Here is a 43,912-nt window from a genome sequence, read left to right on the forward strand (position 1 = left end):
AGCCACGCCTGCCGGCGGTGCCCCTGTGTGCTGGTTCGGCGGCGGCATGGATCTGACACCGTACTACGGCTTCGAGGAAGACGCGGTGCATTTTCACCGCTCTGCGAAGAACGCGCTCGACCCCTTCGGCGTCGACAAGTACCCGCGGTTCAAGGCCTGGTGCGACGACTACTTCGTGCTCAAGCACCGTGGCGAGCAGCGCGGCATCGGCGGTGTGTTCTTCGACGACTTTTCCGAACTCGGCTTCGATGGCAGCTTCGCCATGACGAGTTCCGTCGGCGACGCCTTTCTCGACGCCTATCTGCCCATCGTCGACCGGCGAAAGAACATGTCCTATGGCGAGCGCGAGCGCAGTTTCCAGCTTTACCGGCGCGGGCGCTACGTGGAATTCAACCTGGTCTGGGACCGCGGCACCCACTTCGGTCTGCAGTCGGGCGGGCGCAGCGAGTCCATCCTGCTGTCGATGCCACCGCTGGTCAGCTGGGCGTACAACCGCCAGACCAAAAAGGGCACGCCGGAAGACCGGCTCTACAAGGAGTTTCTGGTGCGCAAGGACTGGATCTGATGGCGCACACTCTGCCTGCCCGGCGCGTGGGCATGTTCGGTGGCGCGTTCGACCCGCCACACTGGGCGCACCGCGCGCTGGCCGAAACGGCGCTCAGGCAGCTCGGTCTGGACGTGTTGCACATCCTGCCCACGGGCCATGCCTGGCACAAGTCGCGCGTGCTGTCGTCGGCCGAGGACCGCGTGGCGATGTGCGAACTGGCTTTTGGCGATCTGCCCAAGGTGCAACTCGACGAGCGTGAAATCCACCGCGAGGGCCCCAGCTACACCGCCGACACCTTGCGTGAACTCCAGCGCGAATACCCGCAGGCGCAGCTGTTCCTGGTGCTCGGGGCTGACCAGTTGCTGGCCTTCAGGAACTGGGTCCGCTGGCAGGAGGTGCTGGATCTGGCCACGCTGGCGGTCGCCAACCGCGCGACCAATATCGGGGCCGATGCGCCGCTGGACCAGGCCACCGAGACCGACCTGTCGGGTGTGGACCTGCCTTTCGAGCCGCTGCACATGCCCTTGAAAAACATCAGCGCCACTGCAGTCCGGGCCCGCGTGGGCCGGCACACACGCAGCCAGGACGCGCTCGACGTTCTGGTGCCCGAGCCCGTCGCACGCTATATTTCACAACACCACCTCTACCAACCCCCTACATGACCAGCGAAACCACAGCCAAAAAAGACATCCAGCGACTCCAGCGTGCCATCGTCGACGGACTGGAGGACGTCAAGGGTCAGGACATCGTGGTTTTCAACACCGAGCACCTCTCACCCCTGTTCGAGCGGGTCATCGTCGCCAGCGGCACGTCCAACCGCCAGACCAAGGCGCTGGCCGCCAGCGTGCGCGATGCTGTGCGCGACGCCGGCTTCGACAAGCCGCGCATCGAGGGCGAGGACAACGGGGAATGGATCATCGTTGACTGCGGCGCGGCCGTCGCCCACGTGATGCAGCCCGTCATCCGCCAGTACTACCGGCTGGAAGAGATCTGGGGCGCCAAGCCGGTGCGGCTCAAGCACGGCGCCGAAAAGCCTGCAACCCCGGTCAAGCCGGCGGCGAAGAAGAAGGCGACCAAGGGGCCAGAAGTGGCGCCCGTGTCGGCGAAGAAGGTGGCGCGCAAGACAGCCGGCAAGACAGCGGCCAGGAGCAACGCCGCGCCCGTAGCCACCCGCAAGGCACCTGCGAGCAAGGCCGCACCCGCCAAACGCCCCGCCGGCAAGACGGCCACGCCCAAGCTGGTGGTGGGCAAGCCGGTGGCGAAGAAGGTCGCGGCCAAGACCGCCGCCCGCAAGACCAGCAAGCCGGCCGCCAAGAAGAAGGCATGAAGCTGTTGATCGTCGCGGTCGGGCAACGTGTGCCCGACTGGGCCCAGACCGCCTACGACGATTACGCCAAGCGCTTTCCGCCCGAGCTGCGGGTGGAACTCAAGTCCGTCAAGACCGAACCGCGCGGCTCCAAGTCGCTGGAGACCCTGCTGGCGGCCGAGCGCGAGCGCATCGAAGCCGCCATCCCGCGCGGCAGCCGCGTGGTTGCGCTCGATGAGCGCGGCACCACGCTCACGACCAAGGCACTGGCGCAGCAGCTGCAGCAATGGCAACTGGAGGGCGATGACGTGGCGCTGGTGATCGGTGGCCCCGATGGCCTGGAGCCTGCGTTCCGCCTGGCTGCCCACCAGCGCATCCGCCTCTCCGACCTGACACTGCCGCATGCCATGGTGCGGGTGCTGCTGATCGAGCAGCTCTACCGCGCATGGTCCGTGAACGCCAATCACCCCTACCACCGCGAATGAGCAAACCGGACTTCATCTACCTGGCTTCACAAAGCCCGCGCCGCCGGCAACTGCTCGAACAATGGGGCGTGCGCTGCGAGCCGTTGCTGCCCGATGCGCAGGAAGACGTGGAATCGCTCGAGGCGGTGTCCCCGGGCGAGGCACCCACCACCTACGTGCAACGCGTGACCGCGCTCAAACTGCAGGCGTCGCTGGCGCGCCTGAAGCGCCGCGGCCTGCCGGCCGCGCCGGTGCTGTGCGCCGACACGACGGTGGCGCTGGGCCGCCACATACTCGGCAAACCGGTGGACGAAGCCGACGCCTGCCGCATGCTGGCCTCGCTGGCCGGGCGGCGCCACCGCGTGCTCACGGCGGTGGCTGTGGGCAAGCCCGCAGGCCGGGGCGATCGCACCTGGGCCGCGTTGTCGACGTCCTGGGTCACGTTCGAAGCGCTGAGCGCCGCGCAGATCCGCCGCTACGTGGACAGCGGGGAGCCCATGGGCAAGGCCGGAGCCTATGGCATCCAGGGCAGAGCCGGCCTGTGGGTGAGCCACATCAGCGGAAGTTATTCGGGCATCATGGGCCTGCCCGCGCACGAGACAGCGCAGGTGCTGCACGCCGCGGGTGTGCGGCTGATCTGAGATGCGACTTACGCCACCGAGAAGGGCCCCATGAGCCAGGACATTCTGATCAACTGGTCGCCGCAGGAGACGCGCGTGGCCGTGGTGGAGCAGGGAGCGGTGCAGGAGGTGCACCTGGAGCGCACGCTCGAGCGCGGCCTGGTGGGCAATATCTATCTCGGCAAGGTCTCGCGCGTGTTGCCTGGCATGCAGTCTGCCTTCATCGACATTGGTCTGGACCGCGCCGCCTTTCTGCATGTGGCCGACCTCATGCCCAATATCGCGGCCAAACACGCCACACCTCGCGTGCCCGTCGCTGCGACGTCCGTGACTTCGGCCGAACCGGCCCCGGCAATGCCGGTCAACGGCGCGCCCAAGGTGCTCACGCCCAACCCGGTGCTGCCGATCGAACGCCAGATCTTCGAAGGCCAGGCGCTGATGGTGCAGGTGCTCAAGGACCCGATCGGCACCAAGGGCGCGCGCCTCACGGCACAGATCAGCATCGCGGGCCGTCTGCTGGTGTTCCTGCCGCAGGACAACCACATCGGCGTGTCGCAGAAGATCCCGCCGGCCCAGCGCGAAGCCCTGCGCCAGCGTCTGGTGCGCCTGACCGCGACCGCCGACGGCAGCTCCGCCGGCGGCTTCATCCTGCGCACCAACGCCGAGGACGCCACCGACGAGGAACTGGTGGACGACACCGCCTACCTGCGCAAGACCTGGTTGCGCATCAAGGAAGCCGCCACGCGCCAGCCGCCCGCCACGCTGCTGCACGAGGACCTGAACCTGATGCAGCGCGTGCTGCGTGACCTGGTCAGTGCCGACACCCAGTCGATCCGCATCGATTCGCGCGAGCAGCATGGCCTGCTCATCGGTTTTGCCTCGGAGTTCATGCCGGACACCGTGGCCAAGCTGCAGCACTACAGCGGTGAGCGACCGATCTTCGACCTCTTCAACATCGACGAAGACATCGCGCGCGCACTCAGCCGCCGCGTCGACCTCAAGTCAGGCGGCTACCTGGTGATCGACCAGACCGAGGCGCTGACCACGGTGGATGTGAATACCGGGGGTTTTGTGGGCGCGCGCAATTTCGACGACACCGTGTTTCGCACCAATCTGGAAGCGGCCCAGGCCATCGCGCGTCAGCTGCGACTGCGCAACCTGGGGGGGATCGTGATCGTGGACTTCATCGACATGGTGCGCGACGATCACCGCGAGGCGGTTCTCACCGAGTTTCGCAAGCAGCTGGCGCGGGATCGCGTCAAGACCATGATCGGCGGCTTCTCGCAGCTCGGGCTGGTGGAGATGACGCGCAAGCGCACACGCGAGTCGCTCGCCCACATGCTCAGCGAACCTTGCGAAGCCTGCGCTGGCCGGGGCGTGGTGAAGACCGCGCGCAGCGTTTGCTACGACATCCTGCGCGAGATCCTGCGCGAGGCGCGCGCCTTCAACCCGCGCGAGTTCCGCGTGGTCGGCTCACCCAAGGTGGTGGAGCTGTTTCTGGACGAGGAGCGGGCCCATCTTGCGGGGCTCTCTGATTTCATCGGCAAGCCGATTTCCCTGCAGAGCGAGAGCTCGATGACGCAGGAGCAGTACGACATCGTGCTGCTGTAGAGCGCCGGCGCTACGCCTCCGGTCGCAGGTTCTGTGCGTGCAGACGGGCATAGAGGCCGTCGGCTTGCAGCAACTGTTCGTGTGTGCCCTGTTCGCTGATGCGGCCATCTGCCAGCACGATCACCCGGTCCGCGTGTTCGATGGTCGACAGCCGGTGCGCGATCACCAGCGTGGTGCGGCCCTTCATGAGCCGCGCCAGGGCTTCCTGCACCAGGCGTTCGGACTCGTTGTCCAGGGCCGAGGTGGCTTCGTCCAGGATCAGGATCGGTGCGTCCTTGTAGATCGCGCGCGCGATGGCCAGGCGCTGGCGCTGGCCGCCGGAGAGCTCGGCGGCATTGTGTCCCACCGTGCTGTGAATGCCCTGCGGCAGGCGCTCGATCAGCTCACCCAGGTTGGCCGAGTCCAGTGCTGCGCGCACGCGCACTTCGTCGATCTGCGCGCCTGCCGCACCCAGCGCGACGTTGGCCGCCAGCGTGTCGTTGAACATCACCACGTCCTGGCTCACCATCGCATACTGCCGGCGCAGGCAGGCGAGATCCCAGTCCGCCAGCGCCACGCCGTCGAGCCGGATGTCGCCGCGCTCGAACTCCACGAAACGCGGCAGCAGGTTGACCAGCGTCGTCTTCCCCGAGCCGGACGGCCCCACGAAGGCGACCACCTCGCCCGGGTGGATGTCGAGCGTGACGCCACGCAGCGCGATCAGACTGTCGTTGTCGGCATGCGCTGCGGCGGAGGCATCGTCCTTCGCCGGATAGCGCACCCACACGTCACGCAGCGAGATCGACCCCGCCACACGCTCGGCAGCGTGCGTACCGCCGGCCTGTTCGGGCGTGTTTTCAATCAGTTCGAGCCCGCGCTCGAGCGCGGCCAGTCCGCGCGTGATCGGCGCGGCGATCTCGGCCAGGTGCCGGATCGGGGTGATCAGCATCAACATGGCGGTGACGAAGGCGACGAAGTTGCCCACCGACACACCGCTGGTGTTGCTCTGCCAGAGCGCCACCGCGATGACCGCGGACAGCGCGGCTGACGCGAGCAACTGGGTCAGCGGCGTCATCGCGGCCGTGGCCACGGTGGACTTGAGCGCGAGGCGGCGCAGCGCGACGCTCAGGCCATCGAAGCGCAGCGTCTGGCGCTGCTGCGCGCCATGCAGGCGCACCATGCGGTGGGCCAGGGCGTTTTCCTCCACCACGTAGGCCAGCTCATCGGTGGCGTGCTGGCTGTCGCGGGTGAGTTTGTAGAAGCGGCGTGACAGCACCCGCATGATCAGGATCAGGCCCGGGAACACCGTGAGCACGATCAGCGTGAGCTTCCAGTTCAGGTAGAGCAGGTAGCCCAGCAGGGCCAGCACCGCCAGGCTGTCCTTGGTGAGCGTGAGGAAGGCGGTGACCAGCAACTGCGAGCCGTTCTGCACCTCGTAGACCAGGGTGTTGGAGAGCTTGCTCGCGCTCTGCCGGGCGAACAACGTCATCTGCGCTTCGTTGAGCTTGAGGAACATGGCACGCCGCAGGTTGAGCAGGCCCAGGCTGGCGGTGTACGACAGAGCGTACTGCGCGGTGAAGCCCGCCAGCCCGCGGATGCCGAACAGGCCCATGAGCGCCACGGGCACCATCCACAAGGCGATGTTGCCCTCGGCAAATCCGCGGTCCAGCAAGGTCTTGAGCAGGGCTGGGATCAGCGGCTCGGTGAGTGCGCCGATGAGCGTGCTCACCGCAGCCAGGGCGATGCCTGTCTTGGCCGAACTGAAGTACGGCCACAACCGCAGCAAGCGCTGCGTGAGCGTGCCGGTGGGAGGCTTGTGCAATGGGTTGAGGTCGGTCAAGGGCAAGGTGGCAGAAAAACGTGCGTGCGGGCGGAACAATGCGGCGCGAAGGAGATCAAGCAGCGACGAGCGCACCCGTGAGGCCGCCGCGCTCACATCTTGTCACGGGTGGCAAGAAACCCTCCGTTATTATCAGTCGCTTGGCTGCGGCGCCCGCCGCGCGTTGCAACCCAAGGCACAGGCGACTCACACAGGATGCAGGATTTGATTCGACACGACACGCTGGCCACCCTCCCGAGACGTTCCATTCTCGGCCTGGCTTCCTCCATGCCCCTGCTCACCTGGCCCTTTTTGCCAGCGCATGCCCAGTTCAGGGTGGAAGTGGCTGGCGTGGGCCTGACGCAGTTTCCATTCTCTGCTGTCGCATTCCGCGGCAACGACGCCGCGAGCGAGAACGTCGCGGCCATTGTTCGAGCCGATCTGGAGCGCAGCGGGCAATTCCGTTTCATCGACCCCGCGCCGGGCGCGCTCGATGAAACCTCCAGGCCCGATCTCGGACCCTGGCGCGAGCGTGGCTCGGACTCCCTGCTCACCGGCAGCGTGACCCGCCTTGCCGATGGACGCTTCGACGTGCGTTTTCGGCTCTGGGATGTGGTGCGGGGGCAGGATCTGGGCGGACTGAGCTACCCCGTGGGCGCGCAGGACCTGCGGCTGGCGGCCCACCGCATCGCCGACCACGTGTTCGAGAAGATCACCGGTGTCAAGGGGGTGTTCTCCACCCGCATCGCCTACGTGACCAAGGCGGGCCCGCGCTACAGCCTCTGGGTGGCCGACGCTGATGGCGAGAATGCGCGCGCCGCCCTCACCAGCCCCGAGCCGATCATCTCGCCGAGCTGGGCGCCTGGTGGCGCGCAGCTGGCCTACGTGTCGTTCGAGGCCCGCAAGCCCGTCATCTATGCGCACGACGTGGCTTCCGGCAAACGCCGTCTGCTGGCCAATTTCAAGGGTTCCAACAGCGCGCCATCGTGGTCACCTGACGGGCGTTCCATGGTGGCCACTCTGTCCATCTCGGGCAATGCCCAGATCTACGTGATGGATGCCGCAGGCGGCGAGCCGCGTCGACTGAGCCAGTCTGCCAGCATCGACACCGAGCCGGTGTTCAGCCCCGATGGCAAGAGCATTTACTTCGTGAGCGACCGCGGTGGTTCGCCGCAGATCTACCGCATGAGTGCACAGGGTGGCGGCGCGCAGCGACTGACGTTCACGGGCAACTACAACATTTCGCCAGCGCCCAGCCCGGATGGCCGCTGGCTGGCCTTCATCTCACGTGTCAATGGCGCCTTCCGCCTGCACGTGATGGACGTGGCCAGCGGGGCCGTGACCGCGCTGAGCGAGTCCAGCGGCGACGAAAGCCCCAGCTTTGCGGCCAACAGCCGAATGATCATTTACGCCACCCGCGACAAAGGTCAGGAAGCGCTCATGACGACCACAGTCGATGGGCGCATCAAGACCCGGCTATCGGGTTCGCAGGGCGACATCCGCGAACCCGAGTGGGGCCCCTTCCTCAAGTGAGCCGCGCCCGGCGCAGCCATCCGCGCGAGCCTGCTGTTGCGGCAACGCTCGCTTCCTTTTTCATTTCAAGCCCAAAGGACACTCCCATGCACAACTCCTCGCATTCCGCACAACGCCCTGTCGTGACCCACGTTTCCTCCCGTTGGCTGCGCCTGATCGTTGGCATGGGCCTTGCCGCCGTGCTGGCCGCCTGCAGCTCCGGCGTGAAGCTCGACGATGTTCCGGTGGAAGACCGCACGGGCTCGGCCACGGGCGCCGCAGGCGCGGGTGGACAAACCGGCGGCGTGGACCAGCGTGGCGTCTCGGGCGTCACCGTCAACGGCGGGGACGCCGCGCAGCCCGATTCCGTTGGGCGTATCGTTTTCTTCGACTACGACAGCTTCGAAGTGAAGGCCGAATACGCGTCGACGCTGGAAGCCAATGCGCGCTACCTCAATGCCAACCGCAGCCGGCGGGTCAACCTCGAAGGCCATACCGACGAACGCGGTGGCCGCGAATACAACCTGGCCCTCGGCCAGAAGCGAGCCGAAGCCGTGCGTCGCGCCCTGTCGCTGCTGGGCGTGACCGACGCGCAGATGGAGGCGGTGAGCTTTGGCGAGGAAAAGCCCGCCCAGGTCGGCTTTGATGAAGCAGCCTTCAGCAAGAACCGCCGCGTTGAACTGACCTACCGTTGAACCACATGTCCACCCGTCTGCACTCCGCTTCCGGTCTGCTGGGCGCGTGCGCCATGGCCGTGGCGGCCCTGTGGCCGCTGCAGGCGCATGCCTTGTTTGGCGACGACGAAGCCCGCAGGGCGATCATCGATCTGCGGCAGAAGGTCGAGGCCAGCCAGAAGGCAGCCGACGCCGCCAACACTGAAATGCGCGAGAGCGACGCGGCCACGCGCCGCAGCCTGCTTGAGCTTGCCAACCAGATCGAGCAACTGCGTTCCGAACTGGCCCGATTGCGCGGCCAGAACGAGCAGCTCGCGCGCGAAGTCTCCGAATTGCAGCGGCAGCAGAAGGATGTGCAGGCCAACGTGGACGAGCGCCTGCGCAAGGTCGAGCCTCTGCGTGTCGAGCACGATGGCCAGACGTTCAGCGCCGCACCGAACGAAAAGCGCGACTTCGACGCTGCCATGGACCTGCTGCGCAAGTCGGAGTTCGGACCGGCTGCGGGCGCGTTCAACGGTTTCCTGCAGCGCTACCCCGCCAGTGGCTACCGGCCGTCGGTGCTTTACTGGCTGGGCAATGCCCAGTACGCGATCCGCGACTACAAGGAATCGGTGGACAGCCACCGCCGCCTGGTGAGCGAGTTCCCGAGCCACCTGCGTACGCCCGAGGCGATGCTGGCCATGGCCAACAGCCAGATCGAGCTCAAGGACACCAAAGGCTCGCGCCGCACGCTGGACGATCTGGTGAAGACCTACCCGAACTCGGAGGCCGCCACCGCCGCACGCGAAAGGCTCGCCCGCCTGCGCTGATTCTGCGCGTGTGGCCTGCCGGCGGTGAGGTTGGCGGTCGCCTCCTACAATGGCGGCCATGGAAATCGCCGACCTTCTCAAACTGCAGACCCAGGTGCTCTGGGCCGCCTTTGCCGTGGCCGTGGCCTTCGGCTTCATCGCACAACGCACCCACTTCTGCACCATGGGGGCGATCAGCGACGTCGTCAACATGGGCGACTGGACGCGCATGCGCATGTGGGGCATGGCGGTGGGCGTGGCCATGGCGGGCTTCTATGCCATGGCGTGGCTCGGCTGGATCGACCCCGGAAAAACCCTTTACACCTCGGGTCGCGTGATCTGGCTGTCGGCGCTGGTCGGTGGTGCCCTGTTCGGTTTCGGCATGGTGCTGGCATCGGGTTGTGGCAGCAAGACACTGGTGCGTATCGGCGCGGGCAGTCTCAAGTCCGTGGTGGTGTTCTTCGTCATGGGTCTGGCTGCTTTTGCCACCTTGCGTGGCGTCTTCGGCGTGCTGCGCGTCAATACCGTGGACAAGGCCGCGGTCGACCTGTCGGTGGGCAGCAGTGCCATACCCGTGTGGATCTCCAGCGGCTTCGGTCTCGATCCCGCCCTCACCGGGTTGCTGATGGCGCTGCTGGTGGGCGGCGCGCTGGTGCTGTGGGCCCTCGTTGGTCCCGAGTTCCGCACCTTCAACAACCTGCTCGCCGGGCTGGGGCTGGGCCTGGTCATCGCTCTCATGTGGTGGGTCAGCGGGCGCCTGGGCTTTGTTGCCGAGCACCCGGAAACGCTGGAGGCGGTGTACCTCGGCTCCAACAGCGGTCGCATGGAGTCGCTGACCTTCACGGCACCCATGGCCTATACGCTGGACTGGCTCATCTTCTTCAGCGACACCTCCAAATTGCTGACCTTCGGTGTGGTCACGGTGGTGGGCGTGGTGGTGGGTTCGCTGGCATGCTCGCTGATCGAAGGCAGCTTCCGCTGGGAAGGCTTTCATGGCACGCAGGACACTGCATTGCATATCGCAGGTGGGGCCTGCATGGGCATCGGCGGGGTGACTGCGCTCGGATGCACGGTGGGGCAAGGCCTGTCCGGCCTGTCCACTCTCAGCATCACCAGCGTGATCGCCGTGGCCGGCATCGTGCTCGGAGCCGTGGCCAGTCTGCGCTTCCAGATGTGGCTGCTGGACCGCGAGTGAACGCGACGCTCCCGGCCGAGGTTTTCGAGCGCCGTTTCGGTGGCCTGCGCCGACTCTATGGTGTGGAAGGAGCGCAGCGCATTTTCGATGCGCATGTGATCGTGGTCGGTATCGGTGGCGTGGGCTCCTGGGCTGTGGAGGCCCTCGCGCGCAGCGGCGTGCGCAGGCTCACGCTGGTCGATCTGGACCATGTGTCCGAATCCAACATCAACCGCCAGATCCATGCGCTGGAACCCACGCTCGGACAATCCAAGGGCGAAGCCATGTGCGAGCGTGTTGCGTTGTTCCATCCCGGTTGCAAGGTCGATGTGATCGATGAGTTCGTCACACCGGACAACTGGCCCGGTCTGCTCGACGGCTTGCCCGGCGTGACGGAGCAGCCCTCAGCCCTGATCGACGCCTGCGATCAGGTGCGGGCCAAAACCGCTCTGGCGAACTGGGCGCTGGCCCAGGGTGTTCCCTTCGTGGCGGCGGGCGCCGCCGGTGGCAAGCGCCAGGCACAGGCCGTGGAGGTGGCCGACCTCGCAGACATCACGCACGATCCCCTGTTGGCCCAGTTGCGCTACCGCCTGCGCAAGCACCACCAGGGCCGACGGCAGGGTCGCATGGGCGTGGCTTGCGTATTCAGTCGCGAAGCCGTGGCCCCTCCGGATGCATCCTGCGAACTCGGGGAGGGGGATGGTTCGCTCAACTGCCATGGCTATGGTTCTGTGGTCAGCGTGACTGCCACCTTTGGCCTGTGTGCCGCAGGGTGGGTGATGAATGCGCTTGCGGCCAGTGCAAAAAAATCGAAGCCCCTTCAAAGCAGTATGACAACAACGCTATAATTTGAGGCTTGGCGTAGTAGTCGATCCGACTCGAATCCAGTGCTCGCACCGGGTGTTCACGCAATTCCCCTCGGGGGCGTTAGCTCAGTTGGTAGAGCAGCGGACTCTTAATCCGTAGGTCGAGTGTTCGAGTCACTCACGCCCCACCACCATCCCTGGATGGTATGGGTCTGAAAATTTCAGATCCGCCGCATCGAGTTTGAGGTGGCTCCCCTTCGGGAGGCGCGTCAGTTTTGATGGGACGTTAGCTCAGTTGGTAGAGCAGCGGACTTTTAATCCGTTGGTCGGCAGTTCGAGCCTGCCACGTCCTACCAAATGGAAGGCCCTGGTCGCAAGCCAGGGCCTTTTTTCATGGTCTGTCCGGCCGGCCGTGCCAGGGGCCTTCGCTCATCTCTTCTTGATGAAGCCGTAGATCACCAGCAGGATGATCGCGCCGATCACGGAGGCGATGAAGCCGACCGGCTGGCCTGGTCGGTACAGGCCGAGCGCGACGCCCAGATAGCCGGCTACAAAGGATCCGGCGACACCGAGCACGGCGGTCATGATCCAGCCCATGCCGTCATTACCGGGTTTGATCGCGCGCGCGATGAAGCCCGCGATGAGGCCAATGAAAAGGGTGGCAAGTATCGACATCATCTGAGAGCTCCTTCCCGGTGTTTGCTGATCGGCATGCCGGTGGGCCGGCGCCGCCAGCATACCCCAGGAGCCCAGCGGATGTAGCTCAGGCGCCTGCGGCCTCGATGGCTTCGTGCAGTTCGAGCCAGCGAGCCTCCAGCGTGTCGTTCTCGTCGTTGACAGCCTTGAGTCGGCGGCCGGATTCGGCTATGTCGGCCGGGCTGCCGGGCTGGCTCAGCGCGCTTTCCAGCCGGGCCTTTTCCTGTGCCAGTTGGGCCATGCGCTTTTCTGTCTTCTCCAGCTCCTTTTTCAGGGGTTTGGTCTTTTCGGCCTGTTGCTGGCGGCGCTGGGCCTCTGCGCGCTTGAGCTCAGGCGTTCGGTCTGGTCCGGCAGACGGAGCCGGCGTGGCCGTGACGGCGGTGTCACGGGTCTGCGCTCGCGACTGGCTACGCTGCTCCTGTCGCTGCGCCTCACGCGACTGCCTGGCCATGTCCAGCAGGTAGCGCTGGTAGTCGTCCAGATCGCCGTCGAAGGGGGCGATGCCCCCGCGGGAGACCAGCCAGAACTCGTCGCACACCGCGCGCAGCAGGGCACGATCATGGCTGACCAGCATCACCGTGCCCTCGAACTCGTTGAGTGCCACCGACAGGGCTTCGCGCGTCGCGAGATCCAGGTGGTTGGTGGGTTCGTCGAGCAGCAGCAGGTTGGGGCGCTGCCAGACGATCATGCACAGCACCAGCCGCGCCTTTTCACCGCCGCTCATGCTGCCCACGCTTTGCTTGACCTGGTCGCCCGTGAAGTTGAAGTTGCCCAGGAAGCTGCGCAAGTCCTGCTCGCGCGTGGGTTGCCCGCTCAGGCGCCCTTGCGCGGTGCAGTCGCGCACCAGGCGGATCATGTGTTCCAGCGGTGTGTCGGCCGGGCGCAGCACGTCGAGCTCCTGCTGCGCGAAGTAGCCGATGTTCAGGCCCTTGCCTTCGGTGATCTGCCCGGCCAGCGGCGCGAGGTCTCGCGCAATGGTCTTGACGACGGTGGACTTGCCCTGGCCATTGGCCCCGAGGATGCCGATGCGCTGTCCCGCGAGCACCGAGCGGCTGATGCCTCGCACGATGGCCACAGGTTCGCCGCCGGGTTCGCGCGGTGGGTAGCCGAAGGTCACGCCCTCCATGGCCAGCATGGGGTTGGGCAGGTTCTGGGGCTCGCTGAATTCGAAGTTGAAGTCCGCTTCGGCCAGTACCGGCCCGATCTTTTCCATGCGCTCGAGCGCCTTCACGCGGCTCTGCGCCTGTTTGGCCTTGCTGGCCTTGGCCTTGAAGCGGTCGATGAACTTCTGCAGGTGCGCCATTTTTTCCTGCTGGCGCGAATAAGCCGAAGCCTGCAGCGCCATCTGCTCGGCGCGCATGTCCTCGAAGCGGCTGTAGTTGCCCCCGTAGCGGTTGAGCTGGGCGCGTTCAATGTGCACGGTGACGTTGGTGACGGCATCGAGGAACTCCCGGTCGTGGCTGATCACGAGCATGGTGCCTTCGTAGCGCTGCAACCAGGCCTCCAGCCAGACCAGCGCGTCGAGGTCCAGGTGGTTGGTGGGCTCGTCGAGCAACAGCAGTTCGCTCGGGCACATGAGCGCGCGCGCGAGCTGCAGGCGCATGCGCCAGCCGCCCGAGAAGCTGTCCACCGGCCGCTCCAGTTCGTCGGTGCGAAAGCCCAGGCCCAGGATGAGCGCTTGGGCGCGGGCCGCCGCGTCGTGGGCACCGGCATCGTGCAGTTCCATGTAGGCGTGCGCCATGCGTTCGCCGTCGCCGCTGTGCTCGGCCGCGTCCACCTCCTGTTGCGCGGCGAGCAGCGTCACATCGCCCTCGATCACGAACTGCGTTGCGGTCTGGTCTGTCTCGGGCATGTCCTGCGCGACCTGGGCCATGCGCCATTGTGCGGGCACGTTGAAGTCGCCCTTGTCCTCGTGCAGCGTGCCGTCGAGCAGGCGGAACAGGCTGGACTTTCCCGCACCGTTTCGGCCAACGAGCCCGACCTTCTCGCCGGGGTTGATGGTGCAGGACGCGCCATCGAGCAAGACCTTCGCGCCGCGGCGAAGGACGACATTCTTCAAAGTGATCATGGGGTGGACGCCTGCGGAGAGGGCAGCGTCAGAAGGGATTCAAGGGTGAGCAGCAGCACCTGGTCGTCGCCTGCGCTGGTGTCGAGCCAGATGGCTTCGAGCTGGGGGAAGGCGGCTTCGAAATGCGCGCGTTCGTTGCCGATTTCCAGCACCAGCACGCCGCGCGGCTTGAGGCAGGCTGGAGCGTCGCGCAGCAGACCGCGGACGAAGTCCATGCCGTCGAGACTGCCGGCGGTGTTGCCATCCAGCGCCAGGGCGGGTTCGGCCAGGTACTCGGGGGGGAGCGCTGCCATGCTCTGCGCGTTCACGTATGGCGGATTGCACAGGATCAGGTCCCAGGGACCGCGGCAGGCCTGCAGGCCATCGGATTGCACCAGCTGGACACGGTCCTGCAGGCCATGGCGTTCGACGTTGATGCGGGCCACTTCGAGCGCATCGGTCGAGATGTCCGCGCCCGTGACCCGCACATCGGGATAGGCCATGGCTGCCAGCACGGCGAGGCTGCCGTTGCCGGTGCACAGATCGAGCACGTCGCGCGAACGGTCGTCCAGCCAGGGATCGATCGACCCTTCGGCCAGCAGCTCGGCGATGAAGCTGCGCGGCACGATGGCACGCCGGTCGACGTGAAACGGGACGCCTTGCAGCCACGCCTCCCCCGTGAGGTAGGCGGCCGGTTCGCGGGTGTCGATGCGGCGCTGGATCAGCGCCAGCACCGCGGCCTGCTCGGTCGGGCCGACGCGGCGGTGGGTCAGGTCATCCGGGTCGCTGTCCAGCGGCAGGCCCAACTGCCACAGCACCAGCCACGCGGCCTCGTCCTGCGCATTGGTCGTGCCATGGCCGTAGGCCAGCTGCGCGGCTTCCAGGCGCTGACTTGCAAGGGCCAGGAGGTCTTTCAGGATCACGGTGTGTTCAGGTGCTGGCCCGGGCGGCCAGGTGCTCCAGGGTGCGGCGGTAGATGTTCTTCAGCGGTTCGATGTCCGCCAGCGCCACGTGTTCGTCGATCTTGTGAATGGTGGCGTTGGGGGGGCCCAGCTCGATGACCTGAGCGCACACCTGGGCGATGAAGCGGCCGTCGCTGGTGCCGCCCGTGGTCGACAGCGTGGTCTCGATGCCCGTTTCCGCCAGCACAGCGGCGCGCACGGCTTCCACCAGCGTGCCCGGTGGCGTGAGGAAGGGTCTTCCACCCAGCGTCCATTGCAGGTCGAAGTCAGAGCCGGGTTGCAGGCCATGACCCTGCAGCAGGTCGGTCACGCGCTGCTGCAGGCCCTCGGGCGTGGATTCGGTGGAGAAGCGGAAATTGAAGTCAATCACCACCGTGCCAGGGATGACGTTGCTTGCGCCCGTTCCGCCATGGATGTTGCTGATCTGCCAGCTGGTGGGCGGGAAGAAGTCGTTGCCGTTGTCCCAGACCGTGCGGGTGAGTTCGGCCAGTGCCGGGGCGGCGAGATGGATCGGGTTCCGCGCAAGATGGGGATAGGCAATGTGCCCCTGCACGCCCTTGACGATGAGCTTGCCGCTCAGGGTGCCGCGACGGCCGTTCTTGATCATGTCGCCGGTGCGCTCCACCGAGGTGGGCTCACCCACGATGCACCAGTCCAGCCGCTCGCCGCGCTGCCGCAGCGCATCGCAGACGATCACCGTGCCGTCCAGCGCCGGGCCTTCCTCGTCACTGGTGAGCAGGAAGGCAATGTCGATGGCGGGTGCCGGGTGGGCGGCGAGGAACTCCTCGCAGGCGACGACCATGGCGGCGATCGAGGTCTTCATGTCGCTGCTGCCGCGCCCGAACAATTTGCCATCGCGGTGGCTGGGCACGAAGGGGTCGCTGGACCAGGCTTCGGGCGGCCCGGTGGGGACCACGTCGGTGTGGCCGGCGAACACCAGCGTGGGGCGCTGGCCCGTTCCCAGGCGCGCCCAGAGGTTGGTGACGCGAAACTCCGCCGGGCCACTGACCATCGTTTCGCAAGCGAAGCCCAGCCGCTCCAGCCTCGCGGCGATCAGCGCCTGGCAACCCTCGTCGCGCGGTGTGATGGAGGGTCGGGCGATCAGTTCTTCGGCCAGGCGCAGGGTAGCGGTCATCGGTTCAGAATTTGACGTCGAGCGTGAACTCGGTGAAGGTGGCGCCTTCGCCGCCTTCTTCATCACTGGCATTGGCGGCGTCGTTCGCCTTGCTGGCATTGAAGTCGTTCTGCAGGCGCCAGAGCAGGTTGTTGGGGGAGTCGGCATGGGCCAGGCCCTCGTTGCGCGCCACCAGGCCGTCGTTGATCAGCCGCGCGAGGTCCTGCTCGAAACTTTGCGATCCTTCGGCGAGCGACTTTTCCATGGCCTCGCGCACGCCGGAGAAGTCGGCCTTCTGGATCAGGTCGGCGATCAGCGAGGTGTTGAGCATGACCTCCATGGCCGGCACGCGCCCTCCGGTGTGCGTGCGCAGCAGGCGCTGCGAGACGATGGCGCGCAGCGCGGCGGACAGGTCGCCGAGCATGGTCGGGCGCACCTCGACCGGATAAAAGCTCAGGATGCGGTTGAGCGCCTGGTAGCTGTTGTTGGCGTGCAGCGTGGCCAGGCACAGGTGGCCCGATTGCGCGTAGGCGATGGCGGCCGACATGGTTTCCCGGTCGCGGATCTCGCCGATCAGGATCACGTCGGGTGCCTGGCGCAGCGCGTTTTTCAGGGCAATCTGCAACGATGCCGTGTCCGGCCCGATCTCGCGCTGGTTCACCACCGACTTCTTGTTGCGGTAGACGTATTCGATCGGATCCTCGACCGTGAGCACGTGACCGGTGGCGCGCTCGTTGCGGTAGTCGATCATGGCCGCCAGCGTGGTGCTCTTGCCCGCGCCGGTGGCGCCGACCATCAGCACCAGCCCGCGCTTCTCCATGATCAGGTCGGCCAGCACGGGTGCGACGTTGAGCGAGTCCAGCGCGGGAATGTCGCCGGGCACGAAGCGGATCACCACCGCGATGTGGCCGCGCTGGCGAAACGCGCTGACACGGAAATTGCCCAGATTCTCCAGCGGCACGGCCATGTTGAGCTCGCCGGTTTCCTGCAACTCCTCCATGCGGGTGGGCGGCACGATCTCGGAGAGCAGGTTGCGCGGCGCCTCCGGCGGCAGCACCTGGCTGTTGACCGGGATGGTCTGCCCGTTGATCTTGATCATGGCCGGCGCGTGCGCCGACAGGTACACGTCAGAGGCCTTCTTGTCGGCCATCAGGCGCAGGATGCGCTCCATCGTTCCGCTGCTCATGTCATGCCTTTCCCTGGGGTTCCGAAATCGTCCGGGCTCAGTCTCTGAGCAGGTCGTTCAGGCTGGTCTTGGCTCGGGTCTGCGCGTCGACGCGCTTGACGATGATGGCGGCGTAGAGGCTGTACCGGCCGCCGTCCTTGGGCAGGTTGCCGCTGATCACCACGGAGCCCGCCGGCACGCGGCCGTAGCTCACCTCGCCGGTGGCGCGGTCGTAGATCGGGGTGCTCTGGCCGATGTACACGCCCATGGAGATGACGGAGTTCTCCTCGATCACCACGCCTTCGACGACCTCGGAGCGCGCGCCGATGAAGCAGTTGTCCTCGATGATGGTGGGGCCGGCCTGCAGCGGTTCGAGCACACCGCCGATGCCCACGCCACCCGAGAGGTGCACGTTCTTGCCGATCTGCGCGCAGGAGCCAACCGTGGCCCAGGTGTCGACCATGGTGTTCTCGTCGACGTAGGCGCCGATGTTCACGTAGCTGGGCATGAGAATGGCGCCCCTGGCCACGAAGCTGCCGCGGCGCGCCACCGCCGGCGGCACCACGCGCACGCCGGTGGCCTTCATCTCGGCCTCACTCAGGTGGGCGAACTTGGTCTTGACCTTGTCGAAGAAGCCCAGGTCACCCGCGCGCATGACCTCGTTGTCCTTGAGGCGGAACGACAGCAGCACCGCCTTCTTGATCCACTGGTGCACGGTCCACTGGCCCACGGCTTCGCGCGTGGCCACGCGCAGGCGGCCCTTGTTGAGTTCGGCGATCACGTGTTCCACCGCGTCCAGCACCTCCCGCGGCGCCGAGGCGGGCGAGAGTTCGGCGCGGTTGTCCCAGGCGGTGTTGATCAGGTCTTGCAGTTGTTGGCTCATGGGTCTCAGGGCAAAGGTGAAGAAGGAAGAGAAGCAGGGCGGTGGGCGCGCATCAGGTGCGCGGCGAGAGGAACGACTGGATGCGCCCTGCGGCCTCCAGGCATTCCGCCGGTTCGGCCACCAGGGCCATGCGCACGCGGCCGGTGCCCGGGTTGGCGCCACCGGCATCGCGAGCCAGGTAGCTGCCGGGCAATACCGTCACATTGTATTGAGCCAGCAGCTCGCGGGCGAAGGCCTCGTCGGCGCTCAGGCCGGGCACGGCCGTGGCAAACGAGGCCGGCACACCGGCCCAGAGGTAGAACGAGGCGTCGGGCAGGGCCACGTCCAGCACCTGCGCCAGCAGCGGCGTGACCTGGGCGAACTTCTCGCGGTACTGGCGGCGGTTGTCCACCACGTGGTCTTCGTCGCCCCAGGCGGCAGCGCTGGCGGCCTGCACCACCGGGCTCATGGCGCCCCCGTGGTAGGTGCGGTAGAGCAGAAAAGGCTTGATCAGCGCCGCGTCACCGGCCACAAAGCCGCTGCGCAGGCCGGGCACGTTGCTGCGCTTGGACAGGCTGGTGAAGCTCACCAGGCGACGGAAGTCACCGCGGCCCAGGCGTTGCGCGGCCTCCAGGCCCCCCAGGGGTGGTTCGTCGCGGAAGTAGATCTCGCTGTAGCACTCGTCCGAGGCGATCACGAAGCCGTGGCGGTCGCTGAGCTCGAACAGCTTGCGCCATTCGTCCAGCGGCATCACCGCGCCCGCCGGGTTGCCGGGCGAGCAGACAAACAGCAGCTGCGTGCGCGCCCATACGGCCTCAGGCACGCTGTCCCAGTCGGCCGCGAAGTTGCGTGCCGGATCGCTGGCCACGTAGTGCGGCTCGGCACCCGCGAGCAGGGCCGCACCTTCGTAGATCTGGTAGAAGGGGTTCGGCATGACCACGGTGGCGCCGGGTCGTGTCGGGTCGATCACCGTCTGCGCGAACGCGAACAGCGCCTCGCGCGAGCCATTCACCGGCAGCACCTGGGTGGCCGCGTCCAGGGCCACGCCGTAGCGGCGCTGCACCCAGGCCGCGCAGGCTTCACGCAGCGCCGGTGTGCCGGTGGTGGCCGGGTAGCTGCTCAAACCGGTGCCGAGCGCACCGGCCAGGGCCTGTTTCAGGAAATCGGGTGCCGCGTGCCGGGGCTCGCCAATGCCCAGGCTGATGGGCCGCAGGGCGGGGTTGGGGGTGACGTCGGCAAAGAGCTTGCGCAGCCGCTCGAAGGGGTAGGGCTGCAGGCGCGAGAGCAGGGGGTTCATGGCCCGCGATTATCGGGCTTGGTGCCACCGGCTCCGGATGCGCTTACCGGGCGCGTGGCGCCAGCGCTGTCGCAGGCTTGGTGCGCAGGTTCTGCATGAACAGCTCGAACGACAGCATCAGGATCATCAGCACCGTGGTGACGATCACCAGCGTGGGCAGGCTGAAGGCGCTGATATACCCGACGCCCTGGGGAATGGCGGTGCGGCTGTCGGTGGTGCAGATGAACTCGGCGGCAGCCATGCCGGTGTAGTGCATGGCACACACCGCCACGCCCATCACCAGCGAAGCCAGCACACGTCGCGTCAGCGTCGACGTGTTCAGGGCCAGCCACAGGGCGGCCGTGGCCGCCACGACGGCGATCAGCATCGACAGCGCAACAATGTCGAGGTTCCAGGCAATGAAGCCGTAGATCTTCAGGCCGAACATGCCGAGGTAGTGCATCACGACGACGCTCATGCCCAGCGCAAAGCCGCAGCCCAGGAGGCGCGGCAGGCTCTCGGGCCGCTGGGCGGCGTGGCTCACGGCCAGCGATGCCGCCACCACCACCACCACCAGCGAGAGCATGGTCTCCGTCATCGAGTAGCTGCTGCCGACATCCATCTTCAGCGCCAGCATGCCGATGAAGTGCATGGACCACACCCCGATGCCTCCCAGCGCCACGCCGATGGTGAGAGCGCTGGAGAGTCCAGGACGCGTGCGACCCGCCTTGATGCGAGAAGCTGCGGTGAGAGCGATCAGCGAGCCAATGACGGCGAACAGGAAGGACAGGGCCACGAGGGCCGGATCGAAGGTGGTGGTGACTGGGGAGTTCATGCGATTACTTTCTGGTCTTGGTCCAAAGGCATTGCGTGGCTGGTGGCCGCCCAGCCCGAAAGACCGCATTCTGTAGGTGAAAACCCGAATGATTGCCCTACGGGGTACTGTTTTTGACCGCCTGGTCGGCAAATCCGGCGATGGCGTGATGCGCTTCACGTGGGCCCCGGACCCCCGGACCCCGGCAGTTATGATTTCCGGTCGCTCCCGCGCGCCGCCGCGCTCGCTTCACCTGACCGTCATCGGAACGCCGTGCGTCTCAACTCGATCAAGCTCTCCGGCTTCAAGTCTTTCGCCGAACCGACCAACTTCATGCTGCCGGGCCAGCTCGTCGGTGTGGTCGGCCCCAATGGCTGTGGCAAGTCGAACATCATGGACGCCGTGCGCTGGGTGCTGGGCGAGTCCAAGGCGTCCGAGCTGCGTGGCGAGTCCATGCAGGACGTGATCTTCAACGGCACCAACACGCGCAAACCGGCCAGCCGCTCCAGTGTCGAACTGGTGTTCGACAACAGCGACCACCGCGCCGGAGGCCAGTGGGGCCAGTTCGGCGAGATCGCCGTCAAGCGCGTGCTCACGCGCGACGGCACCAGCAGCTACTACATCAACAACCAGCCGGTGCGCCGCCGCGACGTGCAGGATGTGTTCCTTGGCACCGGCCTGGGCCCGCGCGCCTACGCCATCATCGGCCAGGGCACCATCAGCCGCATCATCGAGAGCAAGCCCGAGGAGTTGCGGCTGTTCCTGGAAGAGGCCGCGGGTGTGTCCAAGTACAAGGAACGCCGCCGTGAAACGGCGCACCGCCTGGCCGACACGCGCGAGAACCTCACGCGGGTCGAAGACATCCTGCGCGAGCTCAACGCCAACCTCGACAAGCTCGAGAGGCAGGCCGAGGTGGCCGCGCACTACAACACCCTGCAGGCCAGCGCCACCCTCAAGCAGCAGCAGCTCTGGTTCCTCAAGCGCAGCGAGGCCGAATCCGATCAGGTGAAGGTGAAGAACGACGCCGCGCAGGCGGTGAACGACCTCGAATCGCGCACGGCTGATCTGCGCCGCGTCGAGGCCGACCTGGAGACGATCCGCCAGGCGCACTACGCGGCGGGTGACCAGGTCAACCAGGCTCAGGGCAAGCTGTACGAGGCCAGCGCCGAAGTCGGCAAACTCGAGGCGGAGATCCGCTTCGTGGTGGAAGGTCGCCAGCGTGTCGAGCAGCGGCTGGTGCAGCTCAAGGAACAGCTGGCGTCCTGGGGAACGCGCAGCCAGGACGCGGCGGTCGAGCTGGAGCAACTGGCCGAATCGATGGCGCAGGCCGAGGACCAGTCGGTTGTGCTTGCCGCGCAGGGCGAGGAACAGTCTGGCACTCTGCCCGCGCTGGAAGACAGCCTGCGCCAGGCACAGGCGCGCGCCAACGAGCAGCGCGGCAGCGTGACGCAGGTGCAGCAGCAGATCCAGGTGCTGGCCGCCGAGCAGCGCAATGTGGAAGAACAGAGCCGCGCGCTCAACCAGCGCCGTGAGCGCCTGACAACCGACCGCAACGCCCTGGCCGCGCCCGATGAGGCGCGCGTGCAGCATGCGCAGACCCAGCTCGCCAGCGCGCAGGAAGCCGCCGAGATGCACGACGCCGTGCTTCATGAGTTGCAGGACAGCGTGCCCCAGCTCGACGAGTCGCGCCGCGCAGCGCAGCAGACGGTGAACCAGGAATCGGCGAAGCAGGCCGACCTCTCGGCCCGCATGGAAGCGCTGAAGGCACTGCAGGAGAAGGTCAGGACCGACGGCAAGCTCAAGCCCTGGCTTGCCAGACACGGGCTGGAGGGTCTGCAGGGCCTGTGGAGCCGCATCCACATCGAGCCCGGCTGGGAAAACGCTCTCGAGGCCGCGCTGCGCGAACGCCTGGGTGCGCTGGAAGTCTCCCGCCTGGACCTGGTGCGCGCCTTCGGCAATGACGCGCCGCCCGCCAAACTGGCTTTCTACAGCCCGCCCGCCGGCGCGCCTGCAAGCACCCCTGCCACCGGTCTCAAACCTCTGGTGCAGTGGTTGCGCCTGAACGATGCCGCCCAGCAGTCGCTGCTGGCCGAATGGCTGCATGGTTGCCTGACCGCACCGAGCCTGGAAGAGGCGCTGGCCCAGCGCGACCGGCTGCAGCCGGGCGAGGTGATCTTCGTGGCGAGCGGCCACGCCGTCACCGCCCACAGCGTGAGCTTCTACGCGCCCGACAGCGAACAGGCCGGCCTGCTGGCGCGGGCGCAGGAAATCGAGAACATCGACAAGCAGCTCAAAGGTCAGGTGCTGATCGCCGAACAGGCACGCTCTGCGCTCATCCGCGCCGAGGCCGCCTACACCGACGCCTCCCAGCGCCTGGTGAGTGCGCGCCGCGAGGCCGCCGAATCGCGCGGCCGCGCGCACGAGTTGCAGGTCGAGGCATTGCGTCTGACGCAACAGGCCGAGCAGACCCGCGCGCGCAGCGAGCAGATCGGCGCCGATCTGGCAGAAGTCGACGCGCAACTGGAAGAGCTGCAGGAGCGCCGCGTGACCGCAGAGGCCCGCTTCGAAGAGCTCGACATGCAGCTGGCCGACAGCCAGGAGCGCCACGCGCAACTCGATGACAAGGTGATCGAGGCCGAACGCGCACTGAACCAGGCGCGCGAACAGCAGCGCACGCTGGAACGCACCGCGCAGGAAGCGGTGTTCGCGCTGCGCAGCCTGCAGGCGCGCCAGAGCGAGCTGCAGCGCGCGATGGAAACAGCTGCCACGCAGGAAAAATCGCTTGCCGAGGAACAGCAGCGCGCCAGCGACGAACTGGGCCGCCTCAACGACGCGGCCGCCCAGGCCGGGCTGCAGAATGCCCTGGCCGTCAAGCTCGAGCGCGAGCAGGCGCTGGGCGCGCTGCGCAGCCAGTACGACGAACTCACCGCCAAGCTGCGCGCTAGCGACGAGCGCCGCCTGCAGCTCGAACGCGAACTCGAGCCGCTGCGCAACCGCATCACCGATTTCCAGCTCAAGGAACAGGCCGCGCGCCTGGGCGTGGAGCAGTACAGCCAGTTGCTGGAAGAGGCGCAGGCCGACCTGGCCGCTGTCTCGCAGAGCATCACCGAGGGCAATGTGCGCCTGGCCGGCCTGCAAGGCGAGATCGACCGCCTGCACCGCGAGATCCAGTCGCTGGGCGCGGTCAACCTGGCCGCGCTGGACGAACTCACCGCCGCGCGCGAGCGCAAGACCTTCCTGGACTCGCAGTCGGCCGACCTGGTCGAGGCCATGAACACCCTGGAAGACGCGATCAGGAAGATCGACAACGAAACGCGCGAGCTGCTGGGCAGCACCTTCGAGACCGTCAACACGCATTTCGGCCGCATGTTCCCCGAGCTGTTTGGCGGCGGTAACGCGCGCCTGGTGATGACCGGCGAGGAAATCCTCGATGCCGGCGTGCAGGTCATGGCGCAGCCGCCCGGCAAGAAGAACCAGACCATCCATCTGCTCTCGGGCGGCGAAAAAGCGCTGACCGCGATTGCGCTGGTGTTTGCCATCTTCCAGCTCAATCCGGCGCCGTTCTGCCTGCTCGACGAGGTGGATGCGCCGCTGGACGACGCGAACACCGAGCGCTATGCGAAACTGGTGACCGCGATGGCCCGGGAGACCCAGTTCCTCTTCATCAGCCACAACAAGATCGCCATGGAAATGGCCGAGCAGCTGATCGGTGTGACGATGCAGGAGCAGGGCGTCTCGCGCATCGTGGCGGTGGACATGGAATCGGCCGCCGGCATGCTCGAACCCACCTGAGATCGAACCTCTACCGCACCATGAGCACACTGCAGATCGGTCTGGCCATCATCGGGGGGCTCGTGCTGGCGGGCGTGGTGGCCTACAACGCCTGGGTCACCAACCAGAGCGCGCCGCGCACCGTGCGCGAGCGCGGCGGCGCTGGCGATGCAAGGGCTGACCGCGACGGCGACGAAACCCTGCCGTACACACCCGCCGACCTGGCCGAGCACGAAATCCAGCGCATCGATCCCGTGCTGGGCGACATGCCCGGCGCACCCGCCGCGAACGACCCGGCCGAGTTGGCCGCCGCTGCCGCCGCGGTCAGCATCAACCCGACCATGGGCCAGCCGCCGGAGAAGCGCCCCGGGCTGGATGCGCTGATCGACGTGATCACGCCGTTGATGCTCGAACACGAGGTCTCGGGCGACGCGCTGCTGGCCGCGCTGCCCGGCACGCGGCGCGTGGGCAGCAAGCCGTTCGCGGTGGAAGGCCAGAGCGCGGCCACGGGCGAGTGGGAAAGCCCGCGCACGGGCCAGCGCTACCGCGCCCTGCAAGCCGGTGTGCAACTGGCCAACCGCTCGGGCGCTCTCAACGACATCGAGTTCTCCGAGTTCGTGGTGAAGGTGCAGGCCTTCGCCGATGCGGTTGGCGCCACACCGGATTTCCCCGACATGCGCGCCGAGGTCGCCCGTGCGCGCGAACTCGACGCCTTTGCCAGTGGGCACGACGCCCAGCTCGGCTTCACGCTGCGCGCGCGCCGCGCGGCCTGGAGCCCAGGCTACGTGGCGCAACACGCGGCCCGGCTCGGCTTCGTGGCCGGTGCGCTGCCCGGGCGCATGGTGCTCTCGGGCAGCCACAGCGGGCAAGCGCCCATCCTCAGTCTGGTGTTCGACCCCCAGGCAGCGATGGCCGAAGACCCCGAGCAAAGTGCGCTGCGCGAGATCGCGCTGTCGCTGGAAGTCACCCACGTGCCTCGCGGCGAACAGCCTTTTTCGCGCATGCGCCAGGCAGCCACTGCGCTGGCGGAGGCCATGGAGGGCATGGTCACCGACGACGGTGGCCAGCCGCTGTCCGTGGCCGCCATGGACCACATCGGCGCCGACCTCGAAAGCCTGTACGACGCGCTGGACAGCCGCGACCTGTCTGCGGGTTCGCCCCAGGCACGCAGACTCTTTTCCTGATGACCGACGACCTGTTCGCCGAGCCGCCTTCGCCGGCCGCGCGCGCCGCCGATCTGCGCGCGCAACTGCACCACCACGCCCACCGCTACTACACCCTGGACGAGCCGGAGATTCCCGACGCCGAGTACGACCGGCTGTTTCGCGAACTGCAGGCGATCGAAGCCGCGCACCCCGAACTGCTGACGCCGGATTCGCCCACGCAGCGCGTGGGCGGGCGCGTGCTGGACATGTTCACGCCGGTGCGCCACGCCGTGCCCATGCTCTCGATCAACACCGAGACCGACACCGAACCCAGCGGCGCGCGCAACTTCGACGCCCGGGTGCGCCGCGCGCTCGGCTTGAGCGAGTCCGATCCGCCCGTGGACTACGTGGCCGAACTCAAGTTCGACGGCCTGGCCATGAGCCTGCGCTACGAGGACGGCGTGCTGGTGCAGGCCGCCACGCGCGGTGATGGCGAGGTGGGCGAGGACGTCACCACCAACGTCCGCACCATTGCGCAGGTGCCGTTGCGCCTGCCCGCCGACGCGCCACCGGTGCTGGAGGTGCGCGGCGAGGTCTACATGCGTCGCGACCAGTTCGAGGCGCTCAACGAGAAGCAGCGCGCGAAGATCGCCGCCGGTGCCAAGGGCGAGAAGACCTTCGTGAACCCCCGCAATGCCGCTGCCGGCGCGGTGCGCCAGCTCGATTCCCGGATCGCCGCGCAACGCCCGTTGAGTTTCTTTGCCTACAGTTGGGGTGAGGTGCAGGGCGATGATGCGCCACCGGCCACGCAATACGAATGGCTCATGCGCCTGAAGGCCTGGGGCTTTCCCGTGGCCGAGCAGACCACGCTGGCCAGCGGCGCGGACGCGCTGGTGGCCTTTCACCAGCGCATCGGTGCCGATCGCGACCGGTTGCCCTACGACATCGACGGGGTGGTCTACAAGGTCAACGCGCTTGCGCTGCAGAAGCAGCTCGGCTTCGTCACGCGCGAGCCGCGATGGGCGGTGGCGCACAAGTACCCGGCGCAGGAACAGCTCACCACCGTGCTGGCGATCGACGTGCAGGTGGGCCGCACCGGCAAGCTCACGCCGGTGGCCAAGCTTGCGCCGGTGTTCGTCGGCGGCGTGACCGTCACCAACGCCACCCTGCACAACGAGGACGAGGCCCGCCGGAAGGACGTGCGCGTGGGCGACACGGTGATCGTGCGCCGCGCGGGCGACGTGATCCCCGAGGTCGTCTCCGTGCTCGTGGACAAGCGCGTGGGCGAGCCTGTGCCTTTCACCATGCCGCGCACCTGCCCGGTGTGCGGCAGCGAAGCGGTGCGCGAGGAGGGCGAGGTGGATTTCCGCTGCAGTGGCGGCCTGTTCTGTGGCGCGCAGCGCAAGCAGGCCATCCTGCATTTCGCGCAGCGCCGCGCCGTGGAGATCGAGGGCCTGGGTGACAAGCTGGTCGAGCAACTGGTGGATGCCGGCGTGGTCAAGACCCTGCCCGACCTGTATCGCCTGGGCTTGACCGCGTTCGCGACCCTGGACCGCATGGCCGACAAGTCGGCGCAGAACATCGTGGCCGCGCTGGAGAAGTCCAAGTACACCACCCTGCCACGCTTCCTGTTTGGCCTGGGCATCCGCCACGTCGGCGAGGCCACCGCCAAGGAACTGGCGCGCCACTTCGGCCAGCTCAACCGCATCATGGACGCCAGCGTGGAGCAGTTGCTGGAGGTCGACGACGTGGGCCCCGTGGTGGCGCAGAGCATCCACACCTTCTTCGGGCAGCCGCACAACCGCGAAGTGGTGGAGCAACTGCGCGCCTGCGGCCTGACCTGGCAGGAGGGCGAGCCGGCCGAGCGCGCACCGCAGCCGCTGGCCGGCAAGACCTTCGTGCTCACCGGCACCTTCCCCACACTCAGTCGCGACCAGGCCAGGGACCTGCTCGAAGCCGCCGGCGCCAAGGTGGCCGGCTCCGTCAGCAAGAAGACCGACTACGTGGTGGCCGGTGCCGAAGCCGGCAGCAAGCTGGAGAAGGCGCAGGCCCTGGGTGTGGCGGTGCTGGACGAAGCTGGCATGCTGGACTTGCTGAAAACACCGCCACCCGAAAACCCGGTGACCGCATGACCATCCACACCATCCTCAAGATGGGCGACCCGCGCCTGCTGCGCCACGCCCAGCCCGTCACCGCCTTCGACACGCCCGAGCTGCACCAGCTCGTGGCGGACCTGCAGGAGACGATGGCAGCCGCCAGCGGTGCCGGCCTGGCCGCGCCGCAGATCGGGGTGGACCTGCAGGTGGTGATCTTCGGCAGCGGCCTGCCCAACCCGCGCTACCCGGATGCGCCACCGGTGCCGCGCACCGTGTTGATCAACCCCGTCATCACGCCGTTGGGTGACGAGGAGGAAGAGGACTGGGAGGGTTGCCTCTCGGTGCCTGGCATGCGGGGTGTGGTGCCGCGCTGGCGGCGCATCCGTTACCAGGGCTTCGAAGTGCAGGGCCGCGCCATCGACCGCGAGGCCGAGGGCTTTCACGCCCGCGTGGTGCAGCACGAGTGCGACCACCTCTGGGGCACGCTGTACCCGATGCGGGTGCGCGACTTCCGCCGCTTCGGTTTCACCGAGGTGCTGTTCCCCGGCGTGGCCGCGGCCGAAGACGACTGAAATCCGCGCCGGGAAGGTGTGCGAACGGCTGTTACAAAACGCCGTTTCGTTGAAACGTATTGAAATGTTCGATCGGGGAAATCGTCTAGAGTCGATCCCCGGAAAACAAACGAACAGGGATTCCCGATTCCATGAAGAGAATGCTTGCCGTGGTGGCCAGCGCTGCCTTGCTCAGCGCGTGCAGCGTCACCAGGCCACCGGCGGAGGTGGCCGTGAACCTGCCCACCCAGTGGTACGCCCCTCCACTGGCGCACCAGGGCAGCTCGCAACAACTGACCGACTGGTGGAGCCGGTTCGACGACCCGGTGCTCACCGACTGGATTGCGCGCGCGCAGGCGCTGAGCCCGAACGTGGCGTCGGCCCGCGCGCAGGTGTTCGCGGCCCGCGCGGCGCGCCTGGGCGAGGCGGCGCGCACGGGCCCGCAGGTGGACGCCGTCGCGCGCGCCAGCCGCGGCGTGACCGACCCGACCACACCCCTGGGCACCACGCTCAGCGCCGGCCTGCAGGCCTCCTGGGCGGTCGCCCTCTGGGGCGAGCGCGACGCGCGCCTGGGCAGCGCGCAGGCGCAGCAGGACGCGGCAAGCGCCGGCTGGCACGAGGCCCGCGTGCTGGTGGCCTCCGAAACTGCGCAGCTGTACTTTGCGCAGCGGCTGTGCCGCGAACAGCTGGCGGTGGCCGCGCGCGACCGCGACTCGCGTGCCGTGACGGCCGAGAACAACGCGGTGTCCGAGCGGGCCGGGCTCACCGCTCCGGCGGTGGCCGCGCTCGCACGTGCGAGCAGCGCGGAGAGCGCGGCGCGGTACCGCCAGCAGGACGGGCAGTGCGAGCGGCAGGTGAAGTCGCTCGCGGCACTCACCGGGGTGGCCGAGCCGGCCCTGCGCCAGCAACTGGCCGCTGCGCCGGGCCTGCCGCGCACCGAGCGGCTCGAAACCCTGCTCTCGGTGAACGCGGTTCCGGCCGAGGTCATCCGCCAGCGGCCCGACGTCTACCGCGCGCAGCGCGAACTGGTGGCGGCCAGTGAGGACGTGGGCGTGGCGCGCGCAGCCCTGCTGCCGGGCCTCACGCTGCAGGGCAGCGTGCTGCGCAACCGGTTCTCGGGCGGCGGCCTTGATGGATCCTTCAACACCTGGTCGATCGGACCCGTCAGCCTGAGCCTGCCGCTGCTCGGGCGCGACAGCCTGCGCGCCAGCGCCGACAGCGCCCAGGCCCGCTACCAGGCCGCGAGCCTCGCCTATGCCGGCACGGTGCGCCAGACCGTGGCCGAGGTCGAGCAGGCGCTGGTGACGCTGGCCAGCCTGCGCGAGCGGGTGGCCACCACCGACGCCGCGGTGGCTGGCTACGACCAGTCGCTGCAAGGCACCGAGGCGCGCTACCGCGTGGGCCTGGCCAGCCTGAACGAACTGGAAGAGGCGCGCCGCCTCAAGCTCAACGCCGACAGCAGTGCGGTTGCGCTGCAGCAGGAGCGCATCAACGCCTGGATCCAGCTCTACGTCGCCCTCGGCGGCGGCTTCGACCCCGTGGACAACCCCAACGCCCTCAAAGACCCGTCATGAACGCCACTCCTTCACAAACGCCCCGGCGCAAGCGCTGGATCTGGCTGGCCCTCGCGCTGGCCGCGGTCCTTCTTGTAGTGTTCGGGCTCGTCCTCGGCCAGCCGCAGGACGAAGCGCCACCCGCCGAAGCCGCGCCGCGCCCCTCGCTCACCGTCACCGTGGCGCGGCCCGCGCAGGGGCAACTGCCGATCCGGCTGCAGGCCAACGGCGACATCAGCGCCTGGCAGGAGGCCAGCGTAGGGGCCGAGGTCAACGGGCTGCGGCTCGCATCGGTCAATGTCAACGTGGGCGACGTGGTGCGCAAGGGCCAGGTGCTGGCCGTGTTCGCCAGCGAGACCACCCGGGCCGACAGCCTGCAAAGCCGCGCCAGCCTGATGCAGGCCGAGGCCAGCTACGAGAACGCCCGGGCCGATGCCGAGCGCGCTCGCTCGATCCAGGACAGCGGCGCGCTCTCGAAGTCGCAGGTGGCCCAGTACCTGACGCAGGAGAAGGTGGCGCACGCGCAGTTCGAGGCCGCCAAGGCCGCCTTCGCCGCGACCGAGGTGCGCCTGGGCAACACCCGGGTGCTTGCGCCGGACGACGGCGTGATCTCTGCGCGCATGGCCACCGTGGGGGCTGTGGTGGGGGCGGGCCAGGAGCTGTTCCGGCTGGTCCGCCAGAGCCGCATGGAGTGGCGCGGCGAGGTCACGCCCAGCGAGGTCGGGCGCATCCGCGTGGGGCAGACGGTGAACGTCACCGCGGCCACGGGCCTGGAGATCGCGGGGAAGGTGCGAGCGATCGCACCCAGCGCTGACCCGCAGACCCGCAACATCCTGGTCTTCGTCGACCTGCCGCGCCATGCCGACCTGAAGGCCGGCACCTTTGCCAAGGGCAGCTTCGACCTGGGCCAGAGCGAGGCGCTTACCGTGGCCAGCGAGTCCATCGTGGTGCGCGACGGCAGCAACTACGTCTTCGTGATCGATCCGCAGAACAAGGCCGGCCAGCGCAAGGTGCAGACCGGGCGCCGGGTGGGCGAGCGCGTCGAGATCCTCGAAGGCCTCAAGGCCGACGAGGCGGTGGCGGTGCAGGGGGCCGGTTTCCTGAATGAAGGCGACCTGGTCAAGGTGGTTCAGTGAGGGCGCCCGCATGAACGTCTCTGCCTGGTCCATCCGCAACCCGATTCCGGCGGCGATGCTGTTCGTCATGCTGACGCTGGCGGGCCTGTTCTCGTTCAAGCAGATGAAGGTGCAGAACTTCCCTGACCTGGACGTGCCCAACATCACCGTGCTGGCCACGCTGCCCGGCGCTTCGCCGAACCAGCTGGAAAACGACGTCGCCCGCATCATCGAGAACGGCCTGGCCTCGCTGCAGGGGCTCAAGCACATCTACACCAAGGTGCAGGACGGCACCGTCTCGATCACGGCCGAGTTCATCATCGAGAAGAACACGCAGGAAGCGCTGGACGACGTGCGCTCGGCCGTGGCCAAGGTGCGCGGCGACCTGCCGACCGACCTGCGCGAACCCATCATCAACAAGATCGAACTTGCCGGTGGCGCGGTGCTGGCCTATACGGTGGCGTCCGACAGGATGGATGCCGAGGCCCTGTCCTGGTTCGTCGACAACGACGTGGCCAAGCTGCTGCTGTCGGTGCGCGGCGTCGGCGCTGTCAACCGCGTGGGCGGGGTGGACCGCGAGGTGCAGGTGCTGCTGGACCCGCTCAAGCTGCAGGCCCTGGGCACCACCGCGGCCGACATCTCGCGCCAGCTGGCCAAGGTGCAGATCGAGAGCGCCGGCGGGCGCGTCGACCTGGGCGGCAGCCAGCAGCCGCTGCGCACGCTGTCGTCGTTGCAGTCGGCCGAGGCCATCTCGCGGCTCGAACTCTCGCTCTCCGATGGCCGCCGCATCCGCCTGGACCAGATCGCCGAGATCAAGGACACGGTCGCCGAGCCCACGGCGGCGGCTTTCCTCGATGGCAAGCCGGTGGTGGGTTTCGAGGTGGCGCGCAGCCGCGGCGCCAGCGAGATCGAGGTCGGCGACGGTGTGCGCGCCCGGCTCAAGGAACTCCAGGATGCAAGGCCCGACCTGCGCATCACCGAGTCGTTCGACTTCGTCACCCCGGTGGAGGAGGAGTTCGACGGCTCCATGAAGCTGCTCTATGAAGGCGCCATGCTCGCCGTGCTGGTGGTCTGGCTGTTCCTGCGCGACTTCCGCGCCACCGTGGTCTCGGCCGTGGCACTGCCGCTCTCCGCCATCCCGGCCTTCATCGGCATGCACTACATGGGCTTCACCATCAACGTGGTGACGCTGCTGGCGCTCTCGCTGGTGATCGGCATTCTGGTGGACGACGCCATCGTCGAGGTGGAGAACATCGTGCGCCACATGCGCATGGGCAAGACGCCGTACCAGGCGTCCATGGAGGCGGCCGACGAGATCGGCCTGGCCGTGATCGCCACCACCTTCACCCTGATCGCGGTGTTCCTGCCCACCGCCTTCATGGCCGGCATTCCGGGCAAGTTCTTCAAGCAGTTCGGCTGGACGGCCTCGTTCGCCGTGTTCGCCTCGCTGGTGGTGGCGCGCGCCCTCACACCCATGATGGCGGCCTACCTGCTCAGGCCGATCGTGACGGCCAAGGACATGCCGCAGTGGGCGCGCCGCAACCGCGTGACCGCCGCCATCTGGAAGTGGATGCACAACCAGGACGAGCCGGCCTGGCTCAATACCTATCAGGGCTGGGCCGCGTGGTGCATCCGCCACCGCTGGATCACCATGATCGGCGCCGGGCTGTTCTTCTTCGGCTCGCTGATGCTGATCCCGCTGCTGCCGCAGGGCTTCATCCCGGCCGACGACAACTCGCAGACGCAGGTCTACATCGAACTGCCGCCAGGCGCCACGCTGGAGCAGACCATCGCCACCGCCGAGCGCGCGCGCCAGCTGGTGGCGGCGGTGCCGCACGTGAAGTCGGTCTACACCACGATCGGGTCGGGAACGGCCGGTTCCGATCCATTCGCACCGCAAGGCGCTGCCGAGTCGCGCAAGGCGGCGCTGACGATCCAGCTCGATCCGCGCAGCGAGCGTCCGCGCAAGCAGGGCATCGAGAACCAGCTGCGCGAGGCCATGTCCAACCTGCCCGGCGTGCGCAGCAAGGTCGGCCTGGGCGGCTCGGGGGAGAAGTACATCCTGACGCTCACCGGCAACGACGCGGCCTCGATGCAGAGCGCGGCCATGGCGGTCGAACGCGACCTGCGCACCATTGCCGGCGTGGGCAGCATCCAGTCCACGGCGGCGCTGGTGCGCACCGAGATCAGCGTCGTGCCCGACCTGGCGCGCGCGGCCGAGATGGGCGTGACCAGCAGCGCCATCGCCGAGACCTTGCGCATCGCCACCGTGGGCGACTACGACAACGCCCTGCCCAAGATGAACCTGCCGCAGCGGCAGATTCCCATCGTCGTCAAGCTCGATGCCGCCGCGCGCCACGACCTGTCCACGCTGGAACGCCTGGCCGTGCCCGGCAGCAAGGGCCCGGTGATGCTGGGGCAGGTGGCCACGCTGAGCTTTGGCGGCGGCCCGGCCGTGATCGACCGCTACGACCGCGCGCGCAACATCAACTTCGAGGTCGAGCTGGCGGGCATCGCGCTGGGCGACATGAAGACCGCAGTGGAGAAGCTGCCCAGCCTGCGCAACCTGCCACCGGGTGTGTCGGTGCTGGAGATCGGCGACGCCGAGGTGCAGGGCGAGCTGTTCGCCAGCTTCGGGCTGGCCATGCTGACCGGCGTGCTGTGCATCTACATCGTGCTGGTGCTGCTGTTCAAGGCCTTCCTGCACCCGTTCACCATCCTGGCCGCGCTGCCGCTGTCGCTGGGTGGCGCCTTCGTGGCGCTGCTGATCGCGCAGAAGAGTTTCTCCATGCCCTCGCTGATCGGCCTGATCATGCTCATGGGCGTGGCGACGAAGAACTCGATTCTGCTGGTGGAGTACGCGATCGAGGCGCGGCGCGAACATGGCATGAACCGGCTGGATGCCATCCTGGACGCCTGCCACAAGCGCGCGCGCCCGATCGTGATGACCACCATCGCCATGGGCGCGGGCATGCTGCCGATCGCCATTGGCTGGGGCGCGGCCGACAGCAGCTTCCGCTCGCCGATGGCGGTGGCGGTGATCGGTGGCCTGATCACGTCCACCTTCCTGAGCCTGCTGGTGATCCCGGCGGTGTTCACGCTGGTGGACGATGTGTCGATCTGGTTCGGGCGCCTCTTTCGCCGCAAGCCGGTGGCTTCCCACACGTCTGAAGCCATTCGCGCGTAGGGGTGGGTGGGCTCGCGGACGCGGTGCGCTCTGCTCCGCGGCCGCCGGTGACCGGATCAACCAAGGAAAGCCGGAGGAAAGCCTCAGCCCTCCAGCGTCTCCAGCAACTCCGTCTCGATCTCGATCTGCCGCTTGTTCATCTGCAGCTGCGGCCCGCTGATGAGGAAGGTGTCCTCCACCCGCTCGCCCAGCGTGGTGATCTTGGCCAGTTGCACGCTGATGTCGTTGCGCGCGAGCACGCGCGTGATGCCGTAGAGCAGGCCGGCGCGGTCGCTCGCCGAGACCGACAGCAGCCAGCGCTGGGCCTTGTCGTCGGGCCGCAGGTCCACGCGCGGCGTCACCGGAAAGCTCCTGACGCGGCGCGACAGCCGCCCCTTGGTCGGGGCGGGTAGCGGGCCGCGTTCGTCGATGGTGCGGGCGAGGTTGTTTTCCACCATCGCGATGAGCTCGCGGTAGTGCTCCGACATGTCGGGCGCCACCACCTGGAAGGTGTCCAGAGCGTGGCCGGTGCGGGTGGTGTGCACGCGCGCGTCAAGGATGCTGAAGTGCGAGCTGTCGAAATAGCCGCAGATGCGGGCGAACAGGTCGCTCTGGTCGCTGGCGTAGACCAGCACCTGCAGGCCCTCGACGTCGGGCGAGATGCGCGCGCGCACGATGCACTTCTCAGCCACAGGGGTCCCGCCATCGGCCTTGTCCGCAGGCTTCGCGCTGGCCTGGCGCGCGATCTGGCGCGAGAGCACGCGCGTGTGCCAGGCGATCTCGTCGGCCTGGTGGCGCATGAAGTAGCTCACATCGAGCGTGTCCCACAGTGCCTTGTGCGCCATGTGGGGCAGGGCGTGCAGCGCCAGCATGGACAGCGCCTCGCGCTTGCGCCCTTCGATCACGGCGCCCGGGTCCGGCGCGCGGCCGCCCAGCGCGCGCAGCGTGTAGCGGTACAGGTCCTCCAGCAGCTTGCCCTTCCAGGCGTTCCACACCTTGGGGCTGGTGCCGCGGATGTCGGCCACGGTGAGCAGGTACAGCGCGGTGAGGTAACGCTCGTTGCCCACGCGGCGGGCAAAGGCGGCGATCACGTCGGGGTCGCTCAGGTCCTCCTTCTGCGCCATGCGGCTCATGGTGAGGTGCTCGGCCACGAGGAACTGGATCAGCTTCGTGTCCTCGCGCTCGATTCCGTGCTGGTGGCAGAAGGTGCGCACGTCGCGCGCGCCCAGGTCGGAATGGTCTCCGCCGCGGCCCTTGGCGATGTCGTGGAAGATCGCCGCGATGTAGAGGATCCAGGGCTTGTCCCAGCCGGCGGCCAGCTGCGAGCAGAACGGGTATTCGTGCGAGTGTTCGGCGATGAAGAAGCGGCGCATGTTGCGCAACACCATCAGGATGTGCTGGTCCACCGTGTAGACGTGGAACAGGTCGTGCTGCATCTGGCCGACGATGTGGCGGAACACCCAGAGATAGCGCCCGAGCACCGAGGTCTGGTTCATCAGGCGCATGGCATGCGTGATGCCTTCGGGTTCCTGGAGGATCTGCAGGAAGCGCGCGCGGTTGACCGGGTCGGTGCGGAAGCGCGCGTTCATCACCGGGCGTGCGTTGTAGAGCGCGCGCAGCGTGCGCGCCGACAGGCCCTTGATGCCTACCGTGGTCTGGTAGAGGTGGAAGGTCTCCAGGATCGCGTGCGGGTGCTGCACGTACAGGTTGTCGCTCGCCACCTCGAGCATGCCGCCCTTGTCGAAGAAGCGCTCGTTGAGCGGGCGCAGGCGGTCCACGCCGGCCACGTCGCTCTGCAGCCGCTCCTGGATGTTGAGCAGCAGGATCTGGTTGAGCTGGGTGACCGCCTTGGCGGCCCAGTAGTAGCGCTTCATGAGCGCTTCGCTGGCGCGACGGATGCCGCGCGCGTTGGGTGCACCGTGCTCGCCCGGCGCGATGGGCGTGGTGACGGCCGGCACCTGCGCCTTGTAGCCGAAGGATTCGGCCACCGAGGTCTGCAGGTCGAACACCAGCCGGTCTTCCCGCCGGTGGGCCAGCAGGTGCAGGCGTGCGCGGATCAGGCTCAGCAAGGCCTCGTTGGCCTTGATCTGGCGCGCTTCGAGCGGCGTGGCCAGGCCCTTGCGGGCAAGTTCGTCCCAGCTGCGCCCCAGTCCGGCGGCCTTGGCCACCCACAGGATGATCTGCAGGTCGCGCAGCCCGCCGGGCGACTCCTTGCAGTTGGGCTCCAGCGAGTAGGGCGTGTTCTCGAACTTGTGGTGGCGCTGGCGCATCTCCAGCGTCTTGGCCACGAAGAACGCCTTGGGATCCATGGCCTGCGCGAGTTGCCCCACCAGGCTGGCGAAGGCGTTCTTGCTGCCGCAGATGAGCCGGCATTCGAGCAGCGAGGTCTGGACCGTCACGTCCCTGAAGGCCTCTTCGACGCAGTCAGCGATCGTGCGCACGCTCGAACCGATTTCCAGTCCCACGTCCCAGCAGGCGCCGATGAAGGACTCCAGCCGGGCCTTGAGCGCCGCGTCCTGGTCGGGCTGGCTGCCATCGGGCAGCAGCACCAGCACATCGATGTCGGAGAACGGAAACAGTTCGCCACGGCCGAAGCCCCCGACGGCGACCAGCGAAAAACCCGGGCCGAGCCCGGTGAGCGACCAGAGTTCACGCAGGGTCTGGTCTGTCAGCCTGGACAGCTGTTGCAGGGCCTTGCGCACGCCCCGGGTGGACGAGCCCTGCACGCCGAGCTGGGCCAGCAGCGCGGCCTTGTCGTTGCGGTACTGCTGCCGCAGGGTGCCGAAGTCGGGCACGGCGGCCGCCGGCGCCAGCGCCATGGCCTCAGGCAAGGGCGGCTGCCGGCGGTGGCGTCACGAAGGCCGGCGCGGCGGGGCTGCCGGCGGAGAGCGTGAGCACCTCGTAGCCCGTCTCGGTCACCAGCACGGTGTGCTCCCACTGCGCCGAGAGCGAGCGGTCGCGTGTGACGATGGTCCAGCCATCGCCCATTTCCTTGATGTCGCGCTTGCCGGCGTTGATCATGGGTTCGATGGTGAACGTCATGCCGGGCCTGAGTTCTTCCAGCGTGCCCGGGCGACCGTAGTGCAGCACCTGCGGGTCTTCATGGAAGCGCTGGCCGATCCCGTGGCCGCAGAACTCGCGCACCACCGAGAAGCCATTGCCCTCGGCATAGGTCTGGATGGCGTGGCCGATGTCGCCCAGCCGGATGCCGGGGCGCACCATCACGATGCCTTTCCACATGGCCTCGAAGGTCACCTGGCACAGGCGGCGCGCCTGCACGGAGCAGGCCGCCTCGCCGCCAATCAGGTACATGCGGCTGTTGTCGCCGTACCAGCCCTCGGGGGTGATGACGGTCACGTCGACGTTGAGGATGTCGCCCTTCTTGAGCGCCTTCTCGTTCGGGATGCCATGGCACACCACCTGGTTGATGGAGGTGCACAGGTGACCGGGGTAGGGCGGGTAGCCGCTGGGCTGGTAGCCGATGGTGGCCGAGACCGTGCCCTGCTGCTTCATGTATTCGGCCGCCAGGCGGTCGATCTCGAGCGTGGTGACGCCGGGCTGGATCAGCGGCGTGAGGTAATCCAGCACTTCGGATGCGAGGCGGCAGGCCGTGCGCATGCCCGCGATGCCGGCTGCGTCCTTGTAGGTGATGCTCATGGGGCGCGATTATCCCATCCGGCCCCGCCGCGCGGTGCTCCGATGGGCCAAGGCCATGAGGCTGCGCGGGTAAAATTCCGGGTTTTCCACCCGGTCGGTCCGGTCCGCCGGGTCAACGCACCTCAGGCTCCCAACGTGTCCCTGCACCTGCGCTTTTTTGAAGGCGGCAACGCCGTCAGCGACTTCAAAGTCCAGCAGCTCCTGCCCCGTCTCGCGGGCATCTCCGACAAGATCACCGGCCTCTCGGCCCGCTTCGTGCACCTCGCGGGCTTCGACGGCGAACCCGATGCCTCCACCCTGCAGCGCGTGGGCGAACTGCTGACGTATGGCGAGCCGGCCACGGTGGCACACCGTCAAATGGAAACGGCCGGCGCCCCGATGCTGCTCGTGATGCCGCGCCTGGGCACGGTCTCGCCCTGGGCCTCCAAGGCCACCGACATCGCCCACAACTGCGGCCTGGCCCTGCACCGGGTGGAGCGGCTGGTCGAATTCCGCGTTGGCCTCAAGACCGGCCTGCTGGGGAAAAAGGCCAGCCTGGCGCCGGAGCAACTGCGCGCCGTGGCCGAGCTGCTGCACGACCGCATGACGGAAAACGTCTCGCTCGAGCGTGCGCAGGCCCAGGCCCTGTTCACCGAACTGCACCCCGCGCCCATGGAGCAGGTGGACGTGCTCGGCGGTGGTCGTTCCGCGCTGGAGCGCGCCAACGCCGACTGGGGCCTGGCCCTGGCCGAGGACGAGATCGACTACCTGGTCCATGCGTTCAACGGCTTGAAACGCAACCCGACCGATGTCGAACTCATGATGTTCGCGCAGGCCAACAGCGAACACTGCCGCCACAAGATCTTCAACGCGCAATTCACCATCGACGGCGTGGCGCAGGACAAGAGCCTGTTCGGCATGATCCGCCACACCCACCAGCTCGCGCCCCAGCACACCGTGGTGGCGTACTCGGACAACGCCTCCATCATGGAAGGCAGCTTGGTCGAACGTTTCGTGGCGCGCGCGGGCGGCGACGCATCGCCTGCCTACGCGGCGGAAACGGCGACCCACCATGTGCTGATGAAGGTGGAGACGCACAACCACCCGACCGCCATCTCGCCGTTCCCAGGTGCCTCCACCGGCGCGGGCGGCGAGATCCGCGACGAGGGCGCCACCGGCCGTGGCTCGAAGCCGAAGGCCGGCCTCACCGGCTTCACCGTCGGCAAGCTCTGGGGCGGTCTGTCGGACCAGCCGGGGGGCAAGCCAGAACACATCGCCAGCCCACTGCAGATCATGACCGAGGGCCCGCTGGGTGGCGCGGCCTTCAACAACGAATTCGGCCGGCCCAACCTGCTGGGTTACTTCCGCGAGTACGAGCTGCCGGTGGACGGCGTGCAGCGCGGTTACCACAAGCCCATCATGATCGCCGGCGGTGTCGGCGTGATCGACGCGGCCCAGACGAAGAAGATCGAATTCCCCGCCGGTTCGCTGCTGATCCAGCTCGGCGGTCCGGGCATGAAGATCGGCATGGGCGGCAGCGCGGCCAGTTCCATGGCCAGCGGCACCAACGCCGCCTCGCTCGACTTCGATTCCGTGCAGCGCGGCAACCCCGAGATCGAGCGCCGCGCGCAGGAGGTCATCAACCACTGCTGGCAGCAGGGCGCGCACAACCCCATCCTGGCGATCCACGACGTGGGCGCGGGCGGCCTCTCGAACGCCTTCCCCGAGCTCACCAACGACGCCGGTCGCGGTGCGCGCTTTGACCTGCGCGCCGTGCCGCTGGAGGAAAGCGGCCTGGCGCCGAAGGAGATCTGGTGCAACGAAAGCCAGGAGCGCTACGTGCTGGCGATCGCGCCCGAATCGCTGGAGGTCTTCAAGGCCTTCTGCGAGCGCGAACGCTGCCCGTTTGCCGTGATCGGTGTGGCCACGGAAGAGCGCCAGCTCGTCCTCGGCGAGGTGGACTTGCCCCTTCCCCCGCTGGGGGAAGGCAGGGATGGGGGCACGCATTCCGACAAGATCACTTCGGACGTGCCCCCACCCCAACCCTCCCCCAGCGGGGGAGGGAGTCAGAGTCCCGTCGACATGCCGATGAACGTGCTGCTCGGCAAACCCCCCAAGATGCACCGCGACGTGAAAACCGTGGCGCGCACGCCGGGGCCGCTGGACTTCACCGGCGTGGACCTGCAGAAAGCGGTGATCGACGTGCTGAGCCACCCCACCGTGGCGTCCAAGCGCTTCCTCATCACCATCGGCGACCGCACCGTGGGTGGCCTCTCGCACCGCGACCAGATGGTCGGCCCCTGGCAGGTGCCGGTGGCCGACTGCGCCGTCACGCTCGCCGACTTCAAGGGCTTCGCGGGCGAGGCCATGAGCATGGGCGAGCGCACGCCGCTGGCCGCGCTCGACGCCGCTGCCTCGGGCCGCATGGCCGTGGCCGAAGCCATCACCAACCTGCTGGCCGCGCCCATCGAGTTGCCGCGCGTGAAGCTCTCCGCCAACTGGATGGCCGCCTGCGGCGAGCCCGGCGAAGACGCCGCGCTGTACGAGACCGTGAAGGCCGTGGGCATGGAGCTCTGCCCGGCGCTGGGTATTTCCATCCCCGTGGGCAAGGACAGCCTGTCCATGCGCACGCAGTGGAGCGAAGGCGGCGAGACGAAGAAGGTCACCTCGCCGGTAAGCCTGATCGTGAGCGCCTTCGCCACGCTGGCCGACGTGCGCGGCACGCTCACGCCGCAGTTGAACAATGCGCTGGAAGACACCACGCTCGTGCTGATCGACCTGGGCAAGGGCCGCCACCGCATGGGCGGCAGCGTGCTGGCCCAGGTGCTGGGGCAGGGCGGGGGCGAGGCGCCGGATCTCGACGACGCCACGGACCTGGTCAACCTGGTGAACGCGGTGAACACGCTGCGCGCGCAGGGCCAGATCCTGGCCTACCACGACCGCAGCGACGGCGGCCTGCTGGCCGCGGCGGCCGAGATGGCCTTTGCCGGCCACGTGGGCGTGGCGCTGAACGTGGACCTGCTGGTCACCGAGGGCGACGGCATCAGCGACAGCCGCGCCGAGATGGGCGATGCCAAGAACTGGGCCGGCCAGGTCAGCGCGCGGCGCGAAGAACTCACGCTCAAGGCCCTGTTCAGCGAAGAGCTGGGCGTGCTGCTGCAGGTGCGCACGGAAGACCGCAACGCGGTGATGCAGACCCTGCGCGAGCACGGCCTGAGCAAACACAGCCACTTCGTCGGCAAGACCCGGCCAGCGTCTTCGGCCATGGACGCGGGCAAGGGCCAGCTGCAGGTCTGGCGCGACACGAAGGCCGTGTTCTCCGCCAGCCTGTTCGATCTCCACCAGGTCTGGGACAGCGTGAGCTGGAAGATCAACCAGCAGCGCGACAACCCGGCCTGCGCCGACGCCGAACACGCGGCTGCCGGTCGACCGGAAGACCCTGGCCTGCATGTGCATCTGACCTTCGATCCGGGTGCAGAAACAGCCGTTCGCCCTGAGCCTGCCCTTCGACAAGCTCAGGACGATCCGAAGTCGGCGGCTTCGACAAGCTCTGCCCGAACGGGACTTTTGCTCACCCGCCCCAAGGTCGCCATCCTGCGCGAGCAGGGCGTGAACTCGCACGTGGAGATGGCCTACGCCTTCACCCAGGCCGGCTTCGAGGCCTTCGACGTGCACATGACCGACCTGCAGAGCGGCCGCGCGAAGCTGGCCGACTTCCAGGGCGTGGTCGCCTGCGGCGGCTTCAGCTACGGCGACACGCTCGGCGCGGGCATCGGCTGGGCGCGCAGCATCACCTTCAACCCCGCGCTGTCGGCCCAGTTCCAGGGCTTCTTCGCGCGCACCGACACCTTCGGCCTGGGCGTGTGCAACGGCTGCCAGATGTTCGCCGAGCTGGCCGACATCATCCCCGGTGCCGAGGCCTGGCCGCGCTTCACCACCAACCGGAGCGAGCGCTTCGAGGCGCGCCTGTCGATGGTGGAAGTGCTCGAATCGCCGAGCCTGTTCCTGCAAGGCATGGCCGGCAGCCGCTTGCCGATCGCGGTCGCGCACGGCGAGGGCTACGCCAACTTCCACCACCGTGGAGATGCATCGAAGGCCATCGCCGCGATGCGTTTCACCGACAACACGGGTGCTGCCACCGAGGTCTACCCGTTCAACCCCAACGGCAGCCCGGGCGGCCTCACGGCGGTGACCACGGCCGACGGCCGCTTCACGGCCATGATGCCGCACCCCGAGCGCGTGTTCCGCAACATCCAGATGAGCTGGACCGACCAGGACACGGCCGCCTTCAGCGCCTGGATGCAGATCTGGCGCAATGCGCGCCGGTGGGTGGGCTGAGTTCGCCAAGGAGCGTGTGCAGATGACCATCGAAATTCCGAAGGACGCGCGCGCCGAGGCCATCGCCTCGATCCAGCGCTATTTCGAAGCGCACATGGAGGATCGCATCGGCAACATCGCGGCCGGTGGCCTGCTGGGCTTCTTTCTGGAAGAGATCGGTCCGGTGATCTACAACCAGGCCGTGACCGACGTGCAGGAACGACTGCAGATGCGCATCTCCGAGCTCGACATCGAGGTGCATGAAGAGGCATTCACCTACTGGCGCCGTTACGACAAAGGCGGCAGGAAGCCCTGAACCGAACGATTCCCCCCTTGTTTTCGCCAGTCCGGCCCAAGGCCTGACCGGACCCGACCCGAAGGATTCGCGCCATGGCCGGAACCAGCCTGCTTGCCCTGATCGACGACATTGCCACGCTGCTCGACGACGTCGCCGTGATGACCAAGGTCGCCGCGCGCAAGAGCGTGGCCGTCGCGGACGACGTGGCCGGGATGACCCAGCTGGCCGCGAAGAAGACCGCCGGCGTGCTGGGCGACGACCTTGCGCTCAACGCGCAGCAGGTCACGGGCGTGAAGGCCGATCGCGAGCTGCCCGTGGTGTGGGCAGTCGCCAAGGGGTCGATGCTCAACAAGGCCATCCTCGTGCCCACCGCGCTGGTGATCAGCGCATTTGCGCCCTGGGCGATCACGCCGCTGCTGATGCTGGGTGGCCTGTTCCTGTGCTTCGAGGGAGCCGAGAAGCTCTGGCATGCCTTTGGCCCACGCACATCACAGGACGCGGCACACCACCAGGAACTCGTCGCGGCGGTGGCCGACGAGAACGTTGATCTCGTCGCGTTCGAGAAGGACAAGATCAAGGGTGCCGTGCGCACCGATTTCATCCTCTCGGCCGAGATCATCGTGATCACGCTGGGCACGGTGGCCGCGGCCAGCATGGGCCTGCGCGTGGCCGTGCTGGTGGGCATCTCGCTGATCATGACGGTGGGCGTCTACGGCCTGGTGGCCGGCATCGTGAAGCTCGACGACCTGGGCCTGCATCTCGACCAGCAGACAGCGGCCTGGAAGAAGGCCCTCGGGCGCGGCATCCTGACCGCAGCCCCCTGGCTCATGAAGACGCTGTCGGTGGTGGGCACGGCCGCCATGTTCCTCGTCGGTGGAGGCATCCTGCTGCACGGTGTGCCCGCGCTCGGCCATGGCGTTGAAGCGTTTGTGGCCACCATGGGCTGGATCGGCCCGGTGCTCTCCAGCCTCGCCGGGGCCATCGCGGGCCTGGTGGCCGGTGGTGTGGTGCTGCTTGCCCTGGGTCTGATCTCGCGCCTGCGCGGCCAGCCGGCGCCACACTGATTGCCCGGACCCTCCCGGCGATGGGGGTGGTGCCTTGCGGGGGAGCGCGCCGTAGAATGGCCCGGCCACGCCGCATGGGCCCATGCGGTGGTGGCGTGAAGGGGGTCTGGCCGCATGGATGGCATCTTCATCAGCTACCGGCGCGACGATTCGGCGGGCTACGCCGGGCGCCTGTATGACCGCCTCGTTCCCCACTTCGGCTCCCACCGCGTCTTCATGGACGTCGAGGGCATCGAGCTCGGGACCGATTTCGTCACCGCGATCGAAGAAGCGGTGGGCTCCTGCCGCGTGCTCGTCGTCATCATCGGTGACGAGTGGCTGTCGACCACCGATGCCGCCGGTCGGCGTCGTCTCGACGACCCGCACGACTTCATCCGGCTGGAAACCGTCACCGCGTTGCAGCGTGGCATTCGCGTGGTGCCGGTGCTCGTGGGTGGCGCCCTGATGCCGCGCGCCGAAGAACTCCCCGAAGACCTCAAACCCCTGGCGCGCCGCCAGGCCATCGAGATCAGCCACAAGCAGTGGGAGGCAACCACCGCGCAACTGATCCAGGCGCTCGAAAGCATCCTGTCCAGCGGCACTGCCGTGGCACCGCCATGGCCCGGCCCGACCGGATTACCCGATGGCGGACCCGGTGTGTGGAAGCGCTGGCGGCGCCCGGCCACCCTGGCGGGCGCCGCCCTGTGCGTGCTGGGCGCCGGCTGGTGGCTGGTGGCCGGGCGTGGTGGCGACGACCGGTCTGCTCGGGCCACGCGCGAAACCTTGCTCACGGCAGAGGCACCGCCGGACAGCGCCGCCTCGGACCCGGCGGCGGTCACAGCCGCGGCGGCGCCGCCCGTCACGGCCTCACGCCCTCAGGCGCCTGCACCTGCACCTGCACCTGCACCTGCTCCTGCTCCTGCTCCTGCTCCTGCACCTGCACCTGCACCTGCACCTGCACCTGCACCTGCACCTGCACCTGCAC

General features: G+C 67.7%; 33 protein-coding genes and 2 tRNA genes (1 of these 35 only partly in view). 24 read left to right on the top strand and 11 right to left on the bottom strand.

Translation table 11 applies throughout. The annotated features are described in order from the left end of the window. The 6 genes in view from hemF to K5880_RS19215 are tightly spaced (at most 30 nt apart) and all read left to right on the top strand, a layout consistent with a single transcriptional unit that may run on beyond the window. Nucleotides 1-565, top strand: the 3' portion of a protein-coding gene (gene hemF / locus K5880_RS19190) for an oxygen-dependent coproporphyrinogen oxidase (RefSeq protein WP_297656136.1). 353 nt of this gene lie to the left of the window's left edge; only the last 565 of its 918 coding nucleotides appear in the window; its start codon lies beyond the left edge, outside the window; its stop codon occupies nucleotides 563-565. Next, nucleotides 565-1,209, top strand: a complete 645-nt coding sequence (gene nadD, locus K5880_RS19195; protein ID WP_297656139.1) for a nicotinate (nicotinamide) nucleotide adenylyltransferase — start codon at nucleotides 565-567, stop codon at nucleotides 1,207-1,209. The genes hemF and nadD overlap by 1 nt, the downstream gene beginning before the upstream one ends. Further along, the gene (rsfS, locus tag K5880_RS19200; RefSeq protein WP_297656142.1) at nucleotides 1,206-1,874 is read left to right on the top strand and encodes a ribosome silencing factor; all 669 of its coding nucleotides are present in this window, start codon (nucleotides 1,206-1,208) and stop codon (nucleotides 1,872-1,874) included. Before nadD ends, rsfS begins: the two co-directional genes overlap by 4 nt. Beyond that, a complete protein-coding gene (gene rlmH, locus K5880_RS19205; RefSeq protein ID WP_297656145.1) occupies nucleotides 1,871-2,338 on the top strand; it encodes a 23S rRNA (pseudouridine(1915)-N(3))-methyltransferase RlmH in 468 nt (155 codons plus the stop codon). The genes rsfS and rlmH overlap by 4 nt, the downstream gene beginning before the upstream one ends. Next, nucleotides 2,335-2,958 carry a Maf family protein gene (locus K5880_RS19210; RefSeq protein ID WP_297656148.1) on the top strand — a complete coding sequence of 208 codons (624 nt, stop codon included), beginning with the start codon at nucleotides 2,335-2,337 and terminating at the stop codon, nucleotides 2,956-2,958. The genes rlmH and K5880_RS19210 overlap by 4 nt, the downstream gene beginning before the upstream one ends. Nucleotides 2,959-2,988: 30 nt before the next feature. After that, nucleotides 2,989-4,548, top strand: coding sequence for an Rne/Rng family ribonuclease (locus K5880_RS19215; protein WP_297656151.1), 1,560 nt, complete (start codon nucleotides 2,989-2,991; stop codon nucleotides 4,546-4,548). 10 nt (nucleotides 4,549-4,558) lie between these two features. Here the strand turns inward: K5880_RS19215 and msbA are convergent, their stop codons facing one another. Continuing rightward, nucleotides 4,559-6,367 (bottom strand): lipid A export permease/ATP-binding protein MsbA, encoded by a 1,809-nt coding sequence (gene msbA / locus K5880_RS19220; RefSeq protein ID WP_297656154.1) that lies wholly within the window; start codon nucleotides 6,365-6,367, stop codon nucleotides 4,559-4,561. A gap of 267 nt (nucleotides 6,368-6,634) precedes the next feature. Here msbA and tolB point away from each other — a divergent pair, with 267 nt between their 5' ends. The 7 genes from tolB (at nucleotide 6,635) to K5880_RS19255 (ending at nucleotide 11,656) form a co-directional block, all read left to right on the top strand. Next, nucleotides 6,635-7,879 carry a Tol-Pal system beta propeller repeat protein TolB gene (gene tolB, locus K5880_RS19225; RefSeq protein WP_297656157.1) on the top strand — a complete coding sequence of 415 codons (1,245 nt, stop codon included), beginning with the start codon at nucleotides 6,635-6,637 and terminating at the stop codon, nucleotides 7,877-7,879. 164 nt (nucleotides 7,880-8,043) lie between these two features. Further along, nucleotides 8,044-8,553 carry a peptidoglycan-associated lipoprotein Pal gene (gene pal, locus K5880_RS19230; protein ID WP_297656227.1) on the top strand — a complete coding sequence of 170 codons (510 nt, stop codon included), beginning with the start codon at nucleotides 8,044-8,046 and terminating at the stop codon, nucleotides 8,551-8,553. Nucleotides 8,554-8,558: 5 nt separating this feature from the next. Then, nucleotides 8,559-9,341, top strand: coding sequence for a tol-pal system protein YbgF (gene ybgF / locus K5880_RS19235; RefSeq protein WP_297656160.1), 783 nt, complete (start codon nucleotides 8,559-8,561; stop codon nucleotides 9,339-9,341). Between the two features lie 58 nt (nucleotides 9,342-9,399). Beyond that, nucleotides 9,400-10,515 (top strand): YeeE/YedE family protein, encoded by a 1,116-nt coding sequence (locus K5880_RS19240; RefSeq protein WP_297656163.1) that lies wholly within the window; start codon nucleotides 9,400-9,402, stop codon nucleotides 10,513-10,515. Beyond that, on the top strand, nucleotides 10,512-11,342 hold the full coding sequence (locus tag K5880_RS19245) for a tRNA threonylcarbamoyladenosine dehydratase (RefSeq protein ID WP_297656165.1): 831 nt from the start codon (nucleotides 10,512-10,514) through the stop codon (nucleotides 11,340-11,342). The genes K5880_RS19240 and K5880_RS19245 overlap by 4 nt, the downstream gene beginning before the upstream one ends. 73 nt (nucleotides 11,343-11,415) lie before the next feature. Next, a tRNA-Lys gene (locus K5880_RS19250) sits at nucleotides 11,416-11,491 on the top strand. 89 nt (nucleotides 11,492-11,580) lie between these two features. Beyond that, nucleotides 11,581-11,656: transfer RNA gene (locus tag K5880_RS19255), tRNA-Lys, on the top strand. 73 nt (nucleotides 11,657-11,729) lie between these two features. Here the strand turns inward: K5880_RS19255 and K5880_RS19260 are convergent. The 8 genes from K5880_RS19260 to K5880_RS19295 all read right to left on the bottom strand — a co-directional run bounded on the left by K5880_RS19260 (nucleotide 11,730) and on the right by K5880_RS19295 (nucleotide 20,257). Continuing rightward, a complete protein-coding gene (locus K5880_RS19260) occupies nucleotides 11,730-11,978 on the bottom strand; it encodes a GlsB/YeaQ/YmgE family stress response membrane protein (RefSeq protein WP_297656167.1) in 249 nt (82 codons plus the stop codon). An 85-nt stretch (nucleotides 11,979-12,063) separates the two neighbouring features. After that, nucleotides 12,064-14,064, bottom strand: coding sequence for an ATP-binding cassette domain-containing protein (locus K5880_RS19265; protein ID WP_297656169.1), 2,001 nt, complete (start codon nucleotides 14,062-14,064; stop codon nucleotides 12,064-12,066). Beyond that, nucleotides 14,061-14,966 (bottom strand): 50S ribosomal protein L3 N(5)-glutamine methyltransferase, encoded by a 906-nt coding sequence (gene prmB / locus K5880_RS19270; RefSeq protein ID WP_297656170.1) that lies wholly within the window; start codon nucleotides 14,964-14,966, stop codon nucleotides 14,061-14,063. The genes K5880_RS19265 and prmB overlap by 4 nt, the downstream gene beginning before the upstream one ends. A 7-nt stretch (nucleotides 14,967-14,973) precedes the next feature. Next, on the bottom strand, nucleotides 14,974-16,140 hold the full coding sequence (gene dapE, locus K5880_RS19275) for a succinyl-diaminopimelate desuccinylase (protein ID WP_297656172.1): 1,167 nt from the start codon (nucleotides 16,138-16,140) through the stop codon (nucleotides 14,974-14,976). Nucleotides 16,141-16,144: 4 nt separating this feature from the next. Then, nucleotides 16,145-17,305: a PilT/PilU family type 4a pilus ATPase gene (locus K5880_RS19280; RefSeq protein WP_297656176.1), complete on the bottom strand. Its 1,161-nt coding sequence runs from the start codon at nucleotides 17,303-17,305 to the stop codon at nucleotides 16,145-16,147. 37 nt (nucleotides 17,306-17,342) lie between these two features. Then, entirely contained in the window at nucleotides 17,343-18,167 is an 825-nt protein-coding gene (dapD, locus tag K5880_RS19285) for a 2,3,4,5-tetrahydropyridine-2,6-dicarboxylate N-succinyltransferase (RefSeq protein ID WP_297656179.1), read from the bottom strand. Between the two features lie 52 nt (nucleotides 18,168-18,219). Next, complete coding sequence (dapC, locus tag K5880_RS19290; protein ID WP_297656182.1) at nucleotides 18,220-19,443, bottom strand: succinyldiaminopimelate transaminase; 1,224 nt, start codon at nucleotides 19,441-19,443, stop codon at nucleotides 18,220-18,222. Nucleotides 19,444-19,486: 43 nt separating this feature from the next. Next, the gene (locus K5880_RS19295) at nucleotides 19,487-20,257 is read right to left on the bottom strand and encodes an MHYT domain-containing protein (protein WP_297656185.1); all 771 of its coding nucleotides are present in this window, start codon (nucleotides 20,255-20,257) and stop codon (nucleotides 19,487-19,489) included. Nucleotides 20,258-20,509: 252 nt separating this feature from the next. Between K5880_RS19295 and smc the strand changes: the two genes are divergently transcribed. The 7 genes from smc (at nucleotide 20,510) to K5880_RS19330 (ending at nucleotide 33,654) form a co-directional block, all read left to right on the top strand. Next, nucleotides 20,510-24,028, top strand: a complete 3,519-nt coding sequence (gene smc / locus K5880_RS19300; protein ID WP_297656188.1) for a chromosome segregation protein SMC — start codon at nucleotides 20,510-20,512, stop codon at nucleotides 24,026-24,028. Nucleotides 24,029-24,048: 20 nt separating this feature from the next. Further along, nucleotides 24,049-25,191, top strand: coding sequence for a cell division protein ZipA C-terminal FtsZ-binding domain-containing protein (locus K5880_RS19305; protein ID WP_297656191.1), 1,143 nt, complete (start codon nucleotides 24,049-24,051; stop codon nucleotides 25,189-25,191). Beyond that, nucleotides 25,191-27,284 carry an NAD-dependent DNA ligase LigA gene (gene ligA / locus K5880_RS19310; RefSeq protein ID WP_297656193.1) on the top strand — a complete coding sequence of 698 codons (2,094 nt, stop codon included), beginning with the start codon at nucleotides 25,191-25,193 and terminating at the stop codon, nucleotides 27,282-27,284. Before K5880_RS19305 ends, ligA begins: the two co-directional genes overlap by 1 nt. After that, the gene (gene def / locus K5880_RS19315) at nucleotides 27,281-27,820 is read left to right on the top strand and encodes a peptide deformylase (RefSeq protein ID WP_297656196.1); all 540 of its coding nucleotides are present in this window, start codon (nucleotides 27,281-27,283) and stop codon (nucleotides 27,818-27,820) included. Before ligA ends, def begins: the two co-directional genes overlap by 4 nt. Nucleotides 27,821-27,951: 131 nt before the next feature. Next, nucleotides 27,952-29,373 (top strand): efflux transporter outer membrane subunit, encoded by a 1,422-nt coding sequence (locus K5880_RS19320; protein WP_297656199.1) that lies wholly within the window; start codon nucleotides 27,952-27,954, stop codon nucleotides 29,371-29,373. After that, a complete protein-coding gene (locus K5880_RS19325) occupies nucleotides 29,370-30,488 on the top strand; it encodes an efflux RND transporter periplasmic adaptor subunit (RefSeq protein ID WP_297656202.1) in 1,119 nt (372 codons plus the stop codon). Before K5880_RS19320 ends, K5880_RS19325 begins: the two co-directional genes overlap by 4 nt. Nucleotides 30,489-30,498: 10 nt before the next feature. Continuing rightward, nucleotides 30,499-33,654, top strand: a complete 3,156-nt coding sequence (locus K5880_RS19330; protein ID WP_297656205.1) for an efflux RND transporter permease subunit — start codon at nucleotides 30,499-30,501, stop codon at nucleotides 33,652-33,654. A gap of 83 nt (nucleotides 33,655-33,737) precedes the next feature. Here the strand turns inward: K5880_RS19330 and K5880_RS19335 are convergent, their stop codons facing one another. Both K5880_RS19335 and map read right to left on the bottom strand, forming a co-directional pair. Next, a complete protein-coding gene (locus tag K5880_RS19335) occupies nucleotides 33,738-36,452 on the bottom strand; it encodes a [protein-PII] uridylyltransferase (protein WP_297656230.1) in 2,715 nt (904 codons plus the stop codon). Between the two features lie 4 nt (nucleotides 36,453-36,456). After that, nucleotides 36,457-37,290, bottom strand: a complete 834-nt coding sequence (gene map / locus K5880_RS19340; RefSeq protein WP_297656208.1) for a type I methionyl aminopeptidase — start codon at nucleotides 37,288-37,290, stop codon at nucleotides 36,457-36,459. A gap of 135 nt (nucleotides 37,291-37,425) precedes the next feature. On the opposite strand from map, the gene purL reads away from it, so the two are divergent. The 4 genes from purL to K5880_RS19360 all read left to right on the top strand — a co-directional run. Continuing rightward, nucleotides 37,426-41,607 (top strand): phosphoribosylformylglycinamidine synthase, encoded by a 4,182-nt coding sequence (purL, locus tag K5880_RS19345; protein WP_297656212.1) that lies wholly within the window; start codon nucleotides 37,426-37,428, stop codon nucleotides 41,605-41,607. Nucleotides 41,608-41,629: 22 nt separating this feature from the next. After that, nucleotides 41,630-41,902: a DUF2164 domain-containing protein gene (locus K5880_RS19350; protein WP_297656215.1), complete on the top strand. Its 273-nt coding sequence runs from the start codon at nucleotides 41,630-41,632 to the stop codon at nucleotides 41,900-41,902. Between the two features lie 74 nt (nucleotides 41,903-41,976). Then, the gene (locus tag K5880_RS19355) at nucleotides 41,977-42,948 is read left to right on the top strand and encodes a DUF808 domain-containing protein (RefSeq protein ID WP_297656217.1); all 972 of its coding nucleotides are present in this window, start codon (nucleotides 41,977-41,979) and stop codon (nucleotides 42,946-42,948) included. A gap of 114 nt (nucleotides 42,949-43,062) precedes the next feature. Then, on the top strand, nucleotides 43,063-43,912 hold an 850-nt coding region (locus K5880_RS19360; protein WP_297656219.1), incomplete at its 3' end, for a toll/interleukin-1 receptor domain-containing protein.

It is taken from the genome of Hydrogenophaga sp., assembly GCF_025699295.1.
Classification (GTDB): Bacteria; Pseudomonadota; Gammaproteobacteria; order Burkholderiales; family Burkholderiaceae_C; genus Hydrogenophaga.

Bases quoted from the DNA above. Each gene is read 5' to 3' on its own strand.
- dapD (WP_297656179.1), bottom strand. From the start codon at position 18,167: ATGAGCCAACAACTGCAAGACCTGATCAACACCGCCTGGGACAACCGC.
- K5880_RS19260 (WP_297656167.1), bottom strand. From the start codon at position 11,978: ATGATGTCGATACTTGCCACCCTTTTCATTGGCCTCATCGCGGGCTTC.
- K5880_RS19335 (WP_297656230.1), bottom strand. From the start codon at position 36,452: ATGGCGCTGGCGCCGGCGGCCGCCGTGCCCGACTTCGGCACCCTGCGG.
- dapE (WP_297656172.1), bottom strand. From the start codon at position 16,140: ATGACCGCTACCCTGCGCCTGGCCGAAGAACTGATCGCCCGACCCTCC.
- ybgF (WP_297656160.1), top strand. From the start codon at position 8,559: ATGTCCACCCGTCTGCACTCCGCTTCCGGTCTGCTGGGCGCGTGCGCC.
- K5880_RS19320 (WP_297656199.1), top strand. From the start codon at position 27,952: ATGAAGAGAATGCTTGCCGTGGTGGCCAGCGCTGCCTTGCTCAGCGCG.
- K5880_RS19350 (WP_297656215.1), top strand. From the start codon at position 41,630: ATGACCATCGAAATTCCGAAGGACGCGCGCGCCGAGGCCATCGCCTCG.
- K5880_RS19265 (WP_297656169.1), bottom strand. From the start codon at position 14,064: ATGATCACTTTGAAGAATGTCGTCCTTCGCCGCGGCGCGAAGGTCTTG.
- rlmH (WP_297656145.1), top strand. From the start codon at position 1,871: ATGAAGCTGTTGATCGTCGCGGTCGGGCAACGTGTGCCCGACTGGGCC.
- nadD (WP_297656139.1), top strand. From the start codon at position 565: ATGGCGCACACTCTGCCTGCCCGGCGCGTGGGCATGTTCGGTGGCGCG.
- K5880_RS19330 (WP_297656205.1), top strand. From the start codon at position 30,499: ATGAACGTCTCTGCCTGGTCCATCCGCAACCCGATTCCGGCGGCGATG.
- K5880_RS19355 (WP_297656217.1), top strand. From the start codon at position 41,977: ATGGCCGGAACCAGCCTGCTTGCCCTGATCGACGACATTGCCACGCTG.
- K5880_RS19240 (WP_297656163.1), top strand. From the start codon at position 9,400: ATGGAAATCGCCGACCTTCTCAAACTGCAGACCCAGGTGCTCTGGGCC.
- tolB (WP_297656157.1), top strand. From the start codon at position 6,635: ATGCCCCTGCTCACCTGGCCCTTTTTGCCAGCGCATGCCCAGTTCAGG.
- def (WP_297656196.1), top strand. From the start codon at position 27,281: ATGACCATCCACACCATCCTCAAGATGGGCGACCCGCGCCTGCTGCGC.
- rsfS (WP_297656142.1), top strand. From the start codon at position 1,206: ATGACCAGCGAAACCACAGCCAAAAAAGACATCCAGCGACTCCAGCGT.
- ligA (WP_297656193.1), top strand. From the start codon at position 25,191: ATGACCGACGACCTGTTCGCCGAGCCGCCTTCGCCGGCCGCGCGCGCC.
- K5880_RS19325 (WP_297656202.1), top strand. From the start codon at position 29,370: ATGAACGCCACTCCTTCACAAACGCCCCGGCGCAAGCGCTGGATCTGG.
- K5880_RS19210 (WP_297656148.1), top strand. From the start codon at position 2,335: ATGAGCAAACCGGACTTCATCTACCTGGCTTCACAAAGCCCGCGCCGC.
- pal (WP_297656227.1), top strand. From the start codon at position 8,044: ATGGGCCTTGCCGCCGTGCTGGCCGCCTGCAGCTCCGGCGTGAAGCTC.
- K5880_RS19280 (WP_297656176.1), bottom strand. From the start codon at position 17,305: ATGAGCAGCGGAACGATGGAGCGCATCCTGCGCCTGATGGCCGACAAG.
- K5880_RS19215 (WP_297656151.1), top strand. From the start codon at position 2,989: ATGAGCCAGGACATTCTGATCAACTGGTCGCCGCAGGAGACGCGCGTG.
- dapC (WP_297656182.1), bottom strand. From the start codon at position 19,443: ATGAACCCCCTGCTCTCGCGCCTGCAGCCCTACCCCTTCGAGCGGCTG.
- K5880_RS19305 (WP_297656191.1), top strand. From the start codon at position 24,049: ATGAGCACACTGCAGATCGGTCTGGCCATCATCGGGGGGCTCGTGCTG.
- K5880_RS19295 (WP_297656185.1), bottom strand. From the start codon at position 20,257: ATGAACTCCCCAGTCACCACCACCTTCGATCCGGCCCTCGTGGCCCTG.
- map (WP_297656208.1), bottom strand. From the start codon at position 37,290: ATGAGCATCACCTACAAGGACGCAGCCGGCATCGCGGGCATGCGCACG.